General features: G+C 72.2%; 48 protein-coding genes, 1 tRNA gene and 2 pseudogenes (2 of these 51 running past the window's edge). 28 read left to right on the top strand and 23 right to left on the bottom strand.

All coding sequences use genetic code 11. From position 1 onward, the window contains the following. Positions 1-164: the end of a hypothetical protein gene (locus ACH4VO_RS10490; protein WP_360990835.1), read on the top strand. It extends 454 nt beyond the left edge of the window; the window shows 164 of its 618 coding nt (coding positions 455-618); its start codon lies beyond the left edge, outside the window; it ends in the stop codon at positions 162-164. Between the two features lie 96 nt (positions 165-260). On the opposite strand, the gene ACH4VO_RS10485 is transcribed toward ACH4VO_RS10490, so the two are convergent. The 3 genes from ACH4VO_RS10485 to ACH4VO_RS10475 form a co-directional block, all read right to left on the bottom strand. Beyond that, positions 261-779, bottom strand: coding sequence for a hypothetical protein (locus ACH4VO_RS10485; protein WP_360990837.1), 519 nt, complete (start codon positions 777-779; stop codon positions 261-263). Between the two features lie 168 nt (positions 780-947). Beyond that, positions 948-1,715 (bottom strand): hypothetical protein, encoded by a 768-nt coding sequence (locus ACH4VO_RS10480; protein WP_360990840.1) that lies wholly within the window; start codon positions 1,713-1,715, stop codon positions 948-950. Between the two features lie 15 nt (positions 1,716-1,730). Continuing rightward, positions 1,731-1,877, bottom strand: coding sequence for a hypothetical protein (locus tag ACH4VO_RS10475; protein ID WP_360990843.1), 147 nt, complete (start codon positions 1,875-1,877; stop codon positions 1,731-1,733). A gap of 1,624 nt (positions 1,878-3,501) precedes the next feature. Between ACH4VO_RS10475 and ACH4VO_RS10470 the strand changes: the two genes are divergently transcribed. After that, on the top strand, positions 3,502-4,320 hold the full coding sequence (locus ACH4VO_RS10470) for an SAM-dependent methyltransferase (RefSeq protein ID WP_360990845.1): 819 nt from the start codon (positions 3,502-3,504) through the stop codon (positions 4,318-4,320). Next, complete coding sequence (locus ACH4VO_RS10465; protein ID WP_360990848.1) at positions 4,317-6,491, top strand: EAL domain-containing protein; 2,175 nt, start codon at positions 4,317-4,319, stop codon at positions 6,489-6,491. Before ACH4VO_RS10470 ends, ACH4VO_RS10465 begins: the two co-directional genes overlap by 4 nt. Positions 6,492-6,557: 66 nt before the next feature. On the opposite strand, the gene ACH4VO_RS10460 is transcribed toward ACH4VO_RS10465, so the two are convergent. Continuing rightward, positions 6,558-7,490, bottom strand: a complete 933-nt coding sequence (locus ACH4VO_RS10460) for a LysR substrate-binding domain-containing protein (protein WP_360990851.1) — start codon at positions 7,488-7,490, stop codon at positions 6,558-6,560. A 96-nt stretch (positions 7,491-7,586) separates the two neighbouring features. Between ACH4VO_RS10460 and ACH4VO_RS10455 the strand changes: the two genes are divergently transcribed. From ACH4VO_RS10455 to ACH4VO_RS10445, 3 genes are read left to right on the top strand one after another with little or no spacing between them, the layout of a single operon-like run. Beyond that, entirely contained in the window at positions 7,587-8,294 is a 708-nt protein-coding gene (locus ACH4VO_RS10455) for a succinate dehydrogenase (protein ID WP_360990853.1), read from the top strand. Position 8,295: 1 nt separating this feature from the next. Then, entirely contained in the window at positions 8,296-10,245 is a 1,950-nt protein-coding gene (locus ACH4VO_RS10450; RefSeq protein ID WP_360990855.1) for a fumarate reductase/succinate dehydrogenase flavoprotein subunit, read from the top strand. Further along, positions 10,242-10,988, top strand: a complete 747-nt coding sequence (locus tag ACH4VO_RS10445) for a succinate dehydrogenase/fumarate reductase iron-sulfur subunit (protein ID WP_360990858.1) — start codon at positions 10,242-10,244, stop codon at positions 10,986-10,988. The genes ACH4VO_RS10450 and ACH4VO_RS10445 overlap by 4 nt, the downstream gene beginning before the upstream one ends. 82 nt (positions 10,989-11,070) lie before the next feature. Here ACH4VO_RS10445 and ACH4VO_RS10440 read toward each other — a convergent pair whose 3' ends face one another. Beyond that, positions 11,071-13,494: an excinuclease ABC subunit UvrA gene (locus ACH4VO_RS10440; RefSeq protein ID WP_360991027.1), complete on the bottom strand. Its 2,424-nt coding sequence runs from the start codon at positions 13,492-13,494 to the stop codon at positions 11,071-11,073. A 111-nt stretch (positions 13,495-13,605) separates the two neighbouring features. After that, complete coding sequence (locus ACH4VO_RS10435; protein WP_360990861.1) at positions 13,606-13,797, bottom strand: DUF6381 family protein; 192 nt, start codon at positions 13,795-13,797, stop codon at positions 13,606-13,608. A 193-nt stretch (positions 13,798-13,990) separates the two neighbouring features. Here ACH4VO_RS10435 and ACH4VO_RS10430 point away from each other — a divergent pair, with 193 nt between their 5' ends. The 4 genes from ACH4VO_RS10430 to ACH4VO_RS10415 all read left to right on the top strand — a co-directional run bounded on the left by ACH4VO_RS10430 (position 13,991) and on the right by ACH4VO_RS10415 (position 16,997). Further along, the gene (locus tag ACH4VO_RS10430) at positions 13,991-14,269 is read left to right on the top strand and encodes a hypothetical protein (protein WP_360990863.1); all 279 of its coding nucleotides are present in this window, start codon (positions 13,991-13,993) and stop codon (positions 14,267-14,269) included. A gap of 97 nt (positions 14,270-14,366) precedes the next feature. Continuing rightward, positions 14,367-15,167 carry an alpha/beta hydrolase gene (locus ACH4VO_RS10425; protein WP_360990866.1) on the top strand — a complete coding sequence of 267 codons (801 nt, stop codon included), beginning with the start codon at positions 14,367-14,369 and terminating at the stop codon, positions 15,165-15,167. Beyond that, on the top strand, positions 15,167-16,453 hold the full coding sequence (locus tag ACH4VO_RS10420; RefSeq protein ID WP_360990869.1) for a SpoIIE family protein phosphatase: 1,287 nt from the start codon (positions 15,167-15,169) through the stop codon (positions 16,451-16,453). The genes ACH4VO_RS10425 and ACH4VO_RS10420 overlap by 1 nt, the downstream gene beginning before the upstream one ends. A 52-nt stretch (positions 16,454-16,505) precedes the next feature. Further along, complete coding sequence (locus ACH4VO_RS10415) at positions 16,506-16,997, top strand: hypothetical protein (protein ID WP_360990871.1); 492 nt, start codon at positions 16,506-16,508, stop codon at positions 16,995-16,997. Between the two features lie 37 nt (positions 16,998-17,034). Here ACH4VO_RS10415 and ACH4VO_RS10410 read toward each other — a convergent pair whose 3' ends face one another. After that, positions 17,035-17,202 (bottom strand): hypothetical protein, encoded by a 168-nt coding sequence (locus tag ACH4VO_RS10410; protein WP_360991036.1) that lies wholly within the window; start codon positions 17,200-17,202, stop codon positions 17,035-17,037. 382 nt (positions 17,203-17,584) lie between these two features. Between ACH4VO_RS10410 and ACH4VO_RS10405 the strand changes: the two genes are divergently transcribed. Continuing rightward, complete coding sequence (locus tag ACH4VO_RS10405; RefSeq protein ID WP_360990874.1) at positions 17,585-18,838, top strand: extracellular solute-binding protein; 1,254 nt, start codon at positions 17,585-17,587, stop codon at positions 18,836-18,838. A gap of 213 nt (positions 18,839-19,051) precedes the next feature. Here ACH4VO_RS10405 and egtD read toward each other — a convergent pair whose 3' ends face one another. The 4 genes from egtD to egtA are packed head-to-tail and all read right to left on the bottom strand — an operon-like array spanning position 19,052 to position 23,425. Then, a complete protein-coding gene (egtD, locus tag ACH4VO_RS10400) occupies positions 19,052-20,014 on the bottom strand; it encodes an L-histidine N(alpha)-methyltransferase (protein WP_360990877.1) in 963 nt (320 codons plus the stop codon). Next, complete coding sequence (egtC, locus tag ACH4VO_RS10395) at positions 20,011-20,769, bottom strand: ergothioneine biosynthesis protein EgtC (protein WP_360990880.1); 759 nt, start codon at positions 20,767-20,769, stop codon at positions 20,011-20,013. Before egtC ends, egtD begins: the two co-directional genes overlap by 4 nt. Beyond that, a complete protein-coding gene (egtB, locus tag ACH4VO_RS10390; protein WP_360990882.1) occupies positions 20,769-22,115 on the bottom strand; it encodes an ergothioneine biosynthesis protein EgtB in 1,347 nt (448 codons plus the stop codon). Before egtB ends, egtC begins: the two co-directional genes overlap by 1 nt. Further along, positions 22,112-23,425: an ergothioneine biosynthesis glutamate--cysteine ligase EgtA gene (gene egtA, locus ACH4VO_RS10385; protein WP_360990885.1), complete on the bottom strand. Its 1,314-nt coding sequence runs from the start codon at positions 23,423-23,425 to the stop codon at positions 22,112-22,114. The genes egtB and egtA overlap by 4 nt, the downstream gene beginning before the upstream one ends. Positions 23,426-23,573: 148 nt before the next feature. On the opposite strand from egtA, the gene ACH4VO_RS10380 reads away from it, so the two are divergent. Further along, complete coding sequence (locus tag ACH4VO_RS10380; RefSeq protein ID WP_360990888.1) at positions 23,574-24,410, top strand: TIGR02452 family protein; 837 nt, start codon at positions 23,574-23,576, stop codon at positions 24,408-24,410. Here ACH4VO_RS10380 and ACH4VO_RS10375 read toward each other — a convergent pair. Further along, on the bottom strand, positions 24,395-24,886 hold the full coding sequence (locus ACH4VO_RS10375) for a type II toxin-antitoxin system PemK/MazF family toxin (RefSeq protein WP_360990891.1): 492 nt from the start codon (positions 24,884-24,886) through the stop codon (positions 24,395-24,397). The two genes, ACH4VO_RS10380 and ACH4VO_RS10375, sit on opposite strands and share 16 nt — an antisense overlap. 129 nt (positions 24,887-25,015) lie before the next feature. On the opposite strand from ACH4VO_RS10375, the gene ACH4VO_RS10370 reads away from it, so the two are divergent. Together ACH4VO_RS10370 and ACH4VO_RS10365 are read left to right on the top strand one after the other, a co-directional pair. Further along, a complete protein-coding gene (locus tag ACH4VO_RS10370) occupies positions 25,016-26,044 on the top strand; it encodes a LacI family DNA-binding transcriptional regulator (RefSeq protein WP_360990894.1) in 1,029 nt (342 codons plus the stop codon). A gap of 59 nt (positions 26,045-26,103) precedes the next feature. Then, the gene (locus ACH4VO_RS10365; RefSeq protein WP_398440917.1) at positions 26,104-26,496 is read left to right on the top strand and encodes a hypothetical protein; all 393 of its coding nucleotides are present in this window, start codon (positions 26,104-26,106) and stop codon (positions 26,494-26,496) included. 112 nt (positions 26,497-26,608) lie between these two features. Here the strand turns inward: ACH4VO_RS10365 and trxA are convergent, their stop codons facing one another. After that, the gene (gene trxA, locus ACH4VO_RS10360; RefSeq protein ID WP_360990897.1) at positions 26,609-26,998 is read right to left on the bottom strand and encodes a thioredoxin; all 390 of its coding nucleotides are present in this window, start codon (positions 26,996-26,998) and stop codon (positions 26,609-26,611) included. 116 nt (positions 26,999-27,114) lie between these two features. Between trxA and ACH4VO_RS10355 the strand changes: the two genes are divergently transcribed. The 3 genes and pseudogenes from ACH4VO_RS10355 to ACH4VO_RS10345 all read left to right on the top strand — a co-directional run. Continuing rightward, complete coding sequence (locus ACH4VO_RS10355) at positions 27,115-28,560, top strand: NAD(P)/FAD-dependent oxidoreductase (protein ID WP_360990900.1); 1,446 nt, start codon at positions 27,115-27,117, stop codon at positions 28,558-28,560. Between the two features lie 271 nt (positions 28,561-28,831). Next, entirely contained in the window at positions 28,832-30,178 is a 1,347-nt protein-coding gene (gene selA, locus ACH4VO_RS10350; RefSeq protein ID WP_360990903.1) for an L-seryl-tRNA(Sec) selenium transferase, read from the top strand. A 5-nt stretch (positions 30,179-30,183) separates the two neighbouring features. Next, positions 30,184-31,941: pseudogene (locus ACH4VO_RS10345) on the top strand (SelB C-terminal domain-containing protein); the annotation flags it as partial. A gap of 34 nt (positions 31,942-31,975) precedes the next feature. Here ACH4VO_RS10345 and ACH4VO_RS10340 read toward each other — a convergent pair. After that, a tRNA-Sec gene (locus tag ACH4VO_RS10340) sits at positions 31,976-32,069 on the bottom strand. Between the two features lie 133 nt (positions 32,070-32,202). Here ACH4VO_RS10340 and selD point away from each other — a divergent pair. Beyond that, on the top strand, positions 32,203-33,228 hold the full coding sequence (gene selD / locus ACH4VO_RS10335; protein ID WP_360990906.1) for a selenide, water dikinase SelD: 1,026 nt from the start codon (positions 32,203-32,205) through the stop codon (positions 33,226-33,228). 16 nt (positions 33,229-33,244) lie between these two features. On the opposite strand, the gene fdh is transcribed toward selD, so the two are convergent. Then, the gene (gene fdh, locus ACH4VO_RS10330) at positions 33,245-36,502 is read right to left on the bottom strand and encodes a formate dehydrogenase (protein ID WP_360990908.1); all 3,258 of its coding nucleotides are present in this window, start codon (positions 36,500-36,502) and stop codon (positions 33,245-33,247) included. Between the two features lie 390 nt (positions 36,503-36,892). Here fdh and ACH4VO_RS10325 point away from each other — a divergent pair, with 390 nt between their 5' ends. After that, positions 36,893-37,048 (top strand): hypothetical protein, encoded by a 156-nt coding sequence (locus ACH4VO_RS10325; RefSeq protein ID WP_360990911.1) that lies wholly within the window; start codon positions 36,893-36,895, stop codon positions 37,046-37,048. A gap of 209 nt (positions 37,049-37,257) precedes the next feature. On the opposite strand, the gene nrfD is transcribed toward ACH4VO_RS10325, so the two are convergent. After that, positions 37,258-38,313: an NrfD/PsrC family molybdoenzyme membrane anchor subunit gene (nrfD, locus tag ACH4VO_RS10320; protein ID WP_360990914.1), complete on the bottom strand. Its 1,056-nt coding sequence runs from the start codon at positions 38,311-38,313 to the stop codon at positions 37,258-37,260. After that, positions 38,310-39,353: a 4Fe-4S dicluster domain-containing protein gene (locus tag ACH4VO_RS10315; protein ID WP_360990916.1), complete on the bottom strand. Its 1,044-nt coding sequence runs from the start codon at positions 39,351-39,353 to the stop codon at positions 38,310-38,312. The genes nrfD and ACH4VO_RS10315 overlap by 4 nt, the downstream gene beginning before the upstream one ends. 590 nt (positions 39,354-39,943) lie before the next feature. Between ACH4VO_RS10315 and ACH4VO_RS10310 the strand changes: the two genes are divergently transcribed. The 6 genes from ACH4VO_RS10310 to ACH4VO_RS10285 all read left to right on the top strand — a co-directional run bounded on the left by ACH4VO_RS10310 (position 39,944) and on the right by ACH4VO_RS10285 (position 45,732). Continuing rightward, entirely contained in the window at positions 39,944-40,531 is a 588-nt protein-coding gene (locus ACH4VO_RS10310) for a hemerythrin domain-containing protein (protein ID WP_360991030.1), read from the top strand. A gap of 203 nt (positions 40,532-40,734) precedes the next feature. Continuing rightward, on the top strand, positions 40,735-42,072 hold the full coding sequence (locus ACH4VO_RS10305; RefSeq protein WP_360990918.1) for a geranylgeranyl reductase family protein: 1,338 nt from the start codon (positions 40,735-40,737) through the stop codon (positions 42,070-42,072). A 102-nt stretch (positions 42,073-42,174) separates the two neighbouring features. After that, on the top strand, positions 42,175-42,591 hold the full coding sequence (locus tag ACH4VO_RS10300) for a VOC family protein (protein WP_360990920.1): 417 nt from the start codon (positions 42,175-42,177) through the stop codon (positions 42,589-42,591). Between the two features lie 187 nt (positions 42,592-42,778). Then, a complete protein-coding gene (locus ACH4VO_RS10295; protein WP_360990923.1) occupies positions 42,779-43,954 on the top strand; it encodes an epoxide hydrolase in 1,176 nt (391 codons plus the stop codon). A 213-nt stretch (positions 43,955-44,167) separates the two neighbouring features. Continuing rightward, a complete protein-coding gene (locus ACH4VO_RS10290) occupies positions 44,168-45,073 on the top strand; it encodes a metallophosphoesterase (RefSeq protein ID WP_360990926.1) in 906 nt (301 codons plus the stop codon). Continuing rightward, positions 45,070-45,732 carry a 4'-phosphopantetheinyl transferase superfamily protein gene (locus ACH4VO_RS10285; protein ID WP_360990929.1) on the top strand — a complete coding sequence of 221 codons (663 nt, stop codon included), beginning with the start codon at positions 45,070-45,072 and terminating at the stop codon, positions 45,730-45,732. Before ACH4VO_RS10290 ends, ACH4VO_RS10285 begins: the two co-directional genes overlap by 4 nt. A 20-nt stretch (positions 45,733-45,752) precedes the next feature. Here the strand turns inward: ACH4VO_RS10285 and ACH4VO_RS10280 are convergent, their stop codons facing one another. After that, a complete protein-coding gene (locus ACH4VO_RS10280; RefSeq protein WP_360990932.1) occupies positions 45,753-46,358 on the bottom strand; it encodes a histidine phosphatase family protein in 606 nt (201 codons plus the stop codon). Positions 46,359-46,632: 274 nt separating this feature from the next. On the opposite strand from ACH4VO_RS10280, the gene ACH4VO_RS10275 reads away from it, so the two are divergent. Together ACH4VO_RS10275 and ACH4VO_RS10270 are read left to right on the top strand one after the other, a co-directional pair. Further along, complete coding sequence (locus ACH4VO_RS10275; protein ID WP_360990934.1) at positions 46,633-46,848, top strand: CbtB-domain containing protein; 216 nt, start codon at positions 46,633-46,635, stop codon at positions 46,846-46,848. Positions 46,849-46,874: 26 nt separating this feature from the next. Beyond that, entirely contained in the window at positions 46,875-47,651 is a 777-nt protein-coding gene (locus ACH4VO_RS10270) for a CbtA family protein (RefSeq protein ID WP_360990937.1), read from the top strand. A gap of 448 nt (positions 47,652-48,099) precedes the next feature. Here the strand turns inward: ACH4VO_RS10270 and ACH4VO_RS10265 are convergent, their stop codons facing one another. Together ACH4VO_RS10265 and ACH4VO_RS10260 are read right to left on the bottom strand one after the other, a co-directional pair. Continuing rightward, entirely contained in the window at positions 48,100-48,618 is a 519-nt protein-coding gene (locus ACH4VO_RS10265; RefSeq protein ID WP_360990938.1) for a GNAT family N-acetyltransferase, read from the bottom strand. Between the two features lie 394 nt (positions 48,619-49,012). Continuing rightward, positions 49,013-49,387: a tetratricopeptide repeat protein gene (locus ACH4VO_RS10260; RefSeq protein WP_360990940.1), complete on the bottom strand. Its 375-nt coding sequence runs from the start codon at positions 49,385-49,387 to the stop codon at positions 49,013-49,015. Positions 49,388-49,508: 121 nt separating this feature from the next. Here ACH4VO_RS10260 and ACH4VO_RS10255 point away from each other — a divergent pair, with 121 nt between their 5' ends. Continuing rightward, a complete protein-coding gene (locus ACH4VO_RS10255; protein ID WP_360990942.1) occupies positions 49,509-50,474 on the top strand; it encodes a pirin family protein in 966 nt (321 codons plus the stop codon). Between the two features lie 66 nt (positions 50,475-50,540). Here ACH4VO_RS10255 and ACH4VO_RS10250 read toward each other — a convergent pair. The 3 genes and pseudogenes from ACH4VO_RS10250 to ACH4VO_RS10240 all read right to left on the bottom strand — a co-directional run. After that, a pseudogene (locus tag ACH4VO_RS10250) lies at positions 50,541-50,651 on the bottom strand (IS5/IS1182 family transposase); the annotation flags it as partial. A 213-nt stretch (positions 50,652-50,864) separates the two neighbouring features. Next, positions 50,865-51,737, bottom strand: coding sequence for a TauD/TfdA family dioxygenase (locus tag ACH4VO_RS10245; protein WP_360990945.1), 873 nt, complete (start codon positions 51,735-51,737; stop codon positions 50,865-50,867). Positions 51,738-51,763: 26 nt separating this feature from the next. Beyond that, a protein-coding gene (locus ACH4VO_RS10240) for an amino acid adenylation domain-containing protein (RefSeq protein ID WP_398440916.1) crosses the window boundary here: on the bottom strand, positions 51,764-56,072 show its end. It continues 5,003 nt past the right edge of the window; only the last 4,309 of its 9,312 coding nucleotides appear in the window; its start codon lies beyond the right edge, outside the window; it ends in the stop codon at positions 51,764-51,766.

Genomic DNA, 56,072 nt, shown 5'->3' with positions numbered 1-56,072 from the left:
CCCGCTTCACCGTGCTCCCCGGCCGGGGAGCACAGGGCGGTCTCGGCGGTTCCATCGGTCCGAGCACCGTGGAGATGCAGGTGGGCGGCGGCCTCGTCGCCGCGGCAGCCGTGGGTGGCGCCGTCTTCATCGTCCGTCGCCGGATGAGCGATGCGGCGGCCTGAGGCGGCGAACGTCCCGCCCGGCCCGATACGCCCGTCGCCCCGAGTCCTGGAAGAGGACCCGGGGCGACTGTCGTGTGCGGCAGAGGGGCAGTGCGGTCAGTGCTGGCGGCCGGTGTGCCGCCGTCGCAGGGCGAAGAAGGTGCCGGCCGCGGCTGCCGTCACGAGTGCGGATCCCGCGGCGATCTCGGCCGGACCCACCGGGTCGATGCTGCCGCCGAGTCCTCCCAGCACTCCGCGGGGGGAGGCGGTGGAACTGGTCGTCGGGGTGGTGGCAGCTGTGATGGTCAGGGCGGCCGTCCGCGTGGTGGCGCCGCAGCGGAACGTGACCTGGTAGACGGCGCCCCGCTTCGCCCCCTGGCCGACCGTGGTGGTGGCCGACTTGCCACGCGGGATGGTGACCGTGTCGAACACGCCCGAGGACGCGGTCGCGTCACCGGTGCAGCCCACGGCGCCCAGGGTGACCCGTCCGCCCGGCGCGACGGTCGAGGGAGTGAGGGTCGGCGTGAACGTGGTGGACGTGCCGCCGGTGAGCACCTGGGCCGATGCGGCCGGTGTCATCAGGGCGCAGGCGACGGCGCCCAGCAGAGCGACGGGTGCGACACGTATCGCGCGCATGGTGAATCCTCCGGGTCCCCGAGGAGCAGCCGCGGAACCGATTTCCGCACGGCGTGAGAGATGCACCTCGATGCCCGGAACGCTAGGAGTGTCGTATATGGCCCGCGATCGGGGTCAGGCGAATGGGGCAGTCCTTTCCCCCGGCCGGGGGCAGGACGTGCCCCGGAGCTACCCGCCGGCGGCGTGCGGGAACAGATCGACGAAGGGTGCGGCGGTGGCCGAGATGCCCCGGCCGAAGGGGGCGTCGAAGTCCCAGATGAGGAAGAGCAGGAAGGCGATCAGCACACTGAAGAGGCCCGCCAGCAGCAGTTCACGGAAGGTTCTGCGGATCTGGAGCGTGAAGATCAGCCCGACCGTGACCAGCGCTCCGGTGATCAGGCCGAACCAGACGACTCCCGGCATCGTCGCCCCGGCGTTCTGCCCCCGCGCGCCGCGCGCGTCGTCCGCCGCGGCCACCTGGTCGACCAGAGGCTGGTAGGCCTGCCCCTCGAGGTCCGTCCGGGGGACGTACCTCGTCACGTCGGCCCGTACCCGGTCGAGCAGCCTGGTGCCTTCCTCGGTGAGGGAGCCGTGCTCGGTCATGGCCTTCCACTCGTCGTCGACGACATAGGCCACGTACGCCTCGACGTCCCCGCGGATGCGGTCGCGCACCTGGGATGGGTAGACGGCGGAGCGCGCGCTGACCTCGTGCAGGGCCTGGGCCTCCAGGCGTACCGATTCCTGTGCGGCGCTGCGGCCCTCCCAGACACCCGCGATGGCCAGGCCGAGCACGATCGCGTACACCACGCCGATCATCATCGTCATGTACTCGATGACGTCAGGCGTCTCCGACGGGTCGTCGTCGGCGCCGATCCGGCGGTTGTTGAGGATGGCGATGGTCAGGACGACGGCACAGGCCGAGGCCATCGCGATGGTCAGAACAAGCCATTCCGACATGGGTGCCCTTCACGGTCAGCGGGACGATCGGGGCCGCAGCACTGCTACGGCGAAGACGGCGGGGGCGGTGACCACCAAGGTGAGGGAGATCAGCGAGGTGCCGCTCCTGGAGGCCTTGCGGGCTGCCTTCCGGTAGGTGGGCAGGGTGATCGGCCTGGGCACGGGCGGGGCGGGCCGCGCTGTTGGGGCGGGGGAGGACGGGCGCGAGGGGGGTGGGGGCGGTGGTGGTGGCGCGGGTTCCGGTTCCGGTTCGGGCGGTGCGGGGGCCGGTGGCGGCGGAGGCGAAGGGGGTGGTGGTCTGAGTGCGGGTGGTGAAGGGGGCGGCGGTGGTGGTTCGGGCGCGGGTGGTGAAGGGGGCGGCGGTGACGGTGGTTCCGGCGCGGGTGGCGAGGGGGGTGATGGCGGTGGTGGAGGCGGCGGGGGCGGTTCGGGGCCGGGGACGACGGCCTCGCACTGCCCGTCGCCGGCCACGGCGACGGACGAATCGCCGTCCCCCTGCCCGAGGGAGGCGATCGCGCAGGAGTCACCGGCGGCGGGCGCCGGTACGGCGAGCAGCCAGAGCAGGGCGATGGCGGCCGCGAGCCGCGGTATGCGTGATCCGTACACGCCGGGGAGCATGTTCCCCGCCGTGGCAGGACACGCGGGGGGCCGGACCGATTCGCCCGATGGAGGGTAAGTCCGGCGGTTCGCGTTTGGCCCGGAACCGTGCCCACGGCCAGGGGAAACGCGGGCCCGCGTCCCGGCAGGCGAGGGAAGGGGAGCCGGTATGCGTAGCCAGCGAGCCCCGCGGTCGGGCGAAGCGGCTGTCCTGTCGCTCCTGTGGGTGCTGACGGAGGCGTGCGGTCAGGAGACGGGCGCTTCGTCGGTCTCCGTGGCCGGGGGCGACCTGGGCTCCGCGCAGCAGCGGGCCGACGGCGGCTCCGGCTCGGACAGGGCATCGGTGCGGGGCGGCTGCTACGGCTCGGACGTGCGAGGGGGAGGTGCGCGAAGACCTGCCCGACGGCGCCCGCCGGGAACGACGCGGCGCTGATCGGGGAGCACCGGAGGCACCAGGCCGACGGACGGAACAACCCACGATCACGGACCGGCCGACGCGGCGGTACGCCGAGAACACGGACGGGGGTCCAACGGGCAGGAGGTGGGCGCTTCCTGGTTCGCCGCGGCGCCGTACGGAAACAGCACGGGGGTGAACACCGACCATCCCTCGGCTCGGCGCCGGACGATCTCGCCGGATTTTCGGTCCGGAAAGATCCTGAACTCGGAAACAGCGCCGTCGGCAAGCGGGCACGGCGGTTCACCGCTTCCCGAACGCCTCGGTTCGGCCGAAGAGGCCGGTACGCACGGGTAACCGTCCGGGAAGTGGCCGGTCGTCAGCCATGCGGCTGAGAATGACGTCGGAGGTGTCACCATGAAGGGATGCGTCACCTCCGGCCGCACCGACGTCAGCCAGCGGCACCCGGTCGACTGCCGGCCGGACGGCGACGTCTGCCGGTGTGGGGAAGCCGGGGTCACCAACAGCCGGAGTATCGGCGGGACATGGAAGGCCGTGGCATCCGGTGTAAAGTCGGCCGGCGTCTCGGGGCGGGGTCGGGAAGCCATTTCGTGCCGGTCCGTCGCCGCATGTTCACGGGCAGCGACGGACTCTTGCACATGCCACTGGTGTGTGACCAATAACGGATCTCTCATTCCCGTTTCCACTCGCTCTCCTGGCGACCGGTCAGTAGCCTCTGGACAACACTGACCATGCACATGGCCGGATCGCCGTGGCGACTTGTTGGAGACATCGATGGAGCGTCCCGCCTGGGCACCGCAGGGCATTGACATCTCGGTGCCGAGTGTGTCTCGCATGTATGATTTCTATCTGGGCGGTTCGCACAATTTCGAGGTGGACCGGGAAGCGGCCCGCAAGGCCATGGAGTTCCTGCCGGGCCTTCCCAAGATCATGCAGGCGAATCGTGCGTTTATGCGCAGGGCCGTGCACTACGCGGCCCATTCGGGCGTCAGCCAGTTCCTGGACATCGGCTCCGGCATACCGACATTCGGCAATGTCCACGAAGTGGCCCAAGCGGCCGACCCGGAGGCGCGGATCGTCTACGTCGACCACGACCCGGTCGCCGTCGCCCACAGCCAGGCCGTCCTCGAGGGCAACGAGCGGACCGTGGTCGCCGCCGCGGACCTGCGCGAGCCCCGCACGATCCTGGACGCACCGGAGGTCCGCGGACTCCTCGACCTGGGCAAGCCCGTGGCGCTGCTGCTCGTCGCGGTGCTCCACTTCATCGAGGACGCCGACGACCCGTACGCGGCCGTCGCCGAACTGCGTGACGCGCTGGCACCCGGCAGCCTGCTCATCCTTACGCACGCCTCCTACGAGGGCATTCCGCTTCCGCAGGAGGAGGCCGGTGGCGCGGTCGGTGTCTACCGCAGCATCCGCAACCCGCTGATCATGCGGTCGCGCGCGGAGATCAGCGGGTTCTTCGAGGGATACGACATGGTCGAGCCCGGCCTCGTCTCCATGCCCGACTGGCGTCCCGAGTCCCCCGAGGGGCGGGCCCAGGAAGACCCCTTCGCGTTCTCGGGCTTCGCCGGGGTGGGGCGCAAGGCGTGAGCATTCCCGCCCAGGCGTCCGGCACGCCGGACGCGGAACCGGACGGCCCCGAGGGCCGGCTCCGAAGATTCGCCACCATCTGGAGCCGGGCCATCTTCCCGTCCACCGCCACGTCCATGACCCGCCCGGAGTTCGAGCAGCATCTGCTGCCGCTCGCCAGGGAGTTGGACGCGATCCTCCACGCGCGGCCCTTCGACGCCACGCCCGCACACCGGGTGGGCGGCGCGCTGGTCGCGGCGCATTGCACGGACCCCGACGCGCTGAGCTCCACGCTCGGCGTCATCGACTCCTACCTGGTGCTCTACTGCGGCGGCAACGGCCCGGTGGAACTCTCCACGGAGGACAGCCGGGCCCGGTGCGCGCGCATCCAGCACGCCCTGGCCGGAGGGTTCACACAGGCACTGCGCGAACGCACCCTCGCCGAGCAGGAGGCCATCGCACGCTCGGCGCTCGCCGCCCGTTCGCAGGCCGAACAGGCCCTGCACGCCACGGAGGCACGCTTTCGCGCCGTGTTCAAGGACGCCGCCATCGGCATCGGCATCGCCGACCTGGACGGCAACATCCTGGAGATCAACGACACCCTCACCCGGATGTTCGGCGGGCTCGAGCACCACGTCCGCAGCCACAAGGTGAACGAGTGGGTCCACCCCGAGGACTCGCCGCACGTGTGGAAGTACTACGCCGAACTGGTGCGCGGCGAGCGCGAGCACTACAGCGTCGAGAAACCGTACTACCGCAACGACGGCACCGTGTTGTGGACCAACCTCACGGTCTCGCTGCTACGGGACGCGGAGGGGCAGCCGCAGTACCAGCTCGCCCTCATGGAGGACACCACCGAGCGGAGGCTGCTCAACCTGCGGCTGCGCTACGAGGCCACCCACGACGCGCTCACCGGACTGCCCAACCGGACCCTGTTCTTCGAGCGCCTGGAGAAGGCCCTCGCCCCCAGGGAGGGCATGCGCTTCGGGCTCTGCTACCTCGACCTCGACGGCTTCAAGGCGATCAACGACAGCCTGGGCCACGCGGCCGGCGACCGGCTCCTGGTCGAGGTCGCCGACCGGCTGCAGAGCTGCGCGACCGCACCCGGCGAGATGGTCGCCCGGCTCGGCGGGGACGAGTTCGTGGCCCTGACGACCGGGACCCGTACCGAGGACGAGGTCGACGAACTGGCCGGCCGCATCCTCTCCGCGCTCGCCACGCCCATCCGTCTCGACGGGCGGGAGCTGACCGTACGCGGGTCCATCGGCGTCGTCGAAGGGCCCTCCGGCGAGCGCACCGCCGCCGAGGTGCTGCGCAGTGCGGACATCACCATGTACCGGGCCAAGGCCGCGGGCGGCAACCGCTTCGCGATCGCCGACGCCGAGGCCGACGCCCGGGCCATCACCCGGCACGGGCTCACGACGGCCCTGCCCACGGCGCTGGACCGCGGGGAGTTCTTCATCGAGTACCAGCCGCTCGTGCACCTGCACGACGGCAGCGTGCACGGCGCGGAGGCGCTGGTGCGCTGGTGCCACCCGCAGCACGGCATCCTCGGGCCGGACCGCTTCATCCCGCTCGCCGAGCACACCGGGCTCATCGTGCCGCTCGGACGCTGGGTGCTGGAGGAGTCCGTGCGCCAGGCCAACCACTGGCAGGAGCGGCACACCGACGGAGGCCCCCTGCGGATCAACGTGAACCTCTCGCCGACCCAGCTCCACCACCCCCGGCTGGTCGCCGAGACCGTCGACGTACTGGAACGCTCCGGACTGGAGCCGGGTGCGCTCTGCCTGGAGGTCACCGAGTCCGCGCTGATCGGGGCGGACGACGACCTGCTGAAGCCGCTGCGCCAACTCGCGGAGATGGGCGTCGACATCGCGCTCGACGACTTCGGGACGGGCTACTCGAACCTGGCGAACCTGCGGCGGCTGCCGGTGAGCGTGCTCAAGCTGGACCGTTCCTTCACGCAGGGGATGCAGCACCACCCGGCCGATCCGGTCGACCTGAAGATCGTCGAGGGCATCGTCTCGCTCGCCCACAGCCTGGACCTCGCGGTCACGGTGGAGGGCGTGGAGACCGGCGCGCAGGCGGAGCAGCTGAGGCAGCTCGGCTGCGACACCGCCCAGGGCTGGTACTACGCCAGGCCGGGCGCCCCGGACCGGATCCACTCGCTGCTGCTGGCGGACGCCGTCTGACGGACCGCTCCCAGCCGTCCGGCAGCCGTCCGACGGCTCACGGCAGCCGCCGGACGGCTTCTCCCCTCAGCCGCCGGACGGGCCGGGCCCGCCGGAGGCCGCGGGGCCGGCGGGCGGCCCTGCCCCCAGGAGCATGCGCTGCAGCTCGCGCGCCGCGCGCGGCGGTTCGACGTCGCTGCGGTGCGCGAGCGCGATGGTGCGCCGCAGACCCGGCGAAGCCAGCGTCGTCGTCCGCAGGTCGGGGCCGGCCCGTACGGCGACCATGCGGGGCACCACGGCGATCCCGAGCCCGGCCCGTACGAAGCCCAGTACGGCGTCCATCTCACCGCCCTCCACGGTGAACGAGGGCTCGAAGCCCGCGGCACGGCAGGCGGCGACCGTCAGTTCGCGCAGGTCGTAACCGTGCCGGAACATCACCAGCGGCTCGTTCTCCAGGTCGGCGATGTGCACGGCGCCCCGGCGGCCGGGTGCGGGCCGGGCAGCCGACGACACCACCACCAGGTCCTCCTGCAGGAGCTCGACCGTGGTGAGCGCGGGGGAGGCGGCGGGCAGCGGCAGCACGAGCAGCGCGAGGTCCAGGGCGCCCCGTGCCAGCTCCCGTACGAGGTCGTGGGAGCCGCCCTCCTCGATCAGGAGCCGGATCCCCGGGTGCGCGCCGTGGAAGGCGCGCAGTACCTCGGGCAGCAGACCCGTGCAGACACTGGGGGTGGCGCCGAGCCTGATCCGCCCGCGGCGCAGATGGACCAGCTCCTGCACCTCGTGCCGCGCCGTGTCGGCGTCCGCCAGGATCCTGCGGGCCAGCGGGAGCAGGGCCTCACCCGCGTCGGTGAGGGTGATGTTGCCCCGTGCCCGGCTGAACAGTTCGGCGCCCAGCTCTCTTTCCAGCGCCTTGATCTGCTGGGAGAGAGAAGGCTGGGAGACGTGCACCTCTTCGGCGGCCCGGGTGAAGTGCCGGGCCTCGGCCACGGCCACGAAGTAGGTGAGCTGCTGGAAGTGCATGGGACCGACGATAACCAGCCGCATAGCCGTTGCCTATGGACATGACTCGTTTCATGTCTTGGACTGATGGCGCCCCGCGCCCCTAGCTTCGTGTCCATGGCATTGGCAACGCGGACGGACCGACGGCCCCCCATGACGCGTACGCTCTGGGACTCGTCCGTCGGCAAGAAAACGATCATGGCCGTGAGCGGCCTGATCATGCTCGGTTACCTGGTGGTGCACATGCTGGGCAACCTGAAGGTCTTCTTCGGATCCGACGAGTTCAACCACTACGCCCACTGGCTCCGCACCCTCGGCGAGCCCTTCCTGCACTACGAGTGGGCACTCTGGATCATTCGCGTGGTGCTCGTCGCCGCCGTCGTCCTGCACGCCGTCTCCGCCTACCAGCTGAGCCGCCGGGACCTCCGGGCGCGCCCGACGGCGTACGTGCACAAGCGGGCGCGCGCGAGCTACGCCACCCGCACCATGCGCTACGGCGGCGTGATCCTCGCGCTGTTCATCGTCTGGCACATCCTGGACCTGACCACCGGCACCGTGCACCCGGGCGGTTTCCAGCCCGGGCACCCCTACCAGAACGTGCTCGACACCTTCTCGACCTGGTACGGCAACGTCGTCTACATCGTCGCCGTACTCGCCCTCGGCCTGCACGTCCAGCACGGCTTCTGGAGTGCGGCGCAGACCCTCGGCGTGGGCAACGCGACCCGGGACCGCGTGCTGAAGACCCTCGCCAACGTCCTCGCAGTGGTGCTGACGGCCGGATTCGTCTCCGTGCCCGTCGCCGTCATGACCGGAGTGGTGAGCTGACATGAGCGACTACACGAACTACCGGACCGGCGAGCCCGTCGTCGACTCCAAGGCCCCTGAGGGCCCCGTAGCCGAACGCTGGGACACCCGCCGCTTCCAGGCCAAGCTCGTCAACCCGGCCAACCGCCGCAAGCACACCGTCATCGTCGTCGGCACCGGACTGGCCGGCGGATCGGCCGGCGCCACCCTCGCCGAACAGGGCTACCACGTCGTCCAGTTCTGCTTCCAGGACTCGCCCCGCCGGGCCCACTCCGTCGCCGCGCAGGGCGGCATCAACGCCGCGAAGAACTACCGCAACGACGGCGACTCCGTGCACCGGCTCTTCTACGACACCGTCAAGGGCGGCGACTTCCGCGCCCGCGAGTCCAACGTCCACCGCCTGGCCCAGATCTCCGTCGAGATCATCGACCAGTGCGTCGCCCAGGGGGTCCCCTTCGCCCGCGAGTACGGCGGACTGCTGGACAACCGCTCCTTCGGCGGGGTCCAGGTCTCCCGCACCTTCTACGCCCGCGGCCAGACCGGACAGCAACTCCTCCTCGGCGCCTACCAGGCGCTCTCCCGCCAGATCGCCGCGGGCAACGTCGAACTGCACGCCCGTACCGAGATGCTCGACCTGATCGTCGTCGACGGCAGGGCCCGCGGCATCGTGGCCCGCGACCTCGTCACCGGGAGGATCGACACCCACTTCGCCGACGCGGTCGTCCTGGCCAGCGGCGGATACGGCAACGTCTTCTACCTCTCGACGAACGCCATGAACTCCAACGCCACCGCCGTCTGGCGCGCCCACCGCAGGGGTGCGTACTTCGCCAACCCCTGCTTCACCCAGATCCACCCCACCTGCATCCCGCGTACCGGCGACCACCAGTCCAAGCTGACGCTGATGAGCGAATCGCTGCGCAACGACGGCCGCATCTGGGTGCCGAAGGCGAAGGGGGACCAGCGGCCCGCCGACCAGATCCCCGAGGACGAGCGCGACTACTACCTGGAGCGCATCTACCCGGCCTTCGGGAACCTGGTGCCCCGCGACATCGCCTCCCGCGCTGCGAAGAACGTCTGCGACGAGGGCCGCGGCGTCGGACCGGGTGGCCAGGGCGTCTACCTCGACTTCGCCGAGGCCATCCGTCGGATGGGCCGGGCCGCGGTCGAGGAGAAGTACGGCAACCTCTTCGACATGTACGCGCAGATCACGGCGGAGAACCCGTACGAGACCCCGATGCGCATCTACCCGGCCGTGCATTACACGATGGGCGGGCTCTGGGTCGACTACGACCTCCAGACCACCGTTCCGGGACTCTTCGCGATCGGCGAGGCCAACTTCTCCGACCACGGGGCCAACCGGCTCGGCGCCTCCGCCCTGATGCAGGGCCTCGCCGACGGCTACTTCGTCCTGCCGTCCACCATCAACGACTACCTCGCCCGCCACCCGCACAGCGAGGAGATCGACGACCGCCACCCGGCGGTCGCCGAGGCCGTCGCCGAGACCGAGGACCGCCTGAACCTCCTCCTCGCCGTCGACGGAGACCGCACCCCGGACTCCTTCCACCGCGAGATCGGCGCACTCATGTGGGAGTTCTGCGGCATGGCCCGCACCGAGGAAGGGCTGCGCACGGCCCTGGACCGCATCCCGCGGATCCGTGAGGAGTTCTGGCGGCGCATCAAGGTGCCCGGCACCGGCGAACAGCTCAACCAGTCGCTGGAGAAGGCCAACCGTGTCGTCGACTACCTCGAACTCGCCGAGCTCATGTGCCTCGACGCACTGCACCGCGCCGAATCCTGCGGCGGCCACTTCCGTGAGGAGTCCCAGACCCCGGACGGCGAGGCCGCCCGCAGGGACGCGGAGTACTCCTACGCCGCCGCCTGGGAGTTCGGCTCCACCGGCGACGCCCCCGTCCTGCACAAGGAAGACCTCGTCTTCGAGTACGTCCATCCCACCCAGCGGAGCTACGCATGAAGCTCACCCTGCGCGTCTGGCGCCAGCAGAACGCCGAGACGCCCGGCGCCATGGCCACCTACGAAGTCGACGGCATCTCGCGGGACATGTCGTTCCTGGAGATGCTCGACACCCTCAACGAGGAGCTCATCCTCGGTGGGGACGAGCCCGTCGCCTTCGACCACGACTGCCGCGAAGGCATCTGTGGCGCGTGCAGCCTCGTCATCAACGGCGACGCCCACGGCCCCGAACGCACCACCACCTGCCAGCTCCACATGCGGTCCTTCCAGGACGGCGACACGATCGACGTCGAACCGTGGCGCGCCTCGGCCTTCCCCGTCGTCAAGGACCTCGTCGTCGACCGTTCGGCTTTCGACCGGATCATCCAGTCCGGCGGATACATCTCCGCCCCCACCGGGACCGCACCCGACGCGCACGCCACCCCCGTGCCCAAGCCGGACGCCGACTTCGCCTTCGAGCACGCCGAGTGCATCGGCTGCGGCGCCTGCGTCGCCGCCTGCCCCAACGGATCGGCGATGCTCTTCACCTCGGCGAAGATCAACCACCTCAACGTCCTCCCGCAGGGCGCACCCGAGCGGGAGACCCGGGTCCTCGACATGGTCGCCACCATGGACGAGGAGGGCTTCGGCGGATGCACCTTGACCGGGGAGTGCGCCACGGCCTGTCCCAAGGGCATTCCGCTGCCGTCGATCGCCGCGATGAACAAGGAGTGGCTGCGGGCCACACGCAAGGTACGCCGCTGATCCCCGCCCGGCGACGGGAGCGAGGCCGTCACCCCGGTGACCGGGCAGGACCCTCCCGCCAGGTCACCGGGGCGGTCGCTGCTCAGTCCGTCCGCAGCGCCTTCGCCAGGTAGGGGGCCGTACGGCTCCCCACCGCCCTCGCCACCTGCTGCGGGGTGCCCGTGGCGACGACGCGTCCGCCGCGGTCCCCACCGCCCGGACCCAGGTCGATCACGTGGTCCGCGCCGGCCACCACCGCCATGTCGTGCTCCACGACCACCACGGTGTCGCCCGCCTCGACCAGACCGTGCAACTGCCGCATGAGCACCTCCACATCGGCGGGATGGAGGCCCGTCGTCGGCTCGTCCAGCAGATAGAGGGTGTGCCCCCGGCGGACGCGCTGCAGCTCCGTGGCCAGCTTGATCCGCTGCGCCTCCCCGCCCGACAGCTCCGTCGCCGGCTGGCCGAGCCGCAGATAGCCGAGCCCCACGTCCAGCAGAGCCCGCAGGCTGCGCTCCGCCGCGGGCGTCCCCGCCAGGAACCCGGCCGCCGCCTCAACCGTCAGGTCCAGCACCTCCGCGATCGTGCGGCCGCGCAGGGTGACCTCCAGGGTGGGCGGGTTGTACCGCGCACCGTGGCAGTCCGGGCAGGGTGCGTACGTACGGGGGAGGAAGAGCAGTTCCACGGAGACGAACCCCTCACCCTGACAGGTCTCGCACCGCCCGCCCGCCACGTTGAACGAGAAGCGGCCCGCTCGGTACCCCCGCTCCCGTGCCGCCTCCGTGGCCGCGAACAGCTTCCGTACGACGTCGAACAGCCCGGTGTACGTGGCCAGGTTGGAGCGGGGCGTACGGCCGATGGGCCGCTGGTCCACCTGTACCAGCCGGTCCACCGCCTCCAGCCCCTCGGCCGACGCGCAGTTGTGCGCCACCCGAGCGCCCGGGTCCTCCGCGGTGTCCGCCGCCCGCCGGTCCGCGAGCACCCCCGCCAGGACCTCGCCCACCAGGGTGGACTTACCCGACCCGGAGACCCCCGTGACGGCGGTCAGCACTCCGAGGGGGAACGAGACGTCGACACCCCGCACATTGTGCAGCCCCACTCCGTACAGGGTGATCCGGCCCGCCGGGGTGCGCGGTCGCCGTGCCGGCGGCGGCTCCTCGTCGAACAGGAATCGCCGGGTCGCGGACTCCGCCACTCCGGCGAGCCCCTCCGGCGGCCCGCTGTGCAGCACCCGGCCCCCGTGCTCGCCCGCCAGCGGTCCCACGTCCACCAGCCAGTCGGCCCGGCGCACCACGTCCATCTGGTGTTCCACCACGAAGACCGAGTTCCCGGCCTCCTTCAGCCTGCCGAGGACGCCGAGCAGCGACTCCGTGTCCGCGGGATGCAGGCCGGCCGACGGTTCGTCCAGCACGTAGACGACACCGAAGAGCCCCGAGCGCAGCTGCGTGGCCAGCCGCAGGCGCTGCAGCTCCCCCGAGGACAGGGTCGGGGCCGTGCGGTCCAGGCTGAGATAGCCCAGTCCCAGCTCGGACACGGGCTCGATCCGGGCCAGCAGATCCGCCGTCAGCACACGCGCCGTACCGTCGCCATCCGCCGCGCGCAGCACCTCGGTGAGGGTCGCGAGAGGGAGCGAGACGAGGTCGGCGATCGTGCGGCCCGCGAAGGTGACCGCCATCGCCTCGGGGCGCAGTCGGCTCCCGCGGCACACCGGACACGGCTCGGCGGTGAGAAAGCGTTCCGCCTTCGCCCGCAGCGTACGGCTGCGGGTATCGGCGAACGTGTGCAGCACGTAGCGCCGCGCACTCATGTACGTGCCCTGGTAGGGGCGCTGGATACGGCCCGCCTCCCGGACCGGGCGGACGGTGACCACCGGCTGTTCGTCGGTGAACAGGATCCACTCCCGGTCCCGCGGATCGAGCTCCCGCCACGTCCGGTCGACGTCATGCCCGAGGGCGTCCAGCACATCGCGGAGGTTCTTGCCCTGCCACGCACCCGGCCAGGCCGCGATGGCCCCTTCCCGGATCGACAGCGACGGGTCGGGTACCAGCAGGTCCTCGGTGGTGCGGTGGATGCGCCCGAGGCCGTGGCACTCGGGGCACGCTCCGGCCGCCGTGTTCGGCGAGAACGCGTCGGAGTCGAGCCGTCCGGCCCCCGGCGGGTAATCGCCCGCACGCGAGAACAGCATGCGCAGGGAGTTGGACAGGGTGGTGACCGTGCCCACCGACGACCGTGCGCCCGGCGCCGACCGGCGCTGCTCCAGGGAGACGGCGGGCGGCAGACCGGTGATCTCACCCACGTCGGGCGCCCCGACCTGGTGGATCAGCCGGCGGGCATAGGGGGCGACCGACTCGAAGTAGCGGCGCTGGGCCTCGGCGTAGATCGTCCCGAAGGCCAGAGAGGACTTTCCCGAACCCGAGACGCCCGTGAAGACCGTCAGGGTGTCGCGCGGGATGTCGACGTCCACGGCACGGAGGTTGTGCTCACGGGCGCCGCGCACCCGGACGTACGGATCATGGGGGGTGGGCATCGGCGGCAGGGCTCCGTAACGGTCGGCGGCGGACACGGCTGTGCCGGTGATCCTTCCGCATCGCCGGACGCGCAAGGACCACCGGCCGGTAGGTGCCGTGGGCGTGCGGTCCTACACCATGGGGTCCATGCCCCGGCCCTGCATGCCGCTCTCCTTCTCGCTCTGCTCGCGCAGGCGGCGGGCCTTGTCCTGGAGCCGCTGACGCTGGTCCGGGTCCGTGGCGCGCTCCGCGGCCTCCTTCAGTTCCTGCGCCTTGGCGCGCATCTGCTGGGCACGGCCGCCGGGCTCTCCTGCAACGCTCATGATCACTCCTGCATCTGTGGGGGAGCGGACAGGACCAGGGAAGCAGCGCCCGCGCCGCCGTGCATCCCGAACGGCCACCCACGGCGATCGCCGCAGCTGGGCGCCGGTCCCCGGCCCGGTGAAAGACGATTCGGTCCGGGCGCGGGGGGTACGCGGGAAGCGACCACCGATGGCACGGGACAGGAGGCGGACCATGAGTGAGCGCCGGCCGAAGGCAGCCGCGGACACGGGCGGGAAGGACCCCGGCACCCCCCTTCCCAGGGACATGCCCGACCAGCAGATACAGGAGGGCGAGGACCCGCTGGACGTGCCCGTCCTGCCCAGGACGCCCGGGCAGGACGCGGAGGAGGGCGGAGGCGAGGGTACCGACGCGGAACTGCCCGACCTGGACGAGTCCGGAGCGGGCCGCGGCAAGCCGCGCCAGGCGGGAGTCCATCCCGAGCATCCCGCACCGGACGAGCCGCCCGGCTGAGAGAACCTTCCCGGGGTTGCCGCCGGGGCGCGCGGGGGCGGCCCGACGCCCTCCTGCGAGGCGGGCCACCCGGCCGGGAAGATGACAGGATTGACGCATGGACGTGTGGCGCAGGAACCGGGTGACCGTGACAGGCCGCGAGGACGGCCCGGTAGTGGTGCTCTCCCACGGATTCGGCTGCGATCAGAACCTGTGGCGGCTGGTGGTGCCGCTCCTCGAGGACCGCTTCCGGGTCGTCGTCTTCGACCACGTGGGAGCGGGACGCTCCGACCTGTCGGCCTGGGACGCGGAGAAGTACTCGACCGTGGAGGGGTACGCCGAGGACGTCGTCGCGGTCTGCCGGGAGTTCGCGCCCGTGCCCGTGACGTTCGTGGGACATTCGGTGAGTGCCATGATGGGCGTGGTGGCCTCGGTGCGGGAGCCGGCCCTCTTCGAGAAGCTGGTCCTGCTCACCCCTTCGCCGCGCTACGTCGACGACGCCGGTTACCGGGGCGGATTCAGCGCGGAGGACATCGAGGAACTGATCGACTCGCTGGAGAGCAACTACCTGGGGTGGTCGGCGACGATGGCTCCGGTGATCATGGGAACCCCGGACCGTCCGGAGCTCGGCGAGGAGCTGACCAACAGCTTCTGCCGGACAGACCCGGAGATCGCGCGTGTGTTCGCACGAACGACGTTCCTCTCCGACCACCGCGCCGCCCTGGCCGGCGTGACGGTGCCGACCCTGGTCGCCCAGAGCGCACGGGACGCCATCGCCCCGCCCGAGGTGGGTGCCTACGTGCACGCCCACATCCCGGGCAGCGAGCTGGTCACGCTGGACGCGACAGGCCACTGCCCTCAGCTCAGCGCCCCGCGGGCCACGGCCGACGCCATCGCCTCCTTCGTGCTGGAGCGGTGATGGAGGGTACGGGGGCCGACGGGACCGGGGCGGGCCGGGACACGGCAGGCGCGGAATCCGAGCGGGCGGAACTGGCGGCTCTGCTGGGCGACAACGCCGAGGACCTGTACGAGAACGCGCCGTGCGGGTATGTCTCCACCCGGTTGGACGGCCGGATCGTCAAGATCAACGGGACGCTGCTCAAGTGGCTCGGCATGCGACGCGACGAGGTCGTGGGTCACAAGCGGTTCTCCGACCTGCTCACCGTCGGCGGCCGGCTCTACCACGAGACGCACTTCGCCCCGCTGCTGAGCATGCAGGGCGAGGTCAGCGGCGTCGCCCTGGACCTGGTGGCCGCGGACCGCGGTGTGCTGCCCGTCCTGGTCACGTCGGTCGTCAGGTCGGGCGCCGACGGTGAGCCGCTACTGATCCGCACCACCCTGCTGGACGCCCGCGACCGGCGCGCGTACGAGCGGGAGCTGCTGCGGGCCCGGCGCGAGGCCGAGCACGAGCGCGCACGCCTGCAGCGTCTCGCGACCACCCTGCAGCGTTCGCTGCTGCCCCCCGTCCTCGTCCCCGTGCCCGGTCTCGACGTCGCGGCGCACTATCACATCGCCTCCTCGGACGAGGTGGGCGGCGACTTCTACGACCTCTTCCCCCTGGCGTCCGGCAGTTGGGGTTTCTTCCTAGGGGACGTCCGGGGCAAGGGGGCCGAAGCGGCGGCCGTCGCCTCCCTCGCCCGCTACACCCTGCGCGCGGCGGCCGTCTACGACAACGACCCCGCCAGGGTCCTGGGCGCTCTCAACTCCGTGCTCACCGACGGGGAGAACCAGGACGACGAGCCGCGCTTCTGCACCGCGATCTTCGGCCGGCTGGCTCCCGAGGGCGAGGAACGGGGCTTCCGCGTCGCCCTGGCGAGCGGCGGCCATCCGCCGGCCGTGCTCATGCGCGCCGACGGGAGCGCCGACTTCCTCCCGACCCCGGGAGGCCAGCTGGTCGGCGTGCTCCCGGACGCGGACTTCACGGGCACCGTCGTGCATCTGTGCCTCGGGGACACGCTGCTGCTCTACACGGACGGCCTGACCGAGGCGCACACCGCCACGGGCGGCGGCCGGTACGGGGACGAAGCCCTGCTGGAGTTCACCCGGGCCCTGGCGCCCACCTCCGCCCCTGCCGCCATCAAGGCCCTGACCGCGCTTCTGGACTCCCTCGGCCAGGGTCTCGATGACGACACCGCGCTCCTGGCCCTCAGCGTGCCCGCCGCGCCCGAGCCCGCCGCGGGGAGGCCCGGCAGCCGGGAACCGTGAGGCGATCCATTCGCCTGCCAGGTCCTGCGGGACAGCCTTTAGGGTGGGCCGTGTGAGAAGAGACGACGCCCTGCCGCTCGCCGTGTTCGACCTGGACGGAACGCTCGCCGACACCGGTCACCGGCAGCACTTCCTGCGAGGGCGCCGACGGGACTGGGCCGCGTTCTTCTCCGCGGCCTCCGACGACCCGCCGCTGGCCGAAGGCGTGAGCCTGGCCCTGGCAAGTGCCGAGGAGTGCGAGGTCGTCTACCTGACCGGCAGGCCCGAGCGCTGCCGCCGGGCCACGCTCGCCTGGCTGGAACAGCAGGGGCTGCCGCGCGGCAGCCTCTTCATGCGGCGCGACGACGACCGGCGGCCGGCCCGCCACACCAAACTGGAGATCCTGAAGCGGCTGGGCCGGCAGCGCGAGGTGCGGGCTCTCGTCGATGACGACGAGCTGGTCTGCGACGCGGCCGAGCGGGCCGGTTTCACGGTGGTGCGTGCCCGGTGGGCCGTACCCTCTCCCGAACTGAAGGATGCACAGGAGCGCGAGGGGCGTACCTGACGGCGGCGACGGCCGGCCGTGCGAGCGGCGTACGGGGTCAGGCCGTCTCGTCGAGCCGGAAGCCGAACGCGAGCCCCACCTGGCAGTGGGCGATGCGGCCGTCCTCGATACGGCCGCCGACCCGCGTCATCCCGAACCGTTCTGCCCGTAGGACGAAGGCGGTCACGTCGCGGGCCGGCAGGAGACGGAAGCGTGAATGGTCCACGAGTGCCGGTCAAGCCGGCCCCGGCGACGATGAGCTGCGGGGCGGGTCCCGCATTCCTCACGCCCCTCGAAATGTGAGGGCTCCGGCGTGGGCTGTCACGTGGCGTGGGTGCGGAGGTTTCTGCGATCTCGGTGACGCGCGATGTGTGAGCGGGCATCACCTCTTCCTTCCGTGGGCCCGCGGCGCCTCACGCCGTCGGTCCCGTGCGAGGCGCCGACGGCGCCCCGCGACGTCACGCGGACGGACTTCGGCCCGGGCCGGGCCTTGACCTGTCGATTGGTCCATACCAAACTCCCAGTCATACGCCCGTGCGAGCGCCGCCCGCAGTCCCCCCACCCGGGTCCTGTCATTCCGTCGTGCCGTTTCGCAGAAGGTGACCCTCGTGAAGATCCGCATACTGGCCGGAGCCGCCGCGCTCGTTTCCACCGTGGTGCTGGGCGGCTGCGGCTACCTCCCCGGAGCCGGTGACGACAGCCGCACGGTGACGGTGTGGCTGATGAAGGGCAGCGTCTCCCAGGACTTCCTGGACCGGTTCACCGAGTCCTACGAGGAGGAGCACCCCACCGTCCAACTGGAGTTCGTCATCCAGGAGTGGGGCGGCATCGGGCCCAAGGTCATGAAGGCCCTCGCGGGCGACGAGGTTCCGGACGTCATCGAGGTCGGCAACACCCAGGTCGCCCAGTACGCCGAGACCGGTCAACTGCGCGATCTTACGCTGGAGACGATGCGCGACCTGGGTGGGGAGGACTGGCTACCCGGCCTCGCGGAGCCGGGCAGCGTCAACGGCGGTCAGTACGGCATCCCCTGGTACGCCGCCAACCGCGTCGTGATCTACAACAAGGACCTTTTCGAACAGGCGGGCATCACCGCGCTTCCGCGGACCCGTGAGGAGTGGATCGAGGCCACGGAGAAGCTGGACGGCGCGGACCGGCAGGGCATCTATCTCGCCGGCCAGAACTGGTACGTCCTTGCCGGGTTCATCTGGGACGAGGGCGGTGAACTGGCCGACGACCGCAGTGGGGACTGGGAGGGCGCCCTCCACTCGCCCGCCGCGCTCAGAGGCATGGAGTTCTACAAGCGGCTCCAGGCCCTGGGCGACGGCCCCGAGGACGCCGACGAGCAGACGCCCCCCGAGACCGACGTCTTCGCCGAGGGCAACGTCGCCCAGATCATCGCGATCCCCGGCAGCGCGGCGCTCATCGAACAGCGGAACCCCGAACTGAAGGGCAGGCTGGGCTACTTCCCCGTACCCGGCAAGAGCGCGGAGAAGCCCGGAGCCGTCTTCACCGGCGGATCGGACCTGATCGTTCCGGAGCACGCCGACGCACGCGGCGAAGGCGTCGAGGTCGTCAAGGCGCTGGCGGGCGAGCAGTGGCAGACGGAACTCGCCAAGGCGATGAGCTACGTGCCCAACAAGCCCGCCCTGGCCCACGTCATCGAGGGCCAGGAGGGAACGGCCGCGATGGCGCAGGGCGCCACCCAGGGCCGGGCGACCCCCAACTCGCCCCACTGGGCGGCCGTCGAGGCGGACAACCCGATCAAGCCCTACATGACGGCGGTGCTGGAGGGCGGGGACCCGGCGACGGAGGCGAGGAAGGCGTCGCGCCGCATCACCTCCACGCTCATCTCCGGCTGACCCTCCGCACCCACGCCCGTCCCCGCCCGCCCCGGTCCGGCCGGTACGCATCCGCTACCTCACCGAGGACACGGACACGGCGGGGGCCGCCGCCTTCGTCGGGGACGCCCCGCTCGCCGTCTCGCTGTGGAGGGTGGTCACCGCCGAGATCCACCTCCTGCCGCCGATCCCCGCGGGCTGCGGGCCCGGCAGGCGCACGCCGGCGCGCGCCGCTCAGGCGGCCGTCGCGAGCGACAGCGCGAAACGGCCCTCCGTGTCCGTCCACCACTGATCCAGTCGCAGTCCCGCGGCCGCGAGCTCTCCGCGCACCCCTTCCTCGCGGAACTTCGCGGAGACCTCCGTACGCAGTTCCTCCCCCTCCTCGAACGTCACCACGAGATCCAGCGCCCGGATCTTCACCGTCAGCGCCCGCCGGGCCCGCAACCGCATCTCGATCCACTCGTTGTCCGGGTCCCAGACGGCCACGTGGCCGAAGTCGTCGAGCTGGAAGTCGGCCCCCAGCTCGCGGTCCACCACCGTCAGGACGTTCTTGTTGAAGGCGGCCGTCACCCCGGCCGCGTCGTCGTACGCGGCCACGAGCGTGGCCTCGTCCTTGACCAGGTCCGTGCCGAGCAGCAGCCCGTCCCCGGGCGAGAGCCGCGCCCGTACGGAGCGCAGGAACTCCGCGCGTTCCCCAGGCAGCAGATTGCCCAGCGTTCCGCCCAGGAAGGCCACCAGCCGGGGACCGGGGCTGTCGGGCAGCTCCAGGGCGTGCGTGAAGTCCGCGACGATCGCGTGCACGGAGAGCCCGGGCCGCTCGGCCAGCAGAGCCCGGGCCGCCCCGGTGAGGGCGCTCTCGCTGACGTCGACCGGCACGTAGGTGTGCAGTGCGGGCATGGCGTCCAGCAGGTGCCGTGTCTTGTCCGAGGACCCGGACCCGAGCTCGACCAGGGTCCGCGCACCCGAGGCCGCGGCGATCTCACCGGCGCGGGCGATCAGGATCTCCCGTTCGGCCCGCGTCGGGTAGTACTCGTCCAGCCGGGTGATCTCCTCGAACAGGTCGCTGCCGTGCGCGTCGTAGAACCACTTGGGGGGCAGCGTCTTCGGCTGCCGGGTCAGACCGTCCAGTACGTCGGCGCGCAGCGCCGCGTCCGTCGCGTCAACCGGCAGGGTACGGGTCAGCAGGAAGGGACTCACGCGGTGGGCTCCTTGAGCGGGGTCAGCGATACGTCGGTGTCCGTCGCGGCCAGCAGTGTGCGGTCCGCGACCTCATGCCAGGAGGGGTCGTCGTCGTACGGCTCCGAGGCCACCACCGTGCGGCGGCGTCCCGGTTCGTGGAGGTACCAGAGCGTGTCGCCCCAGGCCGTCCCCACGATGGCGGAACCGTCCGTCACCAGCAGGTTGAGGCGTGAGCCCGGCGCCGCGTCCGCGACATCGAGCACGGTGCCTGCGACCGCCCGGGCCAACTCCTCGCCCTCGGCCACCCGGTGCAGCACGAGCGCCCATATCAGCGCCGAGTCGCTCCGCGCCGCCAGGGCGAGCAGCCGGTCGGGCGGCAGGGTGCCGGCCTGTCCGGCCAGCGAGCCGGGCCAGCCACGCACCGCGCCGTTGTGGCTGAACAGCAGACTGCCATCGGCGAACGGCGCCGCGGCGGCCTCCCCGTCCGCCCCGGCGAAGGTCGCGTCGCGGACGGCGGCCAGCAGCGCCGTGCTGCGCACCACACGCGCCAGATCGGCGAAGCCCTCGTCGCCCCAGACCGGCCCCTTGCGGCGGTAGCGCCCCGGTACCGGATCACCGTCCGCGTACCAGCCGACCCCGAAACCGTCCGCGTTGACCGTGCCGTGCTTCTGGTACCGGGGTTCCCAGGACTGGCGCACGAGCGAGTGGGCGGGCGCCGAGACTATCTCGCCCAAGGCCACCGGCGTTCCCACGTAAGCGACGTGACGGCACATCAGGCGTCCCTCGCCGTCCGGAAACCGGCGAAGATCTGCCGCCTCACCGGCAGGTCCCAGTTGCGGAACGTACCTCGGCAGGCCACCGGGTCCACAGCGAAGGAGCCGCCGCGCAGCACCTTGTGCTCCGGCCCGAAGAAGACCTCCGAGTACTCGCGGTACGGGAACGGGGCGAACCCCGGGTAGGGCAGGAAGTCGCTCGAGGTCCACTCCCACACGTCCCCGATCAGCTGCCCCGCGCCCGACGGGGACCGGCCCGCCGGATACGCCCCCGCCGCGGCGGGGCGCAGGTGGCGCTGACCCAGGTTGGCGTGCTCGGGTGTCGGGTCCTCGTCCCCCCAGGGGTAACGCCGCGAACGTCCGGCCGCCGGATCGTGGCGGGCGGCCTTCTCCCACTCGGGCTCGGTCGGCAGCCGGCGTCCGGCCCATCGCGCGTACGCGTCGGCCTCGTACCAGCTGACGTGGAGCACCGGCTCGTCCTCCCGGACCGGTTCGGTCACCCCGAAGCGCCGGCGTAGCCACTGACCGGCGTCCCGGTACCAGAACAGGGGGGCGACGAGACCGTGTTCGCGGACCATCGCCCAGCCCTCGGGGGCCCACCAGCGGTCGTCCGTGTACCCGCCGTCCTCGACGAACCGCCGGTAGGCGCCACAGGTGACCGGAGTGGTGTCGACGTAGAACGCCGCCACCTCGCGCCGGTGTGCGGGCCGTTCGTTGTCCAGTGCCCAGGGCTCGGTCGACGTCCCCATGGTGAACGGTCCGCCGGGGACGAGCACTTCGGCCGGCAGGGTCATGGCGTCGGTGGGCCCCGGCGGCTCCGGGGCGTGCAGCACGGCCGGTCCGCGACGCAGCTGGTGGGTGACGAGCATCGTCTCGTCGTGCTGCTGTTCGTGCTGCGCGATCATGCCGAAGGCGAAGCCCGCCCGTTCGAGCGGGCGGCCCGCGCCGTCGAGCACGGCGCCGTCGAGGACGTCCAGCGCCCGGCCGCGTACGTCGGCGGCGTAGCCGCGGGCCTCCGCGGGCGGTAGCAGGGGCAGTGAGGGCCGACTGGCGCGGGGGTGCTCGAACGCGTCGTACAGCCCGTCGATCTCGGGGCGCATCGCCTCACGCCCTCCCACGGCGCGCAGCAGCCACAGTTCCTCCTGGTTCCCGATGTGCGCCAGGTCCCAGACCAGGGGAGACATCAGCGGTGAGTGCTGGGCGGTCAGATCGTGGTCGTCGACGCTGTCGGTGAGCAGCGCGGTGCGCTCGCGGGCGGTCAGGAGCGCGGCCAGGGCCCGCCCGCGCAGCGCCTCCGTGTCGAGTTGCAGGTCGGTCGGGATGCCGGTGCTGCCGGTGTCGGTCATCGGACCAAACCCTTTCCGTGCGGGGGTACGGCTCCGGCCTCGGCCGGGTGGGGAAGATCGTCGCCGGGGCATCGGCCCCGGGCCACGTAACGGTCGGTGAACGCGGCGACGGTGTCCATGACGTGCCGGCTCGCCCCGACCCTGGGCAGCGCCTCCAGAGCCGCCGCGAAACAGGCGGCGGCCGCCGAGGAGAGCTCCGGACCGCTCATCCCGTCCCGCGCGGCGGCGATCCAGAGAGGGTTGCGGGGTGCGGCCGCGTACCCGGCCGTCTCGGCCAGGGGCTTCACGGTGCGGTACACGGTCTCCGCCGCCTCCGGGTCGTCGAGGAGTGCCGTGGTGACGGCCAGGGGCACCAGCCAGCCGTCCTCCCCGGACTGGGCGTCGATCATGCGCAGTTCGAGATGCCCGCGGGGGCGTACCGGCGGGAACAGCGTGGTGACGTGGTAGTCGAGGTCGCCGCGCACCGGCGGTCTCGGCGCCCCCGTGCGGATCCAGTCCCGGAAGGACAGCTTCTCGGGTACGGCCCAGGGGGCGTCCCCCTCGCTCCGGACGCACATGACGGGGGAGTCGAGGACATGGGCGGCCCACGCGTCACGCGGCGGACGCCCGGTCCGGGGGGCGAGCGCCCTGGCCGGATCGAGATCCGTCCACAACGCCTGCCGCGTCGAACGCCAGCCGGTCCGCCGCCCCTGCCGGAAGGGCGAGTTGGCGAACGCCGCCACGAGGACCGCGCCGAGCAGGTGGCCGAGCTGCCAGCGCCGCCCGTAACCCAGCGGACCCGGTTCCTCCTCGCCGGCGTCCAGGCAGACCTGGACGGACGCGGTCGTGCACATCATGGCGCGGCCGGAGGCCCCCGAGCGGTCGAGGGCGGCTTCCATCGCGGCGTAGCGGGGCTCCTGGAGCAGCCGGCGAGGGGGATGCCAGGGATCGACGCCGAGACCGGCCGGCACGAGTCCGGCCCGGCCGAGCGTGTCGCGTACGAGGGCCAGATCGGCGGCCATGGTGTCGACGCAGGCCATCAGGGAAGGGGCGGGCCGGGAGCTGAGCTCCAGCTGACCACCCGGTTCGAAGGTCAGGGCCGCGTCGAGCGGGACCGCGCGCACGGCGTCGGCTGCGGCGCGCAGCCTTTCGGGCGGGACGGCGAGCTGGGGACGTTCACGGTCGTGGATGAGCCATTCGAGTTCCACCCCTACGGTCCGGGGCGGTCCCGTCTTGAAACATATGCCGCGCAACAGGTCCTCCGCGTCGTCCTCGCCGAGGGGCTCCGCCTCGACGGGCGGGCCGTCATCACCAGGGGTGTCCAGGGGCATGCCGGGCCTCCTTCTCGGGTGCTTCGCCTTCCACCCAAACCCGTAGCGGGATTTCGCACAAGGGTGCCTTCGCGGCGCGGAAAACCGGTTGCGTCCATGCCGCGGGGGAGTCCAGCATGCCCCGTATGCACCACACGGGGGCGCGCCCATGAGCGCACGGCTGCGCGGCATCGCGCGCGAGACGGAGGACATCGTCCGGGCCGGGCGCTACCGCACGCCCGCAGGGCGGGAGGTGTCGATCGAGCGCGCCCTGACCACGGCACTCTCGGGGACCCGCCTGTACGGTCCGGAGCCCGTGCACGTCCCCGTGCTGGACACCGGCCGCGTCCCGGTCGTCGAGGTGACCGCCGAGAGCAGCCTGCGGGCGGCGCAGCGGATGACCGGCGCGTCACCGGGCAAGGTGGCCGTACTGAACCACGCATCCGCCCGGAACCCGGGCGGCGGTTACCTCAACGGCGCCCAGGCCCAGGAAGAGGCACTCTGCCGCGGCTCCGCGCTCCACTCCACACTGCTGCGCGCCCCGGAGTACTACGCCCACCACCGGGCCGAGCGTTCCGCCTTCTACAGCGACCGGGTCATCCACTCGCCCGGCGTGCCCGTCTTCCGGGACGACCGCGGCAGGCTCCTGGAGAACCCGTACACCGCCGGGTTCCTGACCTCGCCCGCACCCAACGCCGGAGTCATCCGCAGACAGGAGCCGGACCGGGCGCACCGCATTCCGGCGGCGCTCGCGAGCCGGGCCGAACGGGTGCTCGAGGTCGCCGCCGTACGCGGTTACCGGCGGCTGGTGCTCGGCGCCTGGGGGTGCGGGGTCTTCCGGAACGACCCGGCCGAGGTCGCAGGCGCCTTCCGCGCGCTGCTCACCGACGGCGGGCGGTTCGCGGGCCATTTCGAGCAGATCGTCTTCGGCGTTCTGGACCGCAGCCCCGGCTCCGCCACCCGGGCTGCCTTCGCCCGGGTCTTCGCCGCTCAGCTCCAGCCGTAACGTTCCCGCAGCCGCCCCACCACGCGATCGAACCTGCCCCGGTCGAGCGCACAGGCCTCACGGCGCATCCCGTCCTCCCACACCCGCAGCACCCGGTCCAGATCCACCCAGGACGGCCGGCCGGAGCTGTCCCACGGGCCGGCGCCCAGCGCCACCCACTCGTGGTCCCGGTCGTGCTGCTTGCTCGAGAGCTGTACGGCGAGCAGGGTGCCCGCCGCCTCCCGGGCCACGACGAGAACCGGCCGGTCCTTGCCCCGCCCGTCGTTCTCCTCGATGGGCACCCAGGTCCAGACGATCTCGCCGGGATCGGGGGCGCCGTCGCGGTCCGGTGCGTACGAGGTGCGCACCGGCCCCACCTCGAGGGGGTCGGCCTGCGAGGTGGCGGCGGGGCCGCTGCGGCCGGGGAAGTCGGACGAGGGGTTGCTGCTGTGGTCGGTGCTGGGGCTGCCATGGTGATCGATGCGCTGGAACGTCATCGCAACACCGTAGAACCCGCCCGGGGCGATGCGTGGAGCGGGTCCGGCCGTCCGCGCGCCGCTCCCGCTCCGGGGACCGGGCCCCGGCCCACGGGTGGTGCGGGCGGGTCTGGAAGACTGCCCGACGCGATGAGCCAGTTACCCGAGCAGCCCTGCGACCTCTCCGTACCGACCAGCGCCGACGTGGCGCGGCTCGCCGGAGTCTCCCGGGCCACCGTGTCCTACGTACTGAACAACAACACGACCGTGCGGATCAGCGAACCCACCCGGCTCCGGGTCAGGGAAGCCGCCTCCCACCTCGGCTACGTCCCGCACGCTGCGGCCCGCAGCCTGCGCGCCGGCCACACCCGGATGGTGCTGCTGCCCACGGCGCACGTCCCGGCAGACCCACTCCACCAGCGCTTCCTCGCCGACCTGCAGACGGATCTGCGGCGCCTGGACTACACGGTGGTGCAGTACGGCACCGTCGGCCTCGACGCCGACGAGGCGGCCAGATCCTGGGCCGAACTCCGCCCCGTGGCCGTCGTGTCCCCGGCCGCCATCACCCTCACACCGCCTGCCATCGGCGTGCTCACCCGCTCGGGCGCCAAGGCGGTCCTCACTCTCGGGCCCCAGCCGGTGGAGGGCGCGCACGCCCTGGTCACGGACCAGCGCGAGGTGGGCAGTTGCGCGGTGCGGCACCTGCTCTCCCGGGGACGCCGCCGGATCGGGGTCGTCATGCCCCAGGATCCCGGCCTGGCGCTGTTCGCCGAGCCGCGGCTGGCCGGCGCCCGCCGGGCCGTGGAGGAGTCGGGGGCCGACGCCCGCGTCCAGCCGCTGCCGCTGCGGTACGAGGAGGCGTCGGCCGAGGCGCTCGCCGGGCGGTGGCGGAGCCTGGGACTGGACGCCGTGTTCGCGTACGACGACGAGTACGCCATGCTCCTGATGAGGGCGTTGCAGGACGCCGGGGTCCTGGTGCCCGCCGAGACGGCGGTGATCGGTGCCGGCGACCTGATGCTCGGCAGGCTCCTGCGGCCCCGGCTCAGCAGCGTCAGGACGGAGCTGGCGACCGCCCAGCCGCCCGCGGAGCTGATCGACCGGCTGGTCCAGCACTCCGGCGGCGCCCCGGAACGCCATTACCTGCTGCGAGCCGCCGTCGTCGTACGCGAATCCAGCTGAGCGCACCGGTGGGGCGTCACGACGTGCACACCCCGCGGCGGATGTCTAGCGTCGTCGGCATGAGCCATCCGCAGAGCTACGAGATCCTGCTGTTCCCGGAGCACGAGGAGTCGGACGCCGACGTCCACGCACCTGGCACAGCCATCCGCTCGGGGGTCGTGGCGGCCACCGGGGAGACGGGCGCGTCGGGCTACCCGCGCTACGCGGGGGACGGCATCGAAGCGGACATCGATCCCTCGACGCACACCGTCGAGGCGCTGCTGGTGGACGGATGGGAGTTGGACTACGCCCTCACGGTCAGGATCGCCGAGCGCATCGGCGGCCCGGATTCCGAGGCGGAGGCCGATGGGGAGCGGCAGACCGCTCCGGACCCTGAGGCGGACCCGGCCGGGACGGAGCGGCCGGAAGACGGTGCGGCGTCGCCCCCGGACGGGCAGCCCGGCGCCGGCTGACCGGCCTTCCGCACTCGCCGCTCTCCGCACCCGCCGTCCTCCGCGCTGCCCGCGCCGCGTCCGGCTGCCTTCCGGACGTGTGCGACGATCCCCGAACAGGGCCGCTGCGGACCTACTGCGAGTCCTGCCGGGCCTCCTGGGCCTGCTTCTGCGCCTCGACGGACTTGCGTACCTCGTCCATGTCCAGCTTGCGGGCCTGCCCGATGACGTCCTCGAGCGCGGCTTCCGGCAGGGCCCCGGGCTGGGAGAAGACCGCCACGTTGTCACGCACGATCATCAGCGTGGGAATGGACCGGATCTCGAAAGCGGCCGCGAGCTCCTGCTGCGCCTCCGTGTCGACCTTGGCGAAGACCAGATCGGGGTGTCGCTCGGACGCCGAGTCGTAGACCGGCGCGAACTGCCGACACGGACCGCACCAGGAAGCCCAGAAGTCGATGAGCAGGAAGTCGTTGTCGCTGACGACCTGATCGAAGTTTTCCTTGGTGAGCTCTACGGTGCTCATACTCTGATACCTCTTCCTGGGATCCGTCAGGTCCTGTCGGGCACAACGGTGCCGCCCCCGTCCGTATTCCGCCTGCCCATGTGGCCCCCGCGCACACCCGCGACGACACTGATCCCATGACTGATGCCATTACCGAACAGAGCACCGAGTACGACGTCGTGGTCATCGGGGCGGGTCCCGTGGGCGAGAACGTCGCGGACCGCGCCAGGGCTGCCGGACTGAGCACCGCCGTGGTGGAGTCCGAACTCGTCGGCGGCGAGTGTTCCTACTGGGCGTGCATGCCCAGCAAGGCGCTGCTGCGCCCGGTCGTCGCCCGGGCCGACGCGCGCCGCGTCCCGGGGCTGAGCGGAGCGGTCCGGGGCCCGCTCGACGCGGAGGCGGTCCTCGCCCACCGCGACGAGGAGACCGCCCACTGGAAGGACGACGGCCAGGTCGCCTGGCTGGACGGCATCGGAGCCGACGTCTACCGGGGCATGGGCCGGCTGACGGGTGTCCGGCGGGTCTCCGTGACCGCTCCGGACGGATCGCGGCAGCACCTCACCGCGCGTCACGCCGTCGCCGTCTGCACGGGCAGCCGGGCGGTCGTCCCCGCCGTTCCCGGAGCCGCCGACGTCCACCCGTGGACCAGCCGAGAGGCGACCGGTGCCAAGGAGGTGCCCGGCCGCCTGGTCGTCGTCGGCGGGGGAGTGGTCGGCGTCGAGATGGCCACCGTCTGGCAGGGCCTCGGCGCCCAGGTGACGATGCTCGTCCGCGGCGAGCGGCTGCTGCCCAGGATGGAGCCCTTCGCCGGCGAACTGGTCGCCGAGGCGCTCACCGAGGCCGGCGCCCGCATCCTCACGGGAGTGTCGGCCACCGCCGTGCGCCGGGCCGGCCACGACGGTCCGGTCACCGTCGAACTGGACAACGGGGAGCGCCTGGAGACCGACGAGATCCTCTTCGCCACCGGGCGGGCCCCGCGTACCGACGACCTCGGCCTCGACACCGTGGGCCTGGAGCCCGGCTCCTGGCTCGCCGTCGACGACAGCTGTCTCGTCGAGGGCAGCGACTGGCTCTACGCCGTCGGCGACGTCAACCACCGTGCGCTCCTGACCCACCAGGGCAAGTACCAGGCGCGGATCGCCGGAGCCGCGATCGCGGCCCGCGCCCAGGGGACGCCGACCCTGGACACCGACCGCTGGGGCGCGCACGCCGCCACCGCCGACCACGCGGCCGTCCCCCAGGTCGTCTTCACCGACCCGGAGGCCGCCTCGGTCGGCCTGACCGCCGCGGAGGCGGAGGCGGCGGGCCATCGGGTACGGGCCGTCGACTACGACCTGGCGTCCGTCGCGGGGTCCGGCCTCTACGCGCAGGGGTACAAGGGGCGCGCCCGGATGGTCGTCGACCTGGACCGCGAGATCCTGCTCGGCGTCACCTTCGTCGGCCCGGGCATCGGGGAACTGCTGCACTCCGCGACGATCGCCGTCGCGGGCGAGGTCCCCCTCGAGCGGCTCTGGCACGCGGTCCCCGCGTACCCGACCATCAGCGAGGTCTGGCTGCGGCTGCTGGAGACGTACCGGGGCTGAGGGCAGGCGGGACCGGGCAGGGGAGTTCCGCCGACGGCACCGCCGGCGGCTGCTGACCCGGGATCCGCGCGACCGCTCCGGCCGGTACGCCCCCGGCCGGAACGGACGAGGGACGTCCCACCGCCGTCCCGGCGTGTCCCCGCACGGGAAGGGGGCAGGGGGAGACGATGGAGGTTGCCCGGACACCGAGGCGCCGGGTGCGGGGCGGACGGAGGCGTGCGTGAGTCAGCGGGTGGCGGCCGGGCGGAGCCGGAAGAGGAACCGGGGGGTCGTGCCCGCTGCCGTCCCGACGGACCCGTCGGGCGGCGGGGCGGAGGGAACGGCACCGGACGGACGGCGCCGCATCCCTCGCACGGACGTCGTGCTGCGCGATCCCCGCCTGGTGGAGGCGGCTGGGCGGGTCGGGCACGACGTGGTGAAGGCGGCGGTCCGCCGGGCCCAGGAGCGGTCACGCGAGGGCTCCCTGCCGCCCGGCGACGTGGCCGACACGGCGGTCGCCCTCCTGCCGCGCACGCCGAGCGGGCTGCGGCCGGTGATCAACGCCACCGGTGTCGTGCTGCACACCAACCTCGGGCGGGCCCCGCTGTCGGCGGCGGCCGGTCAGGCGGTGCGGGACGCGGCGGGCCCCACCGACGTCGAGCTGGACCTGGAGTCCGGAGTACGGGCCCGCCGGGGCCGTACCGCCCTGGCCGCGCTCCGTGAACGCGTGCCGTCCGCGGCCGCCGCGCACATCGTCAACAACGGGGCCGCCGCGCTCGTCCTGGTGGCCACCGCGCTCGCCGCCGGCCGCGACATCGTCATCAGCCGGGGGGAGATGGTCGAGATCGGGGACGGTTTCCGCCTGCCGGACCTGCTGGTGTCCACCGGGGCCCGACTGCGCGAGGTGGGCACCACCAACCGCACCACCGTCGCGGACTACGCCGAGGCGATCGGTCCGCAGACTGCCTTCGTGCTGAAGGTGCACCCCAGCAACTTCCTGGTCACCGGCTTCACCAGCGCCGCAGACGTCGGTGAACTGGCGGCGCTGGGCGTGCCGGTCGTCGTGGACATCGGCTCCGGACTGCTGGCCCCTCACCCGCTGCTGACTCAGGAACCCGATGCCCAAAGCCAGTTGACCGCGGGGGCGTCACTCGTCACCGCGAGCGGCGACAAGCTGCTGGGCGGACCGCAGTGCGGGCTGCTCCTGGGTGCCGAGGACCTGATCCGTGCCGTGTCGCGCCATCCGCTCGCCCGGGCCCTGCGGGTGGACAAGCTGACCCTGGCCGCACTGGAGGCGACCCTGCGCGGGCCGGGGACCCCGACCGGTGCGGCCCTGGCCGCCGACCCGGCGCTCCTGGCCCACCGTGCCGAACGGCTGGCCGCCGTGCTCGCCCCCGCGTGCCCCGATGTCCTGGCCGTCGGGAGCACCGCGACGGTGGGCGGCGGCGGCGCACCCGGTGTGACCCTGCCCAGCGCCGCGCTGTCGCTGCCCGAACGGTATGCCGCCGCGCTGCGCACCGGCCCGGTACCGGTGGTCGGACGCATCGAGGCGGGGCGGTGCCTGCTCGACCTGCGAGCGGTGCCGGCCGAGGACGACGAGCGGCTGGCCGACGCCGTGCGAGCGGTCACGGAAAGGTAGGCGGCATGCGGGTACTGGCAACGGCCGGCCATGTCGATCACGGCAAGTCCTCGCTGGTGCGGAGGCTGACCGGCATGGAGCCCGACCGGTTCGAGGAGGAACGCCGACGAGGACTGACCCTGGACCTCGGGTTCGTGTGGACCCGCCCGGAGCCGGAGGGCACCGACGGGGAGCGCCTCGCCTTCGTGGACGTGCCCGGACACGAGCGCTTCGTCGCCACCATGCTGGCCGGCGTGGGCCCCGTACCCGCCGTGCTGTTCGTGGTGGCAGCCGACCAGGGCTGGCAGCCCCAGTCGCAGGAGCATCTGGAAATCCTGCACGCCCTCGGGGTACGCCACTGCGTGCTCGCCGTGACCCGCAGCGATCTGGCCGATCCCGGACCCGTGCGGGCGGACGCCCTGAAGCGGATGGCCGCGACCTCCCTCGGTGCGGTCCCGTCCGCCGCGGTGAGCGTCGTGACAGACGAGGGGATCGGCGAACTGCGCGCGACGCTGGGCCGGTTGGCCCGGTCGCTGCGCACTCCGGACGCCGCCGCGGACGTGCGGCTGTGGCTGGACCGCGCCTTCACCGTGCGCGGTCACGGGACGGTCGTCACAGGAACCCTGGGCGCCGGCACCCTGCGGGTCGGTGACCGGCTGACGACGGGGGACGGCACCACCGGGGTGAGGATCCGCGGGCTGCAGTGCCTGAGCGAGAGCCGGGAGGAGGTCCGCGGGGTGGCACGGGTCGCGGTCAACGTCCACGGAGCCCCGGAGGGATTGCTGGGCCGGGGGCAGGTGCTGCTGGCCCCCGGCCGCTGGCTGCTCACGGCCACGGCCGACGTGCGGGCCGCCGGCCCGCGGGCAAGGGACCTGCCCCGGTCCCAGACACTGCACATCGGCAGCGCCGCGGTGCCCGTCACCGTGCGGCCGCTGGGCGAGGACACCGTCAGGCTGACGCTGGCGCGTGAACTGCCCCTGCGGGTCGGGGACCGGGCCGTACTGCGGGAGCCGGGCGGGCGCCGTGTGCCCTGCGCGGTGACGGTACTCGACGTGCGAGCCCCCCGGCTGACGCGGCGGGGGGCGGCCCGGACCCGGGCCGCCGAGTTGGCGGACGTGACCGGCCGTCCGGACGGCACGGCCGAACTGCGGCGGCGCGGGATCGTCCGGCGACCGGAACTGGAGGCCATGGGCGTACCGGCTCCCGTCCCGCCCGTCGTCGGGGACTGGCTGGCCGATCCGGCTCACTGGGCGGCGCTGCGGGAGCGGCTGACCACCGAGGTGGAGCGGCACGCTGCCCGGCACCCCCTCGATCCCGGACTGCCGGCGGAGGCGGCCCGGCGCCTGCTCGGCCTGCCCGACCGGGCACTGGTCGACGGGCTCGCCGAGAGCCCAGGCCCGAGAGAACTACGCTCGGCCCAGGGGCGGTTGTATCTTCCCGACCGCACGAAACCCGTTCTCCCGCCCCCCGCCCTGGCCGCTGTCGAGGCTGTGCGGCAGGAGCTCGGGCACGCGCCGTTCCGCGCCCCGGACGCCGACCGCCTGACCGAACTCGGACTGACCCGCCGGGTGGTGGCGGCCGCCGTCGAGGCGGGCATGCTGCTGCGGGTCGGCGACGGCATCGTTCTGCTGCCGGGAGCGGACGCCCGGGCGGCGGACGTACTGCGCGAGGTACCCCAGCCGTTCACGCTCAGCGAGGCACGGCAGGCGCTGGACACCACGCGCCGGGTGGCCGTACCCCTGCTGGAGTTCCTGGACGCCCGTGGGTACACCGAGCGGGTGGACGACCGGCGACGGCGCTGCCGGGGTGACCGGGACAGCGGAGGCGGACGGGAATCGAACCCGCCTGCCCGAGATCCTCGGGCACCTCGGTTTTGAAGACCGGGAGGGCCACCAGGCACCCACACGCCTCCATCGCCCGCCCAGGGTAGCGGACGGCCACCGTCGCACCGGGTAGTGCCTCGCCGCCGCGGCGACACACCGCCGGCCCTGCCCGCCCACCTCACCTCACCCCACCGCCATCCCCTCGACCCAGGAGAACCGGACATGACCTCGCCCGCCGGAACCCGCGTACGGCTCACCCAGTTCGCCCACGGTGGCGGCTGCGCCTGCAAGATCCCGCCCGGCGAGCTGGAGGACGTGCTCGGCGGCCTGACCGCTTCGCCGGCGGCCGCGAGCGGCACCCGGCTTCTGGTCGGGCTGGCCACCGGAGACGACGCGGCCGTGGTCGCCCTGCCCGCCCGGGACGGCCTGCCGGGACAGGCGGTGATCTCGACCGCCGACTTCTTCACGCCCGTCGTCGACGACCCGTACGACTGGGGCCGCATCGCGGCGGCCAACGCCCTGTCCGACGTCTACGCGATGGGAGGCCGTCCGATCCTGGCCGTCAACCTGCTGGCATGGCCTCGCGACGTGCTGCCCATGGACCTCGCGCGGGACGTGCTGCGAGGGGGGCTGGACATCGCCGCGGAGGCGCACTGTCCGGTGGGCGGCGGGCACAGCGTGGACGATCCGGAACCCAAGTACGGGATGGCCGTCACCGGACTGGCCGACCCGGACCGGCTGCTGCGCAACGACGCGGGCCGGCCGGGCACCCCGCTGTCCCTCACCAAGCCCCTCGGGCTCGGTGTGCTCAACAACCGGCACAAGGCCACCGGCGAACGCTTCGAGCAGGCCGTGGCCACCATGGTCGCACTCAACCGGGACGCGTCGGCCGCGGCCCTGCAGGCCGGGGCGACCTGCGCCACCGACGTCACCGGCTTCGGCTTCCTCGGCCATCTGTACAAGCTGGCCCGCGCCTCGGGCGTGACGGCCGTGGTCGACACCGCAGCCGTGCCCTACCTCGACGGGGCCCGGGAGGCGGTACGCGACGGATACGTCAGCGGCGGCACGCGGCGGAACCTCGCGTGGGTGGGGCCGTTCACCGACTTCGGCCGCACGGACACCGGTACCCGGCTCCTCCTGGCCGACGCCCAGACCTCCGGTGGCCTGCTGGTGGCGGGGGAGGTGCCCGGGGCGCCGGTGGTCGGCGAACTGGTGCCGCGCGGCCCGTACCCCGTCGTCCTGCGCTGAAGCCGCCCCGGCCCGCTCAGAGTTCGGTGCCCGTCCGCTCGTCGATGCCCGCCCGCGCCCGGTAGGCCCGTACCAGCTCCAGGGCGGCCGGCCCCCGTGGGCGGCGCCCCGGCCGGATGTCGACGGCGAACGCCTTGGTCTCCTGGATATGCGTGTTCGGGTCGAGTGACATGTGGATCAGTTCGTTGGCGGCGTCTCCGGTCGTGTAGCCATTCGGCCCCCAGTGGTACGGCATCCCGACCTGGTGCAGCGTGCGGCCCTGCACGGTGAGGGGCGCCATCCGGTCGGTGACCAGGACCCGCGCTTCGATCACCCCCCGCGCGCTCACGACCGTCGCCCAGCCGGTGTGCTCCAGTCCGCGTTCGGCCGCGAGCCCGGGGGAGACCTCGCAGAAGAACTCGGGCTGCAGCTCGGCCAGATAGGGCTGCCAGCGGGACATGCCCCCGGCGGTGTGGTGCTCGGTGAGGCGGTACGTCGTCGCGACGTAGGGGAAGACCTCCGACCCGGGCTCCTCGCCGCTGGGCTGATAGCGGTTGTCGGGATGCGGGGGCAGGAGATGCCGTACCGGATTGCGCTGCTGCCCGTACAGGAGGTTCGGGAACGGTGAGTCCTGCGGCTCGTAGTGGGTCGGCAACGGGCCGTCGGTGAGTCCGGACGGCACGTACAGCCACGCCTTGCCGTCCGCCTGCATGATGAAGGGGTCGATGCCCGAAAGTGCCTCCGGGCCTTTCGCCCCGGGCGGCGGCCGGTGATCGGGAGACCGGTCGGCCTGGAAGTCCGGGATGTCGTGACCGCGCCAGGAGCCCTCCTCCTCGTCCCACCACACGAGCGCCTTGCGCTCGCTCCACGGCCTGCCCTGCGGATCGGCCGAGGCCCGGTTGTACAGGATGCGGCGGTTGGCGGGCCAGGCCCACCCCCATCCGGCGGCCACCCAGTCCTGCTCCCGGCCGGGAGTGCGGCGGGCCGCCTGGTTGACGCCGTCGGCGTGGACCCCGCAGTAGATCCAGCAGCCGCAGGCGGTGGAACCGTCGTCCTCGAGCTGCTGGTACGAACTCAGGGGGACACCGTCGGCGTCGTGCCCGTTGATCTCGGCCAGGACGGCCCCGGCGTCGGGCTCGGCGTGTTCGCCCCGGGTGGGATAGTCCCACGTCAGGTCGAGGAGCGGCCGGTCCATGGGGTCGGTGGACCGGGCCAGCTTCTCCCGGACGAGCCGCCCGAGGTGGTAGGTGAACCACAGGTCGCTCCGCGCCTCACCGGGAGGTTCCACGGCCTGATGGTGCCATTGCAGCAGCCGCTGGGTATTGGTGAAGCTGCCTTCCTTCTCGGTGTGCGCGGCGGCGGGCAGGAAGAAGACCTCGGTGCCGATGTCCTCCGTCCGCATTTCCCCGGTCTCGATCTCGGGGCCGTCCTTCCACCACGTGGCCGACTCGATCAGGGAGAAGTCCCGGACGACGAGCCAGTCCAGGGCGGCCATTCCCAGCCGTTGCATCTTGGCGTCGGCGGAACCGACCGCGGGGTTCTCGCCCACGAGGAAGTAGCCCTTGCAGGTGCCCTCCAGCTGGGCCATGACCGTCTCGTACGTGGAGTGCGAACCGGTGAGCCGCGGCAGGTAGTCGAAGCAGAAGTCGTTCTCCGCGACGGCTGCGTCGCCCCAGTACGCCTTGAGGAGGCTGACGAGGTAGGAGCGCATGTTCCCCCAGTAGCCCTTGCGTGTGGCCTCGGCCCGGACGAACGCGTCGAGGTCCTGCCGCTGGTGGGCGTGGGGCATGGGGATGTACCCGGGGAGCAGGTTGAACAGGGTGGGGATGTCCGTGGACCCCTGGATGGAGGCGTGTCCGCGCAATGCGAGGATCCCGCCGCCCGGCCGGCCGATGTTTCCGAGGAGTGTCTGCAGGACCGAGGCAGCGCGGATGTACTGCACGCCGACGGTGTGCTGGGTCCAGCCGACCGCGTAGGCGAACGCGGTCGTCCGCTCGCGCCCGGAGTTCTCCGTGACCAGCTCACACACCTGACGGAAGAGGTCCCGCGGGACACCGCAGGCCTCCTCGACGACCTCCGGGGTGTAGCGGGCGTAGTGGCGCTTGAGCACCTGGAAGACGCACCGGGGATGGCTGAGTGTCTCGTCCCGTTCCGGCTCACCCTCCCCGAGGTCGGCGCCGCCCGAGCCGTGGGACTCGCCGCGTGCGGCCTCCGTCACCGAGCTGCCGCCGGTGCGCTTCGGGTACTCCTGGTCCCGCTCGCCCGACGCCGCCTGCATCTCCGTGCCCTGGTACTGCCAGCTGCCGTTGTCGTAGCTGCGGCTCTCCGGATCGAGACCGGAGAAGACGCCGTCGAGGTCCTCGGCGTCGCGGAAGTCCTCCCGCAGGATGACCGGCCCGTTGGTGTAACTGACGACGTAGTCACGGAAGTAGCCGTCCGTCTGCAGGACGTGGTTGATGATCCCGCCGAGAAAGACGATGTCGGAGCCCGCGCGCAGCGGCACGTGCACGTCGGCCAGCGCACTGGTGCGGGTGAACCGCGGGTCGACGTGGATCACCTTCGCGCCGCGTGCCTTGGCCTCCATCACCCACTGGAACCCGACCGGATGGCACTCCGCCATGTTCGAGCCCTGGATGACGATGCAGTCGGAGTTCTGCAGGTCCTGCTGGAAGGTGGTCGCGCCGCCGCGGCCGAACGAGGTTCCCAGACCGGGAACGGTGGAGGAGTGTCAAACACGCGCCTGGTTCTCGATCTGTACCGCTCCCATGGCGGTGAACAACTTCTTGATCAGGTAGTTCTCCTCGTTGTCGAGCGTCGCCCCGCCCAGGCTCGCGACTCCCAGCGTGCGCCGGGTTCGGGTTCCGTCGACCTCCCACTGCCAGCCGGCCCGGCGAGCCTCGATCACCCGGTCGGCAATCATGTCCATGGCCGAGTCCAGGTCGAGCCGTTCCCACTCGGTGCCGTGCGGGCGACGGTAGAGGACGCCGTGCTCGCGTGCGTCGCCGGTCGTCAACTGCAGACTGGCCGAACCCTTGGGGCACAGCCGGCCGCGCGAGATGGGGGAGTCGGGGTCGCCCTCGATCTGGGTGACGCGTCCGTCCTCGACGTAGACGTTCTGTCCGCAGCCCACCGCGCAGTAGGGGCAGACCGACTTGACCACCCGGTCGGCAGAGGCGACCCGGGGAGTGAGCCGCGCGCTGGTTCCGCTCTTCGCCGCGGCTCCGCGGCCCAGCGGGTCCGTACCCGTCAGCTGCCGGTAGACGGGCCAGGAGTCGATCCAGGTGCGTACGCCCATGACGTCTGCCCTTTCGGTGAGGCCGTTGCCCGGCGGGTGCCCGCTCTCCGTCCGTTCACACGGCGACGGCCCGGAGCTCCGGTTCCCCGGCGGTTCCTCCTGCGGAGCATCCTCCCGCATTCCCCCGGCTACGGCACGTCCGGCCGGGCTCGGCTGCCGTATGCCGTACGCCGTCGCCTGAGCGTCTCCAGGCCGATCAGGTGACGTACCGCAGGGCCCGTCGCAGGACATCGGCAGCAGCGGACGGGTGACGTCCTCTGCCGACGTGGTCGCCGCGGAGGCCGGTCGCCACCGGCGCCGAGGGGCCTGAGGCAGGGGAGGCGGGCCAGTAGATCCTCGCTGCGCAACAAGGGTCGGGCTTAGGGGTTCTCGGCGTCGATCACGGTGGCGATGGCGATGCTGGACGAGGAGGCGAAGGTGTCCGGGGCCGGGCATCTCGTGTTCCTGTCCCTGGCGGAACGGGCCCGGGCGTCCTGCCGGGAGGGCCGGGTGACCGAGGACCAGGCCGCAGCGGAGGAGGAGCGCCGCCGCGAGGGAGACGTGTAGCGGTGGGGTCCGCGTTCCGCCGGCTCGGGCGCCGGGCGCCGGTGGGGCGACGACGTCGTCCCCGTACTCCGCCCGCCGCGTCCGGTGGACCGTTGCTCGGCGGATCGTTACAGCGGCACGTCACCGGCAGACGGAAAGGGGTGCGGCGACGTGGCCGGAGGTACCGGAAGAGGGGGCTCCGAAGCGGTGGGCGCGTCGGGGACGGGAGATCAGGACCGGGGGCCCTCGGACTCGGACCCGAGCTCCCCGGGCCGCGACCGTGCGTCGAGGCGCTCCCGCTGCGGTACCACCGTGTACCTGGGATCCTCTGCGGACACCACCCCGGCGTGGAAGACGCTGAAGCGCAGGGCAGCGGAACCGGCCAGCAGCGCCGTGCCTGCCACGGCGGCGAGCACACGGCCCCGCCCACCGGCGTAGCCCGCCAGTGCGGCCCCTCCGGCCGTGAGGACCTCCGACACACGCAGCAGTCTGTGGGGCCTGCCCTCGGCGAACGGCTCGGCCGCCTGCCCCATGCGCCCCTTCATCACCTGGAACGCGCCCAGTTCCAGCGCGGCCCCGAGGACGGCCATGCGGCGCGCGGGACCGGACCGGCCGACCGGCGCGCAGGCCAGAGCGAGCCCGGCGGCCGCGGTGGCGCCGGACCCGGCGAACACGAACGGCATCTCCCGGTAGCCCTCGTGCCACGAAGGCACGGCGGTGTCGGAGAGCAGCACAGCCGTGTAGGTGACCACGGCCGGGCCCAGCACGGCTGCCGATGCCGTGGCGGCCGCACCCGTCAGGCGGTAGCGCCCCGCGACATCGGTGGCGGCGGCCACCACCGTGAGCGGTGCGTAGGCCGCGAGCAGCCAGGAGCCGAGGTTCATCGGGGAGGTGGGCTTGAAGACGCGCAGCATGTTGACGAACCGGGCGGGTCGGCCGAGGTCGTGCACGAGTGCCGCGAGCGAGAGGGAGATCGCGCCCGCCGCCCCGAGTTTCGCCGTCCGCGCCAGGGCGGGGCGGTCCGTCACGTGCGCACCCGCGGCCAGCAGCGACGAGGCTCCGGCCAGGCCGCCGAGATAGAGATACCCCGCGATGTCCAGCGGTTTCCACCTCGGCTTGTTCAGGATCGGTTTGCCGTAGTAGGAGGAGAACTCGGCCTCGGGCACCATGGCCCGCTCGCCCCGCCCGCGGCGGCGGCGCCGGCGCCCCGCGTGTTCCCCCGTGGTGGCGTCGCGTCCGGGGCGCGCGCCCCCGACGCCCGCGCGGGTCACGTCCGAACCTTTCACCGGGACCTCCTGGCGAAGCTGACGACCGCGAGCGCGGCCAGTGAGGCGGCGGCCGCGGCCGCGTGCCGCCACATGGCGGGCAGATCACGTGTGGTGACGACCGGGTCCGGCGGCAGGCCGTAGACCTCAGGCTCGTCGAGCAGCAGGAAGAACGCCCCGTCGCCCCCGACCCCGTCCTGCGGGTCCTCCCCGTACAGGCGGGCGTCCGTCACCCCCGCGGCGTGCAACTGAGCGACCCTGGCCGCCGCCCGCTCCCGCAGTTCGTCCAGCGGGCCGAACTGGATGGACTCCGTCGGGCAGGCCTTCGCGCACGCCGGTTCCATACCGACGCCCAGCCGGTCGTAGCACAGCGTGCACTTCCAGGCCCGGCCGTCCTCGGGGCGCTGGTCGATGACGCCGTACGGGCAGGCGGGGACGCAGTAGCCGCAGCCGTTGCAGATGTCCTCCTGCACGACGACCGTGCCGAACTCGGTGCGGAAGAGTGACCCGGTGGGGCACACGTCGAGGCAGGCGGCGTGGGTGCAGTGCTTGCAGACGTCCGAGGACATCAGCCAGCGCAGCTCACTCCGCCCGTCGGGCGCGACGGGGGAGATCTCCCCGGACGGTGCCCCCGCGGGTGCTTCCGCGCAGCCCGGGCCGGGGGCCGTCGCTCCCGGGCCGGGCGCGGAGGGTGTGACGCCCAGGCCGCGGGCGGCAGCGAAGACGTCCACGGTGTCCTGGCCGGTGCCGGGTTCCTGGCCGCCCAGGGGTTTGCGCTGCTCGATGAAGGCCACGTGCCGCCACGTGCTTCCGCCGAGCCCCTGGGTGTTGTCGTAGGACATTCCGGTCAGTTCCAGCCCGTCCTCGGGAATGGCGTTCCACTCCTTGCACGCCACCTCGCACGCCTTGCAGCCGATGCACACGGAGGTGTCCGTGAAGAACCCCACGCGCTGCGGAGCGTCCTGGTACCCGGCGGCTCGTGCCACGTCGGGTTGCGGGCCGGACAGCAGTCCGTCGTCCGCGACCGCCCTGTCCGCTCCGCCCCCTGTGCCGTCCGTCATGGCCGGACCTCCTCGCTCATGTGGTGGTGGCGTCACGCTTCTCACCGCGCCCCGGTCCGCACGGGTCCTACCCGGCGCCGCTGCCGTCCTCCGCCGCCGGGGCGACGACCCGCCCCTCCGGCGGAAGGGACTGGTGAGGACGGGCGCCGTGGCTGTGGAGAGCGTGCCCCGCCGGGACGACCTGTGACGGGCCGACCGCCTGCGTGACGACTTCCCACCGGAGCCGGAGCCGGAGCCGGTAGCCGCCGGCCGCGTGCGGTGACCGCGTGTGTTCCGCCTGCCGCCGGTAGGAAACCGCCACCGTCCGCTGCCCTCCTGCCTCGCCTCGCCGGCCGCCTCGCCGTGTCCGGCTGCTCACCGATCGCTCGAGCCTCCCACGGGTTCCCCCGGTGCGCACGGCCGAAACGGCGGTCCCCGGCAGGGGGCGGGCCGGAGACCCGGACGGGCACCACGCGCTCCGGAGCGCTCCGCGTGACGCGCCGAGCTGTCCGGGCCGCAGAGGCGCAGGCGTGTGCGCCTCCGTACGGCGGCCACGTCCCTTCCCGCACCGTTTGCACCCGGAACGGCGGGGTACGCGGCCGGGCATCGACATCCCCGGTAGAAGAAAGGACCTCGTCAGGGGCCACGGAGGAGACGTCATCGCCGAGCTGACCACGGATCACCGCGAGGTCGACGAACTGTTCGCGAAGATCGAAGCACTGCCCCCGGGGGAGAAGCGGCGCAAGCAGTACGCGGACCAGGCCGTCATCGAGCTGGTGCGGCACTCGGTGGCCGAAGAGGCGTACCTGTACCCCGCGGTGCGGGAGTTCCTGCCGGACGGTGACTCCCTCGCCGACAAGGAGATCGAGGAGCACGCCGAGGCCGAACGGACGATGAAGGAACTCGAGGGCACCGAGGCGGGCGACGCCGAGTTCGACCGCCTCATCGGGCACCTGATGACGGAGATCCGCTCGCACGTGCGCGACGAGGAGGACAACCTGTTCCCCCGGCTGAGGAAGGCGGCCTCCCCACAAGAGCTGGCCGATCTGGGCGACAAGGTCCGTCGGGCCAAGAAGACCGCCCCGACCCGTCCTCACCCCTCCGCCCCGGACACCCCGCCCGCCAACAAGCTGCTGGCTCCGGGCACCGGCATGGTCGACCGCCTCCGGGACGCTCTCACGGGACGCGGCAAGGGCTGACGGCGGGTTCCGCGGCCGGGGGTCCCCACGCCGATCGCGGTGACGGCGTACGGGACGTTCCTCCCCTTGAGTGAGGGATGCGCCGAGTGCCCTGCGGGTAGGTGCACGTGCGGCGGCCCGCGGTCCGGGCCGGCGCACGGGCCATGGGGGCCGGCATGTCGTCACCTTGTCCAACCCCCTCTCGCTGACGGAGGAGTCAGTACGTGGAATCAGGCGAGCACGAGGGACATGACGACCACCGGGCGCAGGTGATCGTCGTGGGCGCGGGCCCCGCGGGATCGGCCGCGGCGCTGTGCCTGGCACGCGCGGGTGTGGAGGTGGTGCTGCTCGAGAAGGGCGCCTTCCCCCGGGACAAGGTGTGCGGGGACGGTCTCACCCCGCGCGGTGTGCAGCAACTGGTGCGCATGGGTGTCGACATCGACGCGCCGGGCTGGACGCGGACCAAGGGCATGCGGTGGGTGTGCCAGGGGCGTCAGGTGCACATCGACTGGCCCCGATCGGGAAGTCAACCGGACTTCGGCCTCACCCGCTCCCGGCACGACTTCGACGACATCCTGGCCCGGCAGGCCGTGGCCGCCGGAGCACGCCTCTGCCTGGAGACGAAGGCGACCGGCCCTCTGACCGACCGTGCCGGGCGCATCGTCGGGGTGAGTGCCGTCGCCGGACGGGACGGGAAACCGGTGACGTACCGCGCCCCCGTGGTGATCGCCGCCGACGGCGCCTCCGCCCGCACCGCACTGGCCATGGGCCTCCAACGGGACCGGAGCAGGCCGGTGGGCACCGCCGCTCGCCGCTACTACCGTAGTGAGGCCCGCACCCACGACCCCTACCTGGAACTCTGGGCCGACCTGCTCTGCTCCCGTACCGGGCGCGACCTGCCGGGGTACGGGTGGATCTTCCCGCTCGGTGACGGCCGCGTGAACGTGGGCCTCGGCGCCCTGCCCCACCGCGGCCACGGCCCGGTCGATCTGCGGGCCACCATGGACCAGTGGCTGACCCGGTTGCCCCCGCAATGGGGACTGAGGGAGGAGAACGCCGACTCGCCGCTGCGCAGCGCAGCGCTGCCGATGGGGTTCAACCGCAGGCCGCAGTACCGCCGCGGTCTGCTCCTGGTCGGGGACAGCGGCGGCATGGTGAGTCCGTGGAGCGGTGAAGGCATCGTCCAGGCCATGGAGGCGGGTGAGGTCGCTGCCGAGACCGTCGCTCTCGCTCTCCACCGCCCGGGCGGCCCCGGGCGTGAACAGGCCCTGCACCAGTACGCGAAGGAAGTCGACCGCCGCTGGGGGCGCTACTACCGGCTCGGCAACACCGTGGCCGACCTGGTGCTCGCCCGCTACGGCTACCGGCCGCTGCTCAACCGCCGTGTCATGGCTTCGCCCGCTGTGGTCCGTACCCTCGCCCGGCTGCTGACGCACGGGACGGACGCACCTTCCGACGACCTGATCGACACCGTCGTCCGCGGCCTCGTCCGGATGGTGCCGGCGCCGGGCCCGCGCGCGCGAGCCCGGGATGCGCGAGGCGTGGACGCGGGCGGGCGGTGACCCGTGACGGCAGAGGCGCCGAGGCCGCCTGGTACATCCGACCAGGGCCTTGCCGTGCGTATGATTCCCCCACCTGACCAAACGTCATGAAAGGGAATTACTGTGCCTTCTCGCCTCAATCCGTACATCAGCTTCTCCGGTGACGCACGGCAAGCCATGGAGTTCTACCAGGGCGCGCTGGGCGGCACTCTGACCCTGAACACCTTCGGTGAGATGGGCGGAGTCGGCCCCGGCCACGACGACAAGATCATGCACGGCCAGCTCGAGACGGCCGGCGGGTTCGTGGTGATGGGGGCCGACAACCCTCCGGGGGCGGAACACGAGCCCGGCACCAACATCGCGGTGAGCCTGAGCGGGGACGACCCGGAGGAGCTGCGCGGCTACTGGGACAAGCTGATCGACGGCGCGGTCGTGTCCATCCCCCTGGAGAAGCAGATGTGGGGAGACGTGTTCGGTATGTGCACGGACAAGTTCGGCATCCGATGGATGGTCAACATCAGCGGCCGTCGAGACGCTTGAGGAGCTGGGCTCACCGGCCCCGTCCGGCGCACGCCGGGCCTCCGCGCTCCCGCACCGAGCGCCGCAGCGAGGGCGTCGCCCGGTGCCGTCATGTCTTCACTGCCGCACCTCGCGCTTCGTTCCCCGTCACCGGCCGGCATCGGAGACACCTCCTGAGCCGGACCGGTGCAGCCCTAGAATGCTGCCCATGCCGGACACCTTTCCCCGCCCTGAGCCGTTCACCCGGCGGACCGCTCCCGCAGTGCTCGAGGACCTGCGGGCGCGGCTGCGCGCGACGCGCTGGCCGGACGCCCCCGAGGACGCCGGGTGGTCGCTCGGCACCGACATCGCCTACCTGCGCGAACTCGTCGCCTACTGGGCCGAAGAATTCGACTGGCCCGCGCAGGAGGCAGCGTTGGCCAGGCTGCCCCGCTTCCGGGTGCCGCTGCGCGGACTCGGCATCCACTTCGTGCACGCCCGGGCAGCCGCACCGGCCGGAACTGCCCTGCCCCTGGTTCTCAGCCACGGGTGGCCGGACTCCTTCTGGCGCTACTCGAAGGTCATCCCGCTCCTCACCGATCCCGGCGCGCACGGTGCGGACCCCGCCGACGCGTTCGACGTGGTGGTACCCGACATGCCGGGTTACGGCTACTCCGACCGGCCCTCCGGCCCGCCCCTGGACTCCATCGCCGTCGCCGGTCTGTGGGCCGGACTCATGGACGTACTCGGCTACGCACGCTTCGGCGCGGCGGGCGGCGACATGGGCAGCCACGTGAGCCGCTACCTCGGGCTCGACCACGCCGACCGCGTCGTGGCCGTCCATCGCACCGACGGTGGCCTGCCCGTCTTCCACGGCGACCCGGCGGAGCTCACGCCCGAGGAGCGGGCCTGGATCGAGAGCACCGCTGCCTGGGGCGCGTCCGAAGGCGCCTACGCCGCCATGCACCGGACGAAGCCGCAGACCGCGGCCGTGGGGCTCAGCGACTCGCCGGCCGGCCTCGCGGCCTGGATCGTGGAGAAACTCCAGTCATGGAGCGACTGCCACGGTGCCATCGAGCGGAGCTTCACCAAGGACGAGATCCTCACGAACGTCATGATCTACTGGCTCACCGGGACGATCGGCTCCTCCATGCGCATGTACCGCGCGAACGCCGCCGTCCCTCCCGCGCAGCACGCCCGCCGGGTCGAAGTGCCGTCCGGCTTCTCGCTCTTCGCCGGCGACGTGGTGCGCCCGCCCCGTGCCTGGCTGGAACGCTCGGCGAACACGGTGAGCGTGACCGAGCCCCTGCGCGGCGGACACTTCGCGGCGTTCGAGGAGCCCGAACTCTACGCGGAGGAACTGCGGGCGTTCTTCCGCCCCTACCGCACGGCTCCGGCGGTCTGAGAGCCCGCCGCCACGACCGGACCCGGCCGGCCCCCGCAGGCATGCAGGCCCGCACACATATCCCCCTCCATGCTCGCCCAACTCCGTCGGCCCGCAGGGGTATTCGGTCAGGCCGGGCACGGATGCCCCCGGGCGGCATCCGTGCCCGGCCTGACCACCGGTACCGCGTGCCCGCGGTGCCGGAGCGATCCGGTGAGGCGGTAGATTCGGACCATGCGATCACAGAGTGGCTCGGCCCCTCGTCGGCCGGAGGGGCGGGGCAGGCTCCTCGCCGTGAGCGACCTCCACGTCGGAATCGCCGACAACCGCCCCCTCGCCGACAGGCTCCACCCCACGTCCGACGAGGACTGGCTCATCGTCGCGGGAGACGTCGCGGAGCGGGCGGAAGAGGTGGAGAGCACGCTGGCGCTGCTGGCGGGACGCTTCGCGCACGTGGTGTGGACCCCCGGCAACCACGAACTGTGGACGGTGGAGCGGGACCCCGTACGGCTGCGCGGGCAGGCCCGGTACGAGCACCTCGTCCAGGTGTGCGCGGAACTGGGCGTGACGACGCCCGAGGACCCCTATCCCCTGTGGCACGGAGCCGGCGGACCCGTCGCCGTAGCTCCGCTGTTCCTCCTGTACGACTACACGTTCCGCGTCCCCGGAACGGCGACCAAGGAGGAGTCGCTCGCCCGCGCGCACGCGGCGGGCATCGTCTGCACCGACGAATACCTGCTGCACCCCGACCCGTACCCCACCCGGGACGACTGGTGCCGGGCACGGGTGGCACGGACCGAACAGCGGCTGGCCGCGCACGATCCGGACATCCCGCTCGTCCTCGCGGGCCACTGGCCGCTGTTGCGCGAGCCCACCTCCGTCATGTGGTACCCGGAGTTCGCCCAGTGGTGCGGCACGGAACTCACCGCCGACTGGCACCGCCGCTTCAACGTGGCGGCCGTCGTCTACGGCCACCTCCACATTCCGCGTACGACGTGGCACGACGGCGTCCGCTTCGAGGAGGTCTCCATCGGCTACCCCAGGGAATGGCGCAAGAGGGGCCACCCCCGTGGCCTGCTGCGGCAGATCCTTCCGTACGAGGGCGAGCAGCCCCCGGCTCCCGAAGAAGAGGCGTCATGATCGAGCGGCTGCTCCCCGCCGAAGTGGCCTGCGCGGACACGTACGAGACCGAGGCTCCCGCGGGAACCCTCTACCCGGAGGAGGCGGCTCTGGTCGCCACGAGCGTGGCCAAGCGCAGACACGAGTTCGCGGCCGTACGCGGCTGTGCGCGGCGGGCCATGGTGGCACTCGGCCTGCCCCCGTCCCCGGTGCTGCGCGGCCACCGGGGCATGCCGCTGTGGCCCGAGGGGTTCGTCGGAAGCATGACGCACTGCGAGGGCTACCGCGCCGCGGTACTGGCCCGGGCGTCGGACGTGCGCGGGCTGGGGATCGACGCCGAGCCGAACGAACCGCTCCCGGCCGGTGTATGGGAGGTGATAGCGCTGCCGTCCGAGAGGGAACGGATACCCCCGGCGGCCCCGGACGCGGCGCATCACTGGGACCGGTTGCTGTTCTGCGCCAAGGAGAGCGTCTTCAAGGTCTGGTTCCCGCTCACCCGGGTCGAACTCGGCTTCGACGAGGCCGACATCACCTTCCACCGCCGTACGGAGAACGCCTCCGAGGGCACCTTCACCGCCGAACTGCTGCGCACCGCACCCGGGATGCCGCACTCGCTGCGGGGCAGATGGCTCATCGACGACGGCTTCGCGGTGACTGCGATCGCGCTTCCGGCCGCCTGACCCGGTGCGGTGCGGCCATGTCAGCCGAGAGGCCGGCCGCACCGCAGGTTCCACCGTCCCGCCCGGCCGCTGAGTTCGGTGAGGCTGAGCGGCGCCACGTCCAGTCGCCAGAACGCCGTCACGGGGAGGGCCAGGGCGTGGACCACCGCGGCGCGCACGACGGCGGGTTCGACCACGGCCAGCACCCGGCTCCCGGCCCCGGCCGCCGCGCTCCCCGGCACGTGGACCGCCCCGGCGGCGGTCGCGTCGAGGACTTCTCCGACACGGGCGGTCAACTCCAGCAGCGACTCCCCGCCGTGCGGAACGGCAGAGGGGTCGGCCAGCCACTCGGACACCGCCTCCGGCTCCGCGGCGCTGACCTCCGACAGCCGCCGCCCGCTCCAGCGGCCCATGTCCCAGTCCCCGAGCCGGGGTTCCGCACGGGCGGCGAGCCCGAGGGCTTCGGCTGTCTGCCGGCACGGCTCGGAGGGGCCGTACGCGTACAGATCGGCGGCGGGCACCTCGCCGGCCGCCGCGGCCGCCGCCCGGCGCATCCCGGCCGCGTCCAACGGGGCGTCGTGCGCGAAGCGCGCCTCGCGTACCCCCGAGTTCAGGGCCGGTGCGATCAGCATCACCCGAACCGTCATCCTCCGGCTCCCCTCCTCGAACAGCGGCCGCACAGCCATCTCGCCCCAGGGGACCACAGGCGGCATCACCCGCCATTCGCGGCCCACGCACCGTGGCGGGGGCGGACTCGCAGGCGGTATGGTCACGGCAACCACGACGAAGGTGTGACGGAAGCCCGGTGAGAGTCCGGCACGGTCGCGCCACTGTGTACCCGTATCGCTGCGGGAAGTCAGACCCGGCATCTTCGTCTCAGGCACCACGACAGGGACGCGTGTTCCCGCAGGAGGTTCTGCCATGGCTCAGTCAGCCGCCCCCACCACCGTCGCACCCGCCATCACCCCCATCTCGGCCAGGGCCATCGCCCCCTGGGCCGTCTTCTTCGGCATCCTGATGCTCGTCCTGCTCTACTTCGTCGGCGCCGAACAGGGGGCCACCGCGGTCATCTCGGGCGAGGCCGTGCACGAATGGGTCCACGACGGCCGGCACCTGCTCGGATTCCCCTGCCACTGAGAACCGGCGGCCCAGGGGAACGTCTCATGAACTCCGTACCGGTCCGAGCCCTGCTCGTCCGCGGCATGATCGCCGGCCTTCTGGCCGGAGTGCTCGCCCTTGCCGTGGCCTACTTCCTCGGCGAGTCCCACGTGGACGCCGCCATAGCCCTGGAGGAGTCGCACGCCCACACCCACACACACGAACACGGCGAGGAACTGGTCAGCCGTACCACGCAGGCCACCGGCGGGCTCGCCACCGGCGTCCTGGTCTTCGCCGTCGCCGTCGGCGGCATCGCGGCACTCGTCTTCTGCTACGCCCTGGGCCGGATCGGCGCCTTCGGGGCCAGGGCCACGGCCGCACTGATCGCCGGAGCGGCCCTCCTGACGGTGTACGTCGTGCCGTTCCTCAAGTACCCCGCCAATCCGCCGGCCGTCGGCGACCCCGACACGATCGGGCAGCGCACCGGGCTCTTCTTCCTGATGATCGCCCTCAGTGTCCTGCTGGCGGTCGCGGCCGTCCTCGGGGGCAGGCGCCTCGCCCAGCGGCTCGGCAACTGGAACGCGACCGTCGCCGCCGGTACGGGCTACGTCCTGGCGATCGGGCTCGCATACGCCTTCCTGCCCTCGTTCGACGAGGTCGGCACGGACTTCCCGGCCACCCTGCTGTGGCAGTTCCGGCTGTCCACACTGGCCGTCCAGGCCACGCTGTGGACCGCTTTCGGCCTTGTCTTCGGCTACCTCACGGAGCGGTTGCTGGGGGCGGGGGCGGCGGGTACGGCAGCCCGTCCGGTCCCACGCGGGGCCGGGGCCGGGGCGGGCTGAGGAGCCGCGCTGACGGTTGAGGACTGTTCGCGGACGCACCGATCGCGGACCTGGAGATCGCGGATGCCCTGCTCGCGGACGCAGAGATCGCCGGAGCCTCGAGCGTGGGCGTCCGCACGACGAGGGGTCCGCCGGGAATACCCGGCGGACCCCTCCGTCACGGTGGTTCCAGCGGTGCCGCGTTCTGGGTCGCGTCGGCTGCTGTGACCGCCCGGCCGGGCCGGGAGTGGGAAATGCCCGGTTCGCAGTGGCCGCGCGTCCGGTCGGGAAGCCGCCACATGTCCGGTCCTGGTGCCGCCGCGTGTCCGGTCTGTGGGGCATGGCGTGTCCGGTCCGGCATGTCTGTCCGCCCCGTCGCGTCCGGGCTGCGTCTGCCGACTCCGCCGAGTCGCCGCGTCTGCCGCTCGCGCAGAGTTGCCGCGCCTGCCGCTTCCAGTGCCGTCGCCGTTCACCGTAGGTGCGTGATCGGACCCCATTCGACGCGGTAGTGCTTCAGCCGGTCGTCGACGGCGACCAGCCGCATGCCGGCGGATGCCATGACCCGGTGTGACCCGATGTTGTCGAGATCGGCGTCACCCTTCACCGAGACGACTCCCTGCGAACGCGCGAACGCGAGCAGCGCCCTGAGGGCTTCGGAGGCGTAACCGCGTCCCCGCGCTGAGTGGACCAAGCCGTACCCCACGGTGACCTGGCCGGCCGCGTCCGGCCGGCCGTGGAAGCCCGCGCCACCGATCGCCAGCCCGTTCGAGCGGAGGCGTATCTCGTAGGGGCCGAACGGCTGGGAGCCGCCGATGCCCTCACAGGTCTCCAGGAACCGGTGCGCCCCGTACCGGTCGCCGGCGGTCGGATAGCCCGGCGCCCACTTCGCTCCGGCCGGTGGTTTCTTCTCGTCGCCGTGCTCCACAGCCGCGGCCTCGGCAGCGGTCAGCGGGTGCAGGATCAGGCGGGTGGTCGAGAGGTTGTCCATGCCTGCCGGAATACCATCTGCGAGGGGGCAGGCGCACCCGGGTCTTCCCTGCCGGTCTCTCCTGCCGAGCCGGAAGGTGATCCCGCTCCACGCCTGGTCACGGATGCCGACTGCACGAGGCCGGCGTCGCTGCTCCAGGCATGACGCGCCGCGGGGCATGGCCGAGGTCGTGTCCCGGCCGACCCCGCCCGCCGGATCGACGGCCAGGTGCCGCGGGCCGGCGCCGTCGTCCGATGGCTGCGGCCCGACAGCCCGGCCACCTCGTCGCCCCGCCTGCCACCGTGAGCTCGGCCGCCGGGGTGGCTCCGGCCACGTCCGGGAGGAGGCGGACACTGCCGGACCGTGACAGGGCGGCGGGGGAGGAGGCTCGGCCTCCACCCCCGCCGTGAACCTGTCAGCGCTCGGACGGCCCCCGAAGGTGCGCGTCCGGGCCGAAGTCGCCGGTCATGGCGGCGGCGATCCGCAGGTACGCCGCCGCCTCCGCCTGCCTGCCCTGTCGCTCGAGGGTGCGCCCCAGCATGAGCTGCGCGTAGTCCTCGACAGGGTTCAGCCTCAGCACCTCACGCAGCTCCGTCTCGGCCTTCGTGAGCCGCGCCGAGTGGTAGTAGGCACGTGCCAGCAGCAGACGCGGCGCGACCTGCTCCGGGGCCTCCTCGACCAGCCCGCCGAGGATGCGCGCGGCGGTGAGGTACTCCTTCGCCTCGAAGAACAACTGCGCCCGGTCCCAGCGGTCGGCGGGGGTACCGAACTCGTAGTACGTCTCGCTCACTTCTCCTCCTCGGCCATCATGTCCAGCACACCCGTCAACCGGAGGGCATAGTTTAATATTCCACTAAATTCTTGGCGTGGGGACCGTTGCTCCGCGTCCGCACGGGAATAGGTTGAACGCCATGAGTAATCTCGATCGTCAGGCCGCGCTCTCCGTCTGTGGCGGCCGGGGGTTCGTCGTCGCCGAACCGGTGCGTGAACTCCTCACCCCACGCCACGTGCAGCTCGGCGAGTCCACCGAGGTCCGCAGGCTGCTGCCCAACCTGGGACGCCGCATGGTCGGCGCGTGGGCGTTCGTGGACCACTACGGCCCCGACGACATCGCCGACGAGCCCGGCATGCAGGTGCCGCCGCATCCCCACATGGGCCTGCAGACGGTCAGCTGGCTCCATGACGGCGAAGTTCTCCACCGGGACAGCCTGGGCAGCCTCCGTACCATCCGGCCGAAGGAGCTGGGCCTGATGACCTCGGGCCGGGCCATCAGTCACTCCGAGGAGAGCCCGAAGCCGCACGCCAGGTTCCTGCACGGCGCCCAGCTCTGGGTGGCCCTGCCCGACGCCGACCGCAACGTCGAACCGCACTTCCAGCACCACACCGACCTCCCCACGGTCACGGCGCCGGGCCTGGAAGCCACGGTGATCCTCGGTGAACTCGACGGCGCCAGGTCGCCCGGCACGGCCTACACCCCGATCGTCGGCGCCGACCTGGCCCTGACCTGCGGCGCCGAGGCCCGGCTGCCCCTGGACCCCGACTTCGAGTACGCGGTGCTGTCGATGTCGGGTGAGGCCGAGGTGGACGGTGTGCCGGTGCTCCCCGGTTCCATGCTCTACCTCGGCTGCGGGCGCTCCGAGCTGCCGCTGCGGGCGGGCTCGGACGCGGGCCTGATGCTCCTCGGCGGCGAGCCGTTCGAGGAGGAGATCGTGATGTGGTGGAACTTCGTGGGGCGTTCGCACGAGGAGATCGAACAGGCCCGAACGGACTGGATGACCAGCACACGGTTCGGGGAGGTGGAGGGGTACGACGGAGGTCGGCTGCCCGCTCCTGAACTGCCGCCCGTGGCGCTCAAGCCGCGCGGAAGGGTGCGCTGACCCGCACCCTCGCCCGGCGCAGCCTCACATCATCAAAAAGGACGAGGGCCGACTACGCCGAAGCCCTCGGGACGGACGGAGCTTGCAGCGTCGGTCGCCCTCCCGGGTGATGATCAGCATGGGGACCCACTCCACGCGTGCGTGCGGCAGGTCGATTGCGGCAGGATGGGTGACCAACGAGGCCCCCGAGCAACGTGATTGAGACGTCAGATAGTCGTGCGGCTCTCCTGCCGCCTTCAGCTGGTGGAGGAGGGAATCAGCCGCAGTCCCGTCGTCGTGATGGCCGCCCCGGTTACGTCCGAGATCGAAGCCGGCTCTTCCCTCAGGCAGCACGGTGAGGCGTCGTACGCGGGACCGGGTCCGTGCATGACGCCTCACCTGTTCAGGACATCAGCCCCTGACGGGGCCGCCGTTGATGGCGACGCGCCGGCCGTAGCGGGCGTAGGGGTAGTAGTCGTACGTCGCATGGTGCTGGACGCACCGGTTGTCCCAGAAGACGAGCGTGCCGGGGGTCCAGCGGACGCGGCAGTGCAGGACCGGCCGACGGGCGATGATGTCGAAGAGCAGGTCGAGCAGAGCCCGGCTCTCGTCGGCGGAGAGTTGCGGGATGCGGCTGGTGTAGGCCTTGTTCACGTAGAGCAGTTTGCGGTCGGTCTCCGGGTGCCGGGCGATGAGAGGGTGCTCGCTCCTGGGGATGACGTAGTCCGCGGGTGGCGTGTACCCCGCCAGAGCCTGCGCCCCGTCGTGTATGGCGGTCAGCGGGTCCAGCAGGGCGCGCATCGCCGGTGAGAGCATGCTGTAGGCGAGGTGCATATTGGCGAAGAGCGTGTCACCGCCGCATCCGGGCTCGGGTGTCTCGGTGATGTAGAGCATCGAGCCCAGCGACGGTTCGGCGTCGGCGGTGCCGTCCGCGTGCCAGCCGTTACCCGCCACGTCCGCCGCGGCCGACGTCGTGCGGATCTCCAGGATGCACGGATCGCCGCCGGGTGGCGGCGGGTTGACGGGTCGCGGTTCGCCGAAGGCGGCGGCAAAGCGCTTGTGGTGCTCGGTGGTGATGCTTTGATCGCGGAAGACGAGGACGTGATGGTCGCGGAAGGCGGTCCGGATCTCTTTCAGTTGCTCCGCGGGGATTTCCTGCGACAGGTCGACGCCCGAGACTTCCGCTCCCAGAACGGGAGTGATCCGTTCGACGGTGAGCGTGCGGTAGGCGTGCACGGGACGCGTGGTCACCGCTTCCAATGCTTCGAGTTCGTATGACTCCATGCCATCCTCCAGAGGTGGGGCGGGGTTCACAGGTCAGTTGTCCCGCGGATACCGGCGGCACAGGGGGACGCCAGCGTCGACCTGATGGTCGCGGCCACCGTGTCCACGTGGGGTGCCGCGACGATGCCGTAGTGGTCCGTGGGCAGATAACTGCGTACGGCGGACGGGGGCAGGCAGTCCGTCCACTGCCCGTCCAGGTCCTGAGGGTCTGCGGGAGTGGGGATGCCCGCCGTGGGGTGTTCGGCCAGCCACAGATATGTGGGGACGGAGACGATCGGCCGTACGTGGTGTTCCCCAAGGCTGCGCAGGTTCGCACGGCAGCAGCGGGCCAGCCTCTCGGCGTACGCCCGTGCCTGCTCGGTCGGCAACGAGGAGGCCCCCGCGCCGAGTTCGGCGGCGAACACCTTTTCCAGGTGAGCCTCGGCGTAGGAGGTGACCAGTGCTCTTGCCTGGGGCGGTGGCGGATCCAGCAGGTAGAGCGCTTCCAGCGGCCGGCCGGCCGACTCGGCGAGGCCCGCCATCTCCATCGCCACGCGGGCGCCGTAGGACCATCCGGCCAGGTGAAGCCGGTGGGCCGGTCCGCCGAAGCGCTCACGCAGCGCAGCGTCGTAATGATGGGCCCGCTCGGCCAGTGACCACGCCGGCACTCCGGCATCGCGGAGTGCCGGATCGGCTATGAGACACACTGTCGGTGCGGTTCCGAGCGCCGCCACCAGCGAGCGGTAGGCCTGGATGTCTCCGCCCACGGGGTGCACCAGACACAGGACGGCCGAACCGGTTCCCTCCTGCCAGAGGTCGAGGACCACCCGGGAGGCACGTGCGGCCGTCTCAGTGGTGGGCCCGGCGCAGGTGAGGGCCGCCTCGATGTGTTTCAGGATCTCCGTGAGACTGACGCGGTGGCTGAAGGAGGCCAGGTCGACCTCGACGCCGTAGTCGTCCTCGATCCGGGCGACCAGGCTGATCAGTGTGAGGGAGTCGGCGCCCAGGTCGTAGAGGGAGTCCTCGGGATCCAGCTCGTCCACGCCCAGCAGGTCCTTGACCATCCCGGCCATGGCGTCCGCTCGCTCCCTTGAACCGCCGGCGAAGGCGCCCTCTTCTCCCTCTGCCGGGTGCACCGATCCGGAGCGTGAGGGCCGGGCCGCGGTCCCGGCAGGTGCGTAGAAGGCCCGTGAGGCATCGATGTCGGTGGTGGACACGAGGAGGTGAGGGAGTTGCAGGGCCAGGGCGTGGGCGAAGACCGCTTTGCCCTCTTCGACGGTCAGCCCGACTGCGAGGTGCGCCTGATGGCGGCTGTCCGTGTTCAGAACCCGGGTCGCCATTCCGGTCTCGCGCCAGATGTCCCAGCCGATGCCGATCCGGACGGTCGTCTCCGTGTCGGAGGCCCGGTGGTGGGCGAATCCGTCGAGGAGACTCGCGCCGGCGGCGTAGTCGCTCTGGCCGACGCCGCCGAGCAGGGCGGACATCGAGGAGCAGTAGACCGCGATCTCCGGGCGGAAGGCTTCGATCAGGTGCTCGACGACGAGTGCCCCTCTCTCGCGGACCGCGGCGGCGTCGCGCATCGCAGCGGCGTCACGTCGTACGAGCAGCCCGCCGTGTCCGAGACCGGCCGCGTGGACTACTCCGTCCAGCCGTGACGTGTGGGCGGCGACGACCTCCGCCACTTCGTGGACGGACAGGGCCGCGAGATCCGCCGGGACGAGGCCGACGCGGTCGCGCCATCCGCTCAACTCCTCGGGCAGCCGTGGGTCTCTCGACAGCAACAGGACCCGTCCGCCGGTGTGTTCGAGCAGCCAGGCGGCGACGGCGCGGCCTATGCCGCCCGTGCCGCCGAGCACCAGGTGGACGCTGTCAGCTCCGGCCGGGACGAGGGGCGGCGTACCCGCCGGCTCCGATACCGCTGTCGTGCCCTGCCGCCACCAGTAGCCCTGGCGCAGCGCGAGCTGACGCGGTAGGGCCGGCCCGCCGCGATGAGCGTCCTCATGTGTCTCGGCGACGATCGAGGCCACGTGTCCGGCCCAGCGGGTGAGGTCGCCGTCGGGGAGGTCGAGCCAGTGGCCGTGCAGGACGGACTCCTGATGGGCGACCTCGACCGTCCCGGCGAGGAGCGCCAGTTCAGGTCGGTCCACCGTCCCCGTCACAGGCCTGGCGCCGTACGACAGCCACCACACCCGAGGGGAGCCGGTTCGCCCGGTCAGCGCCTGGGCCAGGGCCGCCGTGCTGTCGACGCAGGTGTGACGGGCGTGTTCCAGGGTGCCGGGACCGACCGGCCCTGTCACGTCGAAGGGCAGGGCGTGCACCCACGCCATGTCGGCACAGGCTGGGACGCCGTCCTCGGACAGCGCGTCCAGCAACCGGCGCAGGGACGCCGGATCGGCAGGGTCCACGTCGTAGGCGTCCGGTCCTCTGCGGGCGAAGGCGCCTGCCGTGCGCACCCGTATCACTCGCCGTGCCACCGCTGTGAAGGGGGCGAGTGCTGTTCGCGGGGTGTTCTCGGAGGCTACGACGACCACGGTGGGCGCGCGGCCGGCCCGCACGGTGGTGTCCGCGACGACGGCACGGCGCAGCCGGACCCAGTGCGGTTGGTGCAGCCAGTTCTCGCGTGACAGCCGCCGGGGTGTGGCGGCCGGAGCCTCGCGCGGCTCCTCGGGCGGTCGGCCGAAGTCGTATTCCGCCAAGGAGAAGGACGGGGGCGGGAAGTCCCAGGGCGCCGGTGCGGAGCCTGCGCCCCAGTCGACGGAGTGCCCGGCGGCCCAGTCCTCGGCGAGCTCCTGGGCCGTGCGACCGGCCGCGGAGACCGTTACGGCGTCCGGGTCCGCGGTCCCGGGCGGCATCTCTCCTGTGGCCACCGCGCGCAGCCACCGCACGGCCGCGGCGGCGTCCGTCGCGGTTGCCGCCGTCCGCAGACGGTGAGCGACCCGCCCGGCCTGAAGATGACGCAGAACCAGCTCGTGCTGGTTCGGGCGCAGTTGAAGATAGTCGGCGATCCGAGCGGCGTCGGAGGCGAGGGCGTTCGCGCTGGAGGCCGACAGCACGAGGCACGTGGGCACCTCGCGTGCCGCCACTGGTCCGGGCGCGGTGTCCTGCTCCACGATGACGTGGGCATTGGTGCCGCCGATCCCGAAGCTGCTGACCGCGGCGACCCGTTCGCGTCCCCCGGGCCAGGGCGTGGCCTCGGCCGGGACGTAGAAGGGAGTGGGATCGGGACCGATCTCCGGGTTGAAGGCGCGGAAGTTGAGATGGGGCGGGAGCGTTCCGTGGTGCACGGCGAGGACTGCGCGTACGAGGCCCACCACGCCGGCGGCCGCGCCCAGGTGGCCGAGCTGGCTCTTGACGGAGCTCAGAGCACAGCGGCCGGACTCGCTGACGTCGAACGCCTGCCGTAGCGCCCCCACTTCGATCGGGTCGCCCAGCCGGGTCCCGGTGCCGTGGGCTTCCACGTAGCCGAGGTCGGCGCCCGTGCGTCCGGCGCGGGCCAAGGCGGTCCGGATCACCTCGCGCTGTCCGGCCAGTGACGGCGCGGTGTAACTCATCTTGGCCGCACCGTCGTTGTTGATCGCGGAGCCTGTGATCAGTGCGTAGACGGTGTCGCCGTCGTGCCGAGCCTGCCGCAGCGTCTTGAGTACCACGACACCGACGCCGCTCGCGCCGACCGTGCCGGTGGCGTCGTCGCTGAAGGGGCGGCAGTCGCCGTCCGCGGAGAAGATGTGCTGCGGGCGGTAGCGGTAGCCGCCGGTCAGCCCGGGGTCGATGAGTACTCCTCCGGCGAGCATGACGTCGGCTTCTCCCTGCCGGAGCAGCCCGGCGGCGAGGTGCACGGCGACCAGAGAGCTGGAGCAGGCGGTCTGGGCACTGAAGGCGGGGCCGGTCAGCCCGAGGTGGTACGCCACCTTGGTGGCCAGGAAGTCCTTCTCATGGTGCAGGGCGAGCTGGAAGCCGTCGGGCAGGCGCTCGGGGTCTGCCTCGCGCAGCAGGGACTGGAAGTAGGTGTTCTCCCCTGCGCCGGCCACCAGGCCCACCCGGGCTGCCGAGGTGTCCGCCACTCCGGCGTGTGCCAGAGCCTGCACCCCGGCCATCAGCAGGTGCCTCTGCTGGGGGTCCATCAGACGGGCCTCCTGCGGACTGATGCCGAAGTGGCCCGGGTCGAAGTCGAGCATGCCGTCGAGCGTGCTGTGCGCACCGACGACTCCTTCCGGCGCGTCGATGCGGCGGATTCCGGTGGCGCCGGAGACCACGAGTTCCCAGAAGGCGGCCAGGTCCGGGGCGCCGGGTACCCGTACCGCCATGCCGACGACCGCGATCGGCTCGTTGGGGCCGGTGGCACCGTTGTCCTTCTCG

The organism is Streptomyces sp. NPDC020780, assembly GCF_044334475.1.
Taxonomy (GTDB): Bacteria; Actinomycetota; Actinomycetes; order Streptomycetales; family Streptomycetaceae; genus Streptomyces.
Note: the sequence above shows the minus strand (reverse complement) of the source record. Positions and strands in the feature narration are given on the sequence as shown.

Bases quoted from the DNA above. Each gene is read 5' to 3' on its own strand.
- ACH4VO_RS10420 (WP_360990869.1), top strand. From the start codon at position 15,167: ATGGAGGGTACGGGGGCCGACGGGACCGGGGCGGGCCGGGACACGGCA.
- ACH4VO_RS10280 (WP_360990932.1), bottom strand. From the start codon at position 46,358: ATGACGGTTCGGGTGATGCTGATCGCACCGGCCCTGAACTCGGGGGTA.
- selD (WP_360990906.1), top strand. From the start codon at position 32,203: ATGACCTCGCCCGCCGGAACCCGCGTACGGCTCACCCAGTTCGCCCAC.
- ACH4VO_RS10295 (WP_360990923.1), top strand. From the start codon at position 42,779: ATGCCGGACACCTTTCCCCGCCCTGAGCCGTTCACCCGGCGGACCGCT.
- ACH4VO_RS10440 (WP_360991027.1), bottom strand. From the start codon at position 13,494: ATGCCCACCCCCCATGATCCGTACGTCCGGGTGCGCGGCGCCCGTGAG.
- ACH4VO_RS10245 (WP_360990945.1), bottom strand. From the start codon at position 51,737: ATGGAGTCATACGAACTCGAAGCATTGGAAGCGGTGACCACGCGTCCC.
- ACH4VO_RS10275 (WP_360990934.1), top strand. From the start codon at position 46,633: ATGGCTCAGTCAGCCGCCCCCACCACCGTCGCACCCGCCATCACCCCC.
- ACH4VO_RS10375 (WP_360990891.1), bottom strand. From the start codon at position 24,886: ATGACGTTCCAGCGCATCGATCACCATGGCAGCCCCAGCACCGACCAC.
- trxA (WP_360990897.1), bottom strand. From the start codon at position 26,998: ATGAGCACCGTAGAGCTCACCAAGGAAAACTTCGATCAGGTCGTCAGC.
- ACH4VO_RS10455 (WP_360990853.1), top strand. From the start codon at position 7,587: ATGGCATTGGCAACGCGGACGGACCGACGGCCCCCCATGACGCGTACG.
- egtB (WP_360990882.1), bottom strand. From the start codon at position 22,115: ATGACCGACACCGGCAGCACCGGCATCCCGACCGACCTGCAACTCGAC.
- ACH4VO_RS10485 (WP_360990837.1), bottom strand. From the start codon at position 779: ATGCGCGCGATACGTGTCGCACCCGTCGCTCTGCTGGGCGCCGTCGCC.
- ACH4VO_RS10325 (WP_360990911.1), top strand. From the start codon at position 36,893: ATGGCGATGCTGGACGAGGAGGCGAAGGTGTCCGGGGCCGGGCATCTC.
- ACH4VO_RS10370 (WP_360990894.1), top strand. From the start codon at position 25,016: ATGAGCCAGTTACCCGAGCAGCCCTGCGACCTCTCCGTACCGACCAGC.
- ACH4VO_RS10435 (WP_360990861.1), bottom strand. From the start codon at position 13,797: ATGAGCGTTGCAGGAGAGCCCGGCGGCCGTGCCCAGCAGATGCGCGCC.
- ACH4VO_RS10355 (WP_360990900.1), top strand. From the start codon at position 27,115: ATGACTGATGCCATTACCGAACAGAGCACCGAGTACGACGTCGTGGTC.
- ACH4VO_RS10450 (WP_360990855.1), top strand. From the start codon at position 8,296: ATGAGCGACTACACGAACTACCGGACCGGCGAGCCCGTCGTCGACTCC.
- ACH4VO_RS10270 (WP_360990937.1), top strand. From the start codon at position 46,875: ATGAACTCCGTACCGGTCCGAGCCCTGCTCGTCCGCGGCATGATCGCC.
- ACH4VO_RS10315 (WP_360990916.1), bottom strand. From the start codon at position 39,353: ATGACGGACGGCACAGGGGGCGGAGCGGACAGGGCGGTCGCGGACGAC.
- ACH4VO_RS10470 (WP_360990845.1), top strand. From the start codon at position 3,502: ATGGAGCGTCCCGCCTGGGCACCGCAGGGCATTGACATCTCGGTGCCG.
- ACH4VO_RS10285 (WP_360990929.1), top strand. From the start codon at position 45,070: ATGATCGAGCGGCTGCTCCCCGCCGAAGTGGCCTGCGCGGACACGTAC.
- ACH4VO_RS10265 (WP_360990938.1), bottom strand. From the start codon at position 48,618: ATGGACAACCTCTCGACCACCCGCCTGATCCTGCACCCGCTGACCGCT.
- ACH4VO_RS10480 (WP_360990840.1), bottom strand. From the start codon at position 1,715: ATGTCGGAATGGCTTGTTCTGACCATCGCGATGGCCTCGGCCTGTGCC.
- ACH4VO_RS10290 (WP_360990926.1), top strand. From the start codon at position 44,168: ATGCGATCACAGAGTGGCTCGGCCCCTCGTCGGCCGGAGGGGCGGGGC.
- ACH4VO_RS10460 (WP_360990851.1), bottom strand. From the start codon at position 7,490: ATGCACTTCCAGCAGCTCACCTACTTCGTGGCCGTGGCCGAGGCCCGG.
- ACH4VO_RS10425 (WP_360990866.1), top strand. From the start codon at position 14,367: ATGGACGTGTGGCGCAGGAACCGGGTGACCGTGACAGGCCGCGAGGAC.
- ACH4VO_RS10430 (WP_360990863.1), top strand. From the start codon at position 13,991: ATGAGTGAGCGCCGGCCGAAGGCAGCCGCGGACACGGGCGGGAAGGAC.
- egtA (WP_360990885.1), bottom strand. From the start codon at position 23,425: ATGCCCCTGGACACCCCTGGTGATGACGGCCCGCCCGTCGAGGCGGAG.
- ACH4VO_RS10380 (WP_360990888.1), top strand. From the start codon at position 23,574: ATGAGCGCACGGCTGCGCGGCATCGCGCGCGAGACGGAGGACATCGTC.
- egtC (WP_360990880.1), bottom strand. From the start codon at position 20,769: ATGTGCCGTCACGTCGCTTACGTGGGAACGCCGGTGGCCTTGGGCGAG.
- ACH4VO_RS10365 (WP_398440917.1), top strand. From the start codon at position 26,104: ATGAGCCATCCGCAGAGCTACGAGATCCTGCTGTTCCCGGAGCACGAG.
- ACH4VO_RS10255 (WP_360990942.1), top strand. From the start codon at position 49,509: ATGAGTAATCTCGATCGTCAGGCCGCGCTCTCCGTCTGTGGCGGCCGG.
- ACH4VO_RS10445 (WP_360990858.1), top strand. From the start codon at position 10,242: ATGAAGCTCACCCTGCGCGTCTGGCGCCAGCAGAACGCCGAGACGCCC.